Annotated in this window: 62 protein-coding genes (2 of these 62 only partly in view); 48 read left to right on the forward strand and 14 right to left on the reverse strand. The window is 38.2% G+C overall.

The annotated features are described in order from the left end of the window. The 6 genes from V7108_RS19005 to V7108_RS19030 form a co-directional block, all read left to right on the forward strand. A protein-coding gene (locus V7108_RS19005; protein WP_335513182.1) for a threonine/serine exporter family protein crosses the window boundary here: on the forward strand, positions 1-378 show its 3' portion. 384 nt of this gene lie to the left of the window's left edge; the window shows 378 of its 762 coding nt (coding positions 385-762); its start codon lies off the left edge, out of view; it ends in the stop codon at positions 376-378. Between the two features lie 202 nt (positions 379-580). Further along, positions 581-1,033 (forward strand): threonine/serine exporter family protein, encoded by a 453-nt coding sequence (locus tag V7108_RS19010; RefSeq protein WP_420489059.1) that lies wholly within the window; start codon positions 581-583, stop codon positions 1,031-1,033. 202 nt (positions 1,034-1,235) lie between these two features. Beyond that, complete coding sequence (locus V7108_RS19015) at positions 1,236-2,780, forward strand: spore germination protein (RefSeq protein WP_335513180.1); 1,545 nt, start codon at positions 1,236-1,238, stop codon at positions 2,778-2,780. Next, on the forward strand, positions 2,780-3,877 hold the full coding sequence (locus tag V7108_RS19020) for a GerAB/ArcD/ProY family transporter (RefSeq protein WP_335513178.1): 1,098 nt from the start codon (positions 2,780-2,782) through the stop codon (positions 3,875-3,877). The genes V7108_RS19015 and V7108_RS19020 overlap by 1 nt, the downstream gene beginning before the upstream one ends. Next, positions 3,874-4,995 (forward strand): Ger(x)C family spore germination protein, encoded by a 1,122-nt coding sequence (locus tag V7108_RS19025; RefSeq protein WP_335513177.1) that lies wholly within the window; start codon positions 3,874-3,876, stop codon positions 4,993-4,995. Before V7108_RS19020 ends, V7108_RS19025 begins: the two co-directional genes overlap by 4 nt. 470 nt (positions 4,996-5,465) lie before the next feature. Further along, positions 5,466-6,989 carry an amidase family protein gene (locus V7108_RS19030; RefSeq protein ID WP_335569111.1) on the forward strand — a complete coding sequence of 508 codons (1,524 nt, stop codon included), beginning with the start codon at positions 5,466-5,468 and terminating at the stop codon, positions 6,987-6,989. Between the two features lie 374 nt (positions 6,990-7,363). Here the strand turns inward: V7108_RS19030 and V7108_RS19035 are convergent, their stop codons facing one another. The 3 genes from V7108_RS19035 to V7108_RS19045 are packed head-to-tail and all read right to left on the reverse strand — an operon-like array spanning position 7,364 to position 9,261. After that, the gene (locus V7108_RS19035) at positions 7,364-7,750 is read right to left on the reverse strand and encodes a DUF350 domain-containing protein (protein WP_335569112.1); all 387 of its coding nucleotides are present in this window, start codon (positions 7,748-7,750) and stop codon (positions 7,364-7,366) included. Position 7,751: 1 nt separating this feature from the next. Beyond that, positions 7,752-8,981 carry a glutathionylspermidine synthase family protein gene (locus V7108_RS19040; RefSeq protein WP_335513171.1) on the reverse strand — a complete coding sequence of 410 codons (1,230 nt, stop codon included), beginning with the start codon at positions 8,979-8,981 and terminating at the stop codon, positions 7,752-7,754. A 4-nt stretch (positions 8,982-8,985) separates the two neighbouring features. Continuing rightward, positions 8,986-9,261 (reverse strand): hypothetical protein, encoded by a 276-nt coding sequence (locus V7108_RS19045; protein WP_420489060.1) that lies wholly within the window; start codon positions 9,259-9,261, stop codon positions 8,986-8,988. A 142-nt stretch (positions 9,262-9,403) separates the two neighbouring features. Here V7108_RS19045 and V7108_RS19050 point away from each other — a divergent pair, with 142 nt between their 5' ends. From V7108_RS19050 to V7108_RS19120, 15 genes are all read left to right on the forward strand, one after another. Beyond that, the gene (locus V7108_RS19050) at positions 9,404-9,853 is read left to right on the forward strand and encodes a hypothetical protein (protein WP_335513168.1); all 450 of its coding nucleotides are present in this window, start codon (positions 9,404-9,406) and stop codon (positions 9,851-9,853) included. A gap of 196 nt (positions 9,854-10,049) precedes the next feature. Continuing rightward, positions 10,050-11,279 (forward strand): ATP-binding protein, encoded by a 1,230-nt coding sequence (locus V7108_RS19055; protein ID WP_335569113.1) that lies wholly within the window; start codon positions 10,050-10,052, stop codon positions 11,277-11,279. A gap of 132 nt (positions 11,280-11,411) precedes the next feature. After that, a complete protein-coding gene (locus V7108_RS19060; RefSeq protein ID WP_335569114.1) occupies positions 11,412-12,659 on the forward strand; it encodes an HD-GYP domain-containing protein in 1,248 nt (415 codons plus the stop codon). A 159-nt stretch (positions 12,660-12,818) separates the two neighbouring features. Then, positions 12,819-14,000, forward strand: a complete 1,182-nt coding sequence (locus tag V7108_RS19065; protein ID WP_335511493.1) for a hypothetical protein — start codon at positions 12,819-12,821, stop codon at positions 13,998-14,000. Positions 14,001-14,148: 148 nt separating this feature from the next. Then, a complete protein-coding gene (locus V7108_RS19070; protein WP_335511491.1) occupies positions 14,149-15,231 on the forward strand; it encodes a hypothetical protein in 1,083 nt (360 codons plus the stop codon). Next, positions 15,218-17,386, forward strand: a complete 2,169-nt coding sequence (locus V7108_RS19075; RefSeq protein ID WP_335511489.1) for a molybdopterin oxidoreductase family protein — start codon at positions 15,218-15,220, stop codon at positions 17,384-17,386. The genes V7108_RS19070 and V7108_RS19075 overlap by 14 nt, the downstream gene beginning before the upstream one ends. Continuing rightward, positions 17,387-17,947 carry a 4Fe-4S dicluster domain-containing protein gene (locus V7108_RS19080; RefSeq protein ID WP_289341123.1) on the forward strand — a complete coding sequence of 187 codons (561 nt, stop codon included), beginning with the start codon at positions 17,387-17,389 and terminating at the stop codon, positions 17,945-17,947. An 11-nt stretch (positions 17,948-17,958) separates the two neighbouring features. Then, positions 17,959-18,483, forward strand: a complete 525-nt coding sequence (locus V7108_RS19085) for a ubiquinol-cytochrome c reductase iron-sulfur subunit (RefSeq protein ID WP_335511486.1) — start codon at positions 17,959-17,961, stop codon at positions 18,481-18,483. Continuing rightward, a complete protein-coding gene (locus V7108_RS19090; RefSeq protein WP_335511484.1) occupies positions 18,473-18,664 on the forward strand; it encodes a hypothetical protein in 192 nt (63 codons plus the stop codon). The genes V7108_RS19085 and V7108_RS19090 overlap by 11 nt, the downstream gene beginning before the upstream one ends. Next, entirely contained in the window at positions 18,657-18,968 is a 312-nt protein-coding gene (locus V7108_RS19095; protein ID WP_335511482.1) for a hypothetical protein, read from the forward strand. The genes V7108_RS19090 and V7108_RS19095 overlap by 8 nt, the downstream gene beginning before the upstream one ends. Further along, on the forward strand, positions 18,955-19,227 hold the full coding sequence (locus V7108_RS19100) for a hypothetical protein (RefSeq protein WP_335511480.1): 273 nt from the start codon (positions 18,955-18,957) through the stop codon (positions 19,225-19,227). The genes V7108_RS19095 and V7108_RS19100 overlap by 14 nt, the downstream gene beginning before the upstream one ends. Before the next feature lie 98 nt (positions 19,228-19,325). Next, positions 19,326-19,907 (forward strand): sensor histidine kinase, encoded by a 582-nt coding sequence (locus tag V7108_RS19105; protein WP_335569128.1) that lies wholly within the window; start codon positions 19,326-19,328, stop codon positions 19,905-19,907. Positions 19,908-19,927: 20 nt separating this feature from the next. Beyond that, positions 19,928-20,581, forward strand: a complete 654-nt coding sequence (locus V7108_RS19110) for a response regulator transcription factor (RefSeq protein ID WP_335511478.1) — start codon at positions 19,928-19,930, stop codon at positions 20,579-20,581. A gap of 15 nt (positions 20,582-20,596) precedes the next feature. Further along, positions 20,597-21,058: a GAF domain-containing protein gene (locus tag V7108_RS19115; protein WP_335511476.1), complete on the forward strand. Its 462-nt coding sequence runs from the start codon at positions 20,597-20,599 to the stop codon at positions 21,056-21,058. A gap of 1 nt (position 21,059) precedes the next feature. Continuing rightward, positions 21,060-22,127, forward strand: coding sequence for a sensor histidine kinase (locus V7108_RS19120; protein WP_335511474.1), 1,068 nt, complete (start codon positions 21,060-21,062; stop codon positions 22,125-22,127). A 72-nt stretch (positions 22,128-22,199) separates the two neighbouring features. Here the strand turns inward: V7108_RS19120 and V7108_RS19125 are convergent, their stop codons facing one another. Then, positions 22,200-23,852: a glutamine--tRNA ligase/YqeY domain fusion protein gene (locus V7108_RS19125; RefSeq protein WP_335569129.1), complete on the reverse strand. Its 1,653-nt coding sequence runs from the start codon at positions 23,850-23,852 to the stop codon at positions 22,200-22,202. A gap of 191 nt (positions 23,853-24,043) precedes the next feature. On the opposite strand from V7108_RS19125, the gene V7108_RS19130 reads away from it, so the two are divergent. The 11 genes from V7108_RS19130 to kynB all read left to right on the forward strand — a co-directional run bounded on the left by V7108_RS19130 (position 24,044) and on the right by kynB (position 34,198). Beyond that, positions 24,044-25,027 carry a Gfo/Idh/MocA family protein gene (locus V7108_RS19130; protein WP_335511501.1) on the forward strand — a complete coding sequence of 328 codons (984 nt, stop codon included), beginning with the start codon at positions 24,044-24,046 and terminating at the stop codon, positions 25,025-25,027. Positions 25,028-25,158: 131 nt separating this feature from the next. Continuing rightward, a complete protein-coding gene (locus V7108_RS19135; protein WP_335569115.1) occupies positions 25,159-26,172 on the forward strand; it encodes a 4Fe-4S binding protein in 1,014 nt (337 codons plus the stop codon). A gap of 270 nt (positions 26,173-26,442) precedes the next feature. After that, entirely contained in the window at positions 26,443-27,096 is a 654-nt protein-coding gene (locus V7108_RS19140) for a bifunctional 4-hydroxy-2-oxoglutarate aldolase/2-dehydro-3-deoxy-phosphogluconate aldolase (protein WP_335569130.1), read from the forward strand. Continuing rightward, positions 27,093-28,097, forward strand: coding sequence for a sugar kinase (locus tag V7108_RS19145; protein ID WP_335511468.1), 1,005 nt, complete (start codon positions 27,093-27,095; stop codon positions 28,095-28,097). Before V7108_RS19140 ends, V7108_RS19145 begins: the two co-directional genes overlap by 4 nt. A gap of 14 nt (positions 28,098-28,111) precedes the next feature. After that, a complete protein-coding gene (gene kduI / locus V7108_RS19150) occupies positions 28,112-28,942 on the forward strand; it encodes a 5-dehydro-4-deoxy-D-glucuronate isomerase (RefSeq protein WP_335511465.1) in 831 nt (276 codons plus the stop codon). Positions 28,943-28,994: 52 nt separating this feature from the next. Then, positions 28,995-29,777 carry a 2-dehydro-3-deoxy-D-gluconate 5-dehydrogenase KduD gene (gene kduD, locus V7108_RS19155; protein WP_335511463.1) on the forward strand — a complete coding sequence of 261 codons (783 nt, stop codon included), beginning with the start codon at positions 28,995-28,997 and terminating at the stop codon, positions 29,775-29,777. A gap of 234 nt (positions 29,778-30,011) precedes the next feature. After that, complete coding sequence (locus V7108_RS19160) at positions 30,012-31,706, forward strand: hypothetical protein (protein ID WP_335511461.1); 1,695 nt, start codon at positions 30,012-30,014, stop codon at positions 31,704-31,706. A 53-nt stretch (positions 31,707-31,759) separates the two neighbouring features. Next, complete coding sequence (locus tag V7108_RS19165; RefSeq protein WP_335511459.1) at positions 31,760-32,542, forward strand: IclR family transcriptional regulator; 783 nt, start codon at positions 31,760-31,762, stop codon at positions 32,540-32,542. 424 nt (positions 32,543-32,966) lie between these two features. Continuing rightward, a complete protein-coding gene (locus tag V7108_RS19170; RefSeq protein ID WP_335511457.1) occupies positions 32,967-33,260 on the forward strand; it encodes a WG repeat-containing protein in 294 nt (97 codons plus the stop codon). Between the two features lie 16 nt (positions 33,261-33,276). After that, positions 33,277-33,507, forward strand: a complete 231-nt coding sequence (locus tag V7108_RS19175) for a WG repeat-containing protein (protein ID WP_335511456.1) — start codon at positions 33,277-33,279, stop codon at positions 33,505-33,507. A 64-nt stretch (positions 33,508-33,571) separates the two neighbouring features. Then, positions 33,572-34,198, forward strand: coding sequence for an arylformamidase (gene kynB, locus V7108_RS19180; protein WP_335511454.1), 627 nt, complete (start codon positions 33,572-33,574; stop codon positions 34,196-34,198). 27 nt (positions 34,199-34,225) lie between these two features. On the opposite strand, the gene V7108_RS19185 is transcribed toward kynB, so the two are convergent. Beyond that, on the reverse strand, positions 34,226-35,317 hold the full coding sequence (locus tag V7108_RS19185) for a copper resistance D family protein (protein ID WP_335511452.1): 1,092 nt from the start codon (positions 35,315-35,317) through the stop codon (positions 34,226-34,228). Beyond that, complete coding sequence (locus tag V7108_RS19190; RefSeq protein ID WP_335511450.1) at positions 35,318-35,908, reverse strand: copper resistance CopC family protein; 591 nt, start codon at positions 35,906-35,908, stop codon at positions 35,318-35,320. It abuts the gene before it with no gap. 235 nt (positions 35,909-36,143) lie between these two features. Here V7108_RS19190 and V7108_RS19195 point away from each other — a divergent pair, with 235 nt between their 5' ends. Further along, on the forward strand, positions 36,144-36,398 hold the full coding sequence (locus tag V7108_RS19195) for an amino acid decarboxylase (RefSeq protein ID WP_335511448.1): 255 nt from the start codon (positions 36,144-36,146) through the stop codon (positions 36,396-36,398). Here V7108_RS19195 and V7108_RS19200 read toward each other — a convergent pair. After that, positions 36,395-37,093, reverse strand: a complete 699-nt coding sequence (locus tag V7108_RS19200) for a Crp/Fnr family transcriptional regulator (protein WP_335511446.1) — start codon at positions 37,091-37,093, stop codon at positions 36,395-36,397. The two genes, V7108_RS19195 and V7108_RS19200, sit on opposite strands and share 4 nt — an antisense overlap. A 168-nt stretch (positions 37,094-37,261) precedes the next feature. Here V7108_RS19200 and V7108_RS19205 point away from each other — a divergent pair, with 168 nt between their 5' ends. The 5 genes from V7108_RS19205 to V7108_RS19225 all read left to right on the forward strand — a co-directional run bounded on the left by V7108_RS19205 (position 37,262) and on the right by V7108_RS19225 (position 41,361). Beyond that, positions 37,262-37,471 (forward strand): heavy-metal-associated domain-containing protein, encoded by a 210-nt coding sequence (locus V7108_RS19205; RefSeq protein WP_335511444.1) that lies wholly within the window; start codon positions 37,262-37,264, stop codon positions 37,469-37,471. Between the two features lie 49 nt (positions 37,472-37,520). Continuing rightward, on the forward strand, positions 37,521-38,360 hold the full coding sequence (locus tag V7108_RS19210) for an MBL fold metallo-hydrolase (protein ID WP_420489199.1): 840 nt from the start codon (positions 37,521-37,523) through the stop codon (positions 38,358-38,360). Between the two features lie 118 nt (positions 38,361-38,478). Next, entirely contained in the window at positions 38,479-39,615 is a 1,137-nt protein-coding gene (locus V7108_RS19215; protein WP_335511442.1) for a DEAD/DEAH box helicase, read from the forward strand. A gap of 86 nt (positions 39,616-39,701) precedes the next feature. Then, a complete protein-coding gene (locus tag V7108_RS19220; RefSeq protein WP_335511440.1) occupies positions 39,702-41,171 on the forward strand; it encodes an amidase family protein in 1,470 nt (489 codons plus the stop codon). A 55-nt stretch (positions 41,172-41,226) separates the two neighbouring features. Continuing rightward, positions 41,227-41,361, forward strand: coding sequence for a hypothetical protein (locus V7108_RS19225; RefSeq protein WP_335511438.1), 135 nt, complete (start codon positions 41,227-41,229; stop codon positions 41,359-41,361). A 51-nt stretch (positions 41,362-41,412) separates the two neighbouring features. On the opposite strand, the gene V7108_RS19230 is transcribed toward V7108_RS19225, so the two are convergent. Next, positions 41,413-42,945 (reverse strand): FAD-dependent oxidoreductase, encoded by a 1,533-nt coding sequence (locus V7108_RS19230; RefSeq protein WP_420489200.1) that lies wholly within the window; start codon positions 42,943-42,945, stop codon positions 41,413-41,415. A gap of 175 nt (positions 42,946-43,120) precedes the next feature. Here V7108_RS19230 and V7108_RS19235 point away from each other — a divergent pair, with 175 nt between their 5' ends. Beyond that, positions 43,121-44,260, forward strand: coding sequence for a trans-sulfuration enzyme family protein (locus tag V7108_RS19235; RefSeq protein WP_335511434.1), 1,140 nt, complete (start codon positions 43,121-43,123; stop codon positions 44,258-44,260). 79 nt (positions 44,261-44,339) lie between these two features. Here the strand turns inward: V7108_RS19235 and V7108_RS19240 are convergent, their stop codons facing one another. The 6 genes from V7108_RS19240 to V7108_RS19265 form a co-directional block, all read right to left on the reverse strand. After that, positions 44,340-45,464: a GerAB/ArcD/ProY family transporter gene (locus V7108_RS19240; RefSeq protein WP_335511432.1), complete on the reverse strand. Its 1,125-nt coding sequence runs from the start codon at positions 45,462-45,464 to the stop codon at positions 44,340-44,342. A gap of 16 nt (positions 45,465-45,480) precedes the next feature. Beyond that, positions 45,481-45,714: a hypothetical protein gene (locus V7108_RS19245; protein ID WP_335511429.1), complete on the reverse strand. Its 234-nt coding sequence runs from the start codon at positions 45,712-45,714 to the stop codon at positions 45,481-45,483. Between the two features lie 3 nt (positions 45,715-45,717). Continuing rightward, positions 45,718-46,914: a Ger(x)C family spore germination protein gene (locus V7108_RS19250; protein WP_335511427.1), complete on the reverse strand. Its 1,197-nt coding sequence runs from the start codon at positions 46,912-46,914 to the stop codon at positions 45,718-45,720. 27 nt (positions 46,915-46,941) lie between these two features. Further along, positions 46,942-48,564, reverse strand: coding sequence for a spore germination protein (locus V7108_RS19255; RefSeq protein ID WP_420489034.1), 1,623 nt, complete (start codon positions 48,562-48,564; stop codon positions 46,942-46,944). Between the two features lie 270 nt (positions 48,565-48,834). Then, positions 48,835-48,975 carry a hypothetical protein gene (locus V7108_RS19260; RefSeq protein WP_335511423.1) on the reverse strand — a complete coding sequence of 47 codons (141 nt, stop codon included), beginning with the start codon at positions 48,973-48,975 and terminating at the stop codon, positions 48,835-48,837. Positions 48,976-49,113: 138 nt separating this feature from the next. Further along, positions 49,114-49,488 (reverse strand): DUF1360 domain-containing protein, encoded by a 375-nt coding sequence (locus V7108_RS19265; RefSeq protein WP_335511421.1) that lies wholly within the window; start codon positions 49,486-49,488, stop codon positions 49,114-49,116. 87 nt (positions 49,489-49,575) lie between these two features. Between V7108_RS19265 and safA the strand changes: the two genes are divergently transcribed. The 9 genes from safA to V7108_RS19310 form a co-directional block, all read left to right on the forward strand. Beyond that, the gene (gene safA / locus V7108_RS19270; RefSeq protein ID WP_335511419.1) at positions 49,576-50,190 is read left to right on the forward strand and encodes a SafA/ExsA family spore coat assembly protein; all 615 of its coding nucleotides are present in this window, start codon (positions 49,576-49,578) and stop codon (positions 50,188-50,190) included. Between the two features lie 138 nt (positions 50,191-50,328). Then, positions 50,329-50,676 carry a flagellar basal body rod protein gene (locus V7108_RS19275; protein WP_335511417.1) on the forward strand — a complete coding sequence of 116 codons (348 nt, stop codon included), beginning with the start codon at positions 50,329-50,331 and terminating at the stop codon, positions 50,674-50,676. 209 nt (positions 50,677-50,885) lie between these two features. After that, positions 50,886-51,530, forward strand: a complete 645-nt coding sequence (locus V7108_RS19280) for a PspA/IM30 family protein (RefSeq protein ID WP_335511415.1) — start codon at positions 50,886-50,888, stop codon at positions 51,528-51,530. Between the two features lie 82 nt (positions 51,531-51,612). Further along, a complete protein-coding gene (gene liaF, locus V7108_RS19285; protein WP_335511413.1) occupies positions 51,613-52,347 on the forward strand; it encodes a cell wall-active antibiotics response protein LiaF in 735 nt (244 codons plus the stop codon). Beyond that, positions 52,344-53,396 carry a sensor histidine kinase gene (locus V7108_RS19290; protein WP_335511411.1) on the forward strand — a complete coding sequence of 351 codons (1,053 nt, stop codon included), beginning with the start codon at positions 52,344-52,346 and terminating at the stop codon, positions 53,394-53,396. The genes liaF and V7108_RS19290 overlap by 4 nt, the downstream gene beginning before the upstream one ends. Further along, positions 53,389-54,021 (forward strand): response regulator transcription factor, encoded by a 633-nt coding sequence (locus tag V7108_RS19295; protein WP_335511409.1) that lies wholly within the window; start codon positions 53,389-53,391, stop codon positions 54,019-54,021. Before V7108_RS19290 ends, V7108_RS19295 begins: the two co-directional genes overlap by 8 nt. Positions 54,022-54,148: 127 nt before the next feature. Beyond that, complete coding sequence (gene efeO / locus V7108_RS19300; RefSeq protein ID WP_335511407.1) at positions 54,149-54,997, forward strand: iron uptake system protein EfeO; 849 nt, start codon at positions 54,149-54,151, stop codon at positions 54,995-54,997. Then, a complete protein-coding gene (gene efeB / locus V7108_RS19305) occupies positions 54,998-56,290 on the forward strand; it encodes an iron uptake transporter deferrochelatase/peroxidase subunit (protein WP_335511405.1) in 1,293 nt (430 codons plus the stop codon). It begins immediately after the preceding gene. A gap of 30 nt (positions 56,291-56,320) precedes the next feature. Then, positions 56,321-57,671, forward strand: the 5' portion of a protein-coding gene (locus V7108_RS19310; protein ID WP_335511403.1) for an FTR1 family protein. The gene runs 395 nt beyond the window's last position; the window shows 1,351 of its 1,746 coding nt (coding positions 1-1,351); the start codon lies at positions 56,321-56,323; its stop codon lies off the right edge, out of view.

Consider the following 57,671-nt stretch of genomic DNA (forward strand, 5'->3'; position numbering starts at 1 on the left):
ATTGCTAGCGGGTGTTTTATGATCATGTTTAGGGGGGAGTGGAATGACTTTATCCCAGCCATGATAACTGGAGGTTTGGGATATCTGGGCTTTCTCTACTTTCACCGTTATGTCCCGATCAAGTTTTTCTCGGAGTTTTTAGCTTCATTCACTATTGGGTTACTCGCATTAATTTTTATTGAATCAGGAATTGGGCACCAGTTAGATAAAATAATCATCGGTTCGGTAATGACCTTAGTACCTGGACTATTAGTTACGAATGCAGTGAGGGATTTAATGGCGGGGCATTTAGTGTCAGGGTTATCAAAGGGTGCGGAGGCAGTTCTAACGGCATTTGCCATCGGGTCAGGGATTGCGGTTGTTTTATCATTTTTATAGGCTGTTTGTAAAAATAGATGTTAAAATCTTAAAGCCGATTTTAACGTGGAAATAGTTATTTTGCGCTTAAAAATTAAGTTTGCAGGCTCTTTTCTTATTAATTTCACGCTATTTTCTGCGGAATCATTGCGTAATCATGAAATTTTGTTCCAAAAAGTAGCAACGTTTAAGAAAAGAGCCCTTATATAAACGGAGGCATAAAGTGGACATAATTGGACAACTACTCACAAGCTTTTTTGCAACAGCTGCCTTTGGAGTGATATTTAATGCACCGAAGAATACATTAGTAAAATGCGGCTTGGTTGGAATGGGTGGCTGGATTATTTACTATTTATCTGAAAGCTATACGGGCGACGTGGTTCTCGCAACATTCGGGGCGACTCTTTTTATAGGAATCGTTAGTCAACAGCTCGCTAAATTTTATAAAACACCTGTTATTATTTTTAGTGTCGCTGGAATTATTCCCTTAGTTCCAGGTGGACTGGCTTATGACACGATGAGGAAATTTGTAGAGGATGATTTTTTTACAGCGTTAACCTTAGGTGCAAAAGTAATCTTGCTGTCTGGCTCCATTGCGTTTGGGCTCGTTTTTTCAGAAGTCATTAACCAAGTGGCCCGTAAAATAAAAGGAGCAAGCAAAACGATGCGGGTGTAATTCAATCGAAAATGAGATGAAGGCAGAGGATTTATTTCCACTGCCTTCTTTTTCTTTTGATTTGGTGGGATTACAATCTCAACTTATAGCCTCCCAAACCTCGATTGACAGCTGGTCTGGTTAAAAATGGTTTACAATGAATATCCATCCATATAAAGATACAAACTAACCTATCTTATTTTATAATAGGCGGGTTTTATCTATGGCTTTTTTTCGAAAATATCGTAATAAAAGGAATCAACAAACTTCATTCCAAATACAGAACAATGACCCTGCAAACAAACACATAAGTACATTTTTATCGGAGAATACGGCAGAAATTCAGAAGATTTTTAGCGAGACTCCCGATTTAGTTGTGAAGAACTTTGTCATAAAACAAACAAAGCGCCAAGCCACCCTTGCTTATTTAAGCGGTCTTACAGATACAAAGACCATTCATAATCATGTTTTAAGCCCGCTTTTATTTGAAGTGAATAAGGAGGGACATGAATTTGAAGTACAGGTATCGATTGGGGGAGTAAAAGAAAAAAATTCTTGGCAGGACATTGAAATTGCAATATTACAAGGAAATAGTGTCTTATTTATTGATAAGAGGAATAAGGCATTCATCTTTGATACACAAGGATGGCCAGAAAGAGCAGTTGAGGATACTACCATTGAATCTTCCTTACGAGGAGAACATCTAGGTTTCACAGAAACAGGCAGCACTAATATCGCTTTGATTCGCCGCCATATTCAAAACCGTGAGTTGAAAATGAAGGAAATGACCGTTGGTACAAGAGGGAATTTAAAGCTTACGATAATGTATTTAGCTGATGTTGTAAATCCAGAAGTATTGAAGGAGCTTGTAGACCGAATAAACAAACTCGATGTCGATAGTATTTTAAATGCGGCCTCATTAGCAGAATATATTGAGGACAACCCCTATTCTCCATTTCCGCAATTATTTTTAACGGAACGCCCAGATTTTGCTGCTGGAGAAATTTTACAGGGTAGGATTGTGACAGTAGTAGATCGTTCTCCCAATGTCCTAATTGGACCAGCAACGTTTGAAATTTTTTTCAAGAGTATGGATGATTATGGGGCACGCTGGATCGTGGCATCCTTCATTCGCCTCATGAGATATTTTGGATTTTTTATTGCTATATTTCTACCGGCAACCTATATTGCTGTGATTGCCTTTCACTTTGAAATCGTCCCTTTAAAGCTGCTTTTATCCATTGGTGCATCTCGAGAACGAGTTCCATTTCCGCCTTTTATAGAAGCAATCATTATGGAAATAACATTAGAAATGCTGCGTGAAGCAGGTATACGTCTTCCTGCAAAAATTGGTCAAACAGTTGGTATCGTTGGTGGTATTGTCATAGGTCAAGCGGCTGTTCAAGCAGGAATCGTAAGTAATATCATGGTGATTGTCGTTGCCTTAACTGCAATTGCTTCTTTTATTATTCCAAATTATGATATGGGCGCAGCCATTCGGCTGCTTCGATTTCCAATGATGATTGCAGCAGCAATATTCGGATTTGTGGGACTAGCAGTTGGATTAATGACATTAATCGCTCATGTTATTGCACTCCAATCTTTAGGTACACCTTATGGCAGTCCATTTGCTCCATTACGTTTTCCAGATTGGAAAGATCTATTTATACGGTTTCCAGAGTGGTCGATTGTCAAGCGCCCTGAAAGCACTAGAGCTATTCAAAGGAAAAAAGCTAATTCAAATCGTCCAAAGGGTGACGAACATTGATGAAATATACACAAAATCCAATTACGTTCATGCAATATATCTTTTTAATTCATGGTGTTCAGGTTGGGGTCGGTCTTTTAACATTGCCGCGTGAATTAGCTGAAAAAGCAGGGACAGATGGCTGGATCGCTCTTATTATTGGCTGGTTATTTTCTACACTAGCGAGTTTAATCATTATACAAGTGATGAAGAATTACCCTAATGGAACGATTATTGATCTAATCACCAATTATTTCGGAAAATGGTGTGGAAAAATCGCGGCTGTTATTTTTATTTTGTATTACGCTTTTATAGGCTCTACCATTTTTGTTCGGGAAGGTCTGTTTATCCAATTTTGGATTTTGCCACAAACAAATATGGTTATCTTACTATTGCTCTTATCCATTCCCAGCTACCTGATTGTTCGAAATAATATAACGATAGTGGGCAGGTATGCTGAATTGGTTTTTTTTATGACGATATGGATGTTCTTCTTTTATTTCAATCCATTAAAAGAGGCTCACTGGCTTCACCTGCTTCCTATTATAAAAGAAGGATGGTTTCCAATACTTACAGCAGTAAAAACAACAATTTTTTCCTATTTAGGATTTGAAATTGCTTTTTTCCTGTATCCTTTTTTGCAACAAAAACATAAAGCATCCATCGGAATAGTCATTGCTAATACACTTACATTGGTCGTATTTTTAATTGTAACGATCGTTGCTTTTACATTTTATAGTCCAGATGAAATTACCCAGTATAAAGAACCAACCATAAATCTATTAAAAATAGTTGAATTCAAATTTTTGGAACGGTTGGAAATTGTCTATTTATCTTTGTATATATTTGTCATATCTACGACGGTCCTGCCAATCTTTTTTGTTACTGTATTTTCTGCCAGTCAATTATTTGGTAAGCAAGATCACAGTAAATATGTAGGATGGTTATTGCTTCTTAACCTGGTCTATGTTTTTTTCTTACCTCAATCTTTTGACAAAAATACTCAGCTTCAAAAAATGAGCGAACCCATTAGTTTCCTACTTGGATATGCTTTTCCACTATGCTTATGGGTATATCTCCTGCTTTATTCTCACTTAAAAAAGAGGGCGATAAAATGAAACGGTGGTTATATGCGACTCTTTTGATTTTCCTTATCGTCATCCTTTCTAGCTGCGGCAAGAAAGCTCCTTTAGAGGATTTGACGCTTGCTTTAATCCTTGGCATTGATCTGGATGATAAAAATAACCTTGTCTTTTATGAAATTAATCCAGTTTTTAGTAAAGAAGCAAAGAAAGGAACTGAATCATATGAGGTAAAGGCGAAAACAATACGAGATTCAAGAAGACTTTTTGACGCTTTGACAACAGGAGAGGTAACGGCTGGGAAAATTCAAGTATTATTAGTGGGAAAACGTGTCTTGCAACATGAAGATTGGTTTCCAATATTGGATACTGTTTATCGAAATCCTACATTTTCCATGAGTACAAGAGTAGTGACGGTTGATGGTCCTGTTTCAAAAGTTATTTTTCATAATCCAGGGGAGAAACCACAATTATCTTTACATCTGAAATCATTGATCGATAAAAACTATGATCGAACGAGAGCGGTAAAAGGTACACTTCAAGAACTGCATAGGGAGATTTACGAAAAGGGTATGACCCCTTTTATTTCGGAAGTGAAAAAAGAAAAAAATATTGAGCTGGCAGGAATATCTCTTCTTGATAATAAAGGGAAATATGCTCAATTTCTTAATGTGCCTGAATCAACTCTACTATTGATGTTACAGAATAAAAAGAGGCATGAAATCACCCTGACGATTCCCGTTCTTCCTAATGAAGATAAGAAAAACATCTTCCATAAAAATGTAATAAGTTTTGCAGTTAACAAAGTAAAAACGAAGATAAAGTCTGGATATAAGCAGAATAAATTTCAATTTGATATTAACATTAAATTGACCATCAATATTGTAGAACGTATATTTCCGGAAGAGAAGCTAAATAATGATCAGTTAACAAAGGCGATTGAAAGAGTGTTAAAAAAACAAATTGAAGACCTCATAAAGAAAATCCAAAAAAAGAAAATTGATCCGATTGGACTCGGTCTTTACGCCCGTGCGTACCAATATACTCATTTTAAAAAGGTGGGTAATAATTGGGGAGAAGCATTGGCAGAATCTGATGTCAATGTATCTGTAAAAGTACTAATCAACTCTAATGGGGCTGTCGAACAAAAATAAAACACTTTAAAATTAGACGAAGGCAGAGGATTTAATTCCTCTGCCTTCTTTTGCTTTTAATCCAAGTGGATCACTATTGTAACTTGTGAATGGTTGTTTCTACTATCAGCCATCGCAAGGTAAGTATTTATATATAATAAATGGTATTAAAAGACCAAATTGCCGCGGTTACTCTTCCACCTGATGGTTTTATACCTAAACGATGTAAGCCCTACCTCTCTTACATCCTTACGGCTCCGAAGCCGATCCAGCGTGAATAAGTTTTACTTTTAAAACATAAGCAGAATGCCAGAAAAAATTCTTACATTGCGTTATCTATCTATTACAAGTTACATAAAATCTAAAGCACAATTAATAATATTACACCCTATTTAAAAATATGTCAATATAATTTGCTTAGGCCATAAAGTGTGCCTATGTTTCATAAAAGGAAATACGCAATCGTAAATAGAAATTATAGGTTAAAAATAATGGAGAGGGTGAGCAGAGTGGAGGGGGTTAATTATCAGCAGTATGATGGGCTGGGCCTTGCGGAATTGGTGAAAAGGAAAGAGGTGCATCCCAAAGAGATAGTGGCAGAAGCGATTAGAGTAATTGAAATGCATAATCCAAAATTGAATGCAGTCATAAATAAATTGTATGAAAAAGCTGAAGCAATGGCAGAAGAAATCGATTTAAATGGGAGTTTTGCCGGCGTGCCTATGTTGTTAAAAGACTTAGCACAGGAAATGGAGGGTGAGAAAATTACTTTTGGGTCCAAAGTCTATCAAGACCACTATGCAAAGGTTGATTCTAACTACGTAAAACAGGTTCGAAAAACGGGAGCTGTATTGATAGGACAAACGAACATACCAGAGTTTGGATTAATGGGAATCACAGAACCCGCCATCTATGGACCTGCAAGAAACCCGTGGAATACGGAGCATACTCCAGGCGGATCGAGCGGAGGGTCTGCAGCGGCAGTGGCTAGTGGGATGGTTCCGATTGCGGGAGCAAATGATGGCGGAGGATCTATCAGAATTCCAGCTTCATTTTGTGGACTTTTTGGCTTGAAACCAACAAGAGGAAGAACGCCTGTAGGTCCTTTAGCCGGCAGGAGCTGGCAAGGCGCAGCAGTGGATTTAATCTTATCTAGATCCGTTCGCGACAGTGCAGCAATGCTGGATGCATTAAGTGTGTATGAAAAAGGAGCTGCATTCCACGCCCTCCCATTTGAAGGAAATTACCTTTCACAATTACAAATGAATGTAGATAAAAGGTTAAAGATTGCCTTTACTGTTCAATCACCATTAGGAAATAAGGTAGACCCAGATTGTAAAGGTGCCGTTATGAAAACAGCAAAATTTTTGGAATCACTAGGACATCATGTCGTTGAAAAAGAAGCTCCTGTTGATGGAAGGAAAATAGTTTATAGCTTTTTAACGATGTATTTTGGTGAAGTTGCAGCACACCTAGCTTCCCTTGAGGAAATACTGGGGCGTAAAGTAAAAATGAATGATGTGGAAATGACCACATGGATTGTAGGTTTAATTGGAAAGGCAACGTCTGCGAAGGAGTTTGTATTAAGCCTAAGGGAATGGGATAAAGCGGCACTTGAGATGGAAATTTTTCATGAAACATATGATTTTTATATGACACCAACAACCGCAATGCTCCCAGCAAAAATTGGTGAGCTCGACCCAAGTCCATACGAAAAACTTGCTATGCAGGTTAGCGGAAGCTTGGGATTTGGAGGGATTTTGAAAAAGGCGGGTATTGTTGAACAAGTTGCTGAAAATAATTTAAAAAGAACCCCATTTACACAATTAGCAAATCTTACGGGACAGCCGGCGATGACAGTACCACTCCATCTCACACAAGAGGGACTGCCAGTGGGTGTTCAATTTATGGCTGCTAAAGGAAGGGAAGACCTTTTATATTCTATGGCTGGGATGCTTGAACAATCTGAATTATGGGTGCCAGTGCAGAGTAATCCGTTTTTTAAATTGGTATAAGGAAGGAGTAGGGGGTGTCTTTTATAGGCTGGATGAAGGACAAATCCCAAGGCTCGAATCGAAGATATGTCCTTCATGAGCTGGATGAAGGACAAAACCCAAGGCTTGAATCGAAGATATGTCCTTCATGAGCTGGATGAAGGACAAATCTCAAGGCTCGAATCGAAGATATGTCCTTCATGAGCTGTATGAAGGACAAAACCCAAGGCTCGAATCGAAGATATGTCCTTCATGAGCTGGATGAAGGACAAATCCCAAGGCTCGAATCGAAGATATGTCCTTCATGAGCTGGATGAAGGACAAAAACACAAGAACCGTCCCCAAGATTTGTCCTTAACAAATTAATTAAGAAATGCATTATACCGCTGAGTTCTTTAATACGTCAAACATCCTGCGATCACGATTCCGATGGATACGGAGAGTAAAAGGAGAAAGAGTCCCACAGCTCGGTTATCTTCTTCAATGCTTTGGGTAATGTTAAAACGCGGGGTAAGCCATTCGGCAAGATAGTAGACGATAATTTGTGCCACAATACCAATTGCTCCCCATATCACCATATCCAATAGAGAAATAGAATTAGCAAGAGCAGAGTATAAAACGATGGCAAGACCCAGCAGTCTGCCTCCAAGTACATAACTTGCTGCTTTATTTCCTTTGCCCATTAAAGAAAATTCCTTCACCTTCGTGGTGATTTCCATTAGAAAGAGTCCAACGAATAATAAAGCTAAAGAAACAGCTAAATAAATCAAGAAATTTAACATTTTATAGTCCTCCTTCATTTATTGCCACGGGTAAGAAATAAGACTCATTACCTGTGATTTTTCCACCAGCCCGAACTCCAATACTGCTTGGTTTACCTGCAATGAGGAAAGAACCAAATACATATGAAAGCTCCTCGATACCTTTTTCCGTTTCAAGTGAAATAACGGGAAGCGGTATATATGATTGATAAACGGGCAGCTCTTCCTTATAAGTGTTAAAGGAATTTTGGGCAGCCACATTCGTATGTTTATCCCATATCGTAATGGTATCACCTTCCCTGCCGAAGGATGGTTTTTGAACATAAGCTTCTTTGCCTAAAAATGGGTCACTTTCAAGATAGGTCGGCAGCATATATGTTTTTATCCACACTAGTTCTTCCCTTGTATAAAAACCCTCATTTTCAGCTAAGCCCCATATTAGGCATTGTACCGATTTGGGTTGAAGAAGAAAGGCAGAAACAGGATTTACAATCGTGAGTTTTCCTTCCATTACCAACTGTAATAATTGTATTCCGACACGATCACCTGCATTTGGATCTCTGTCCTCAAGCAAATGTTCAAGCGGGTAGGTCTGGCGGTATAAAACATCAATGGGCACTCCATCCGCATCTAAAAGTGCTTCATCGGTAATTCGAAGCTCCGATATCGGAAGTGTTTGGTTTTTAACCTTACATAATTGACTTAAATAAATGGTTGTATTCCAGTCCTCGCTATGGTCGCTGTGGGCAGTGAACACCACGTTTGGAGATACGAGACCTTTTGTGGATTCTAGGACAGCTTTTGTTACACCAGATGATAAAAGGCGTTCTTGGTTGTCATTTGGATCAAGATAGCCGAATTCAGAACATACTTTACCGTTAATATGGAAGCATTCAACGATAAACGTTGGAGTATCAGCATTAAACTCAAGCATTTTAATCCCGTCTGTGGTCAAGGCAAAATCGAAACGAGAAATGACTGTTTCCGGAAAAAGGTGCTTCATTCGAAGAAATGGCAGGCTTGCTTCAGGGTATCCAAGTTCAAGCAGCTGTTCATCCTGTAGACTTCTCAGGAGCCGGGCGGTTTTAAAGAATACCTTTCCCATTCGTTCCGTCGCTTCTTTTATGAGAGTATGTGTTTGTTCGTTAATGGGTAATACATGATAAAGACTATATTCACTGCCATATAAGTTCGCCCAAAAAGTCGGGAAATTTGAATAAAAACGGTTTCGATTCTTAGTGTATGTGGACATGAACTTAACCTCCAAACCCGCCTTTTGAGCCACTGCCAAATCCACCCTTAAAGTTGGAAGAGGATTTATAAGACTTGTATGCAGATGAATTCCTTAAAGCGGATTTGTTACTAAAAAACATTCCGGCTAAAAAGAAGTGCCCATAATAGCTTGACCGAGTATCATCACATTGCCATACACCATCTTCATCGTCCCATTCCCATTCCCGGCAATTTGAATCGTCTGGTTCAGGAGGTATGTCCTGTGCCTGTGAACATCCGGCTAAAGTGGTTCCGGCCATTAGAGTAGTAAGTACACCAGTAATTAACCATTGGGTTTTCTTCACCTTATCACACTCCTTTTTACATTATAATAACCATTATAAAAGTAAAATTTAGGAAAACAATGATAAAATAAAAGCAAAAAAGAAAGAGGGATGGAAATTGAGGCTGGAATACCGACTTGACGATGAACGTAAAAACTATCCTGCGTTATGGAATTACCAGAATATTACCCCTGTTGAAGCCGTCGCGAGGATGACCTGTGAATATTTTGTAAAAGATGGTGATACCTATGCTGTGACAGCGACAGCGTTGGACCCGGACGGCACATCCGTTTTGTATGTAAAAAAAGAAAGCCATACGAATGATTTGCTAGAAAAAGAATATTCACATATTGGTTTTGAGGTCAGAGAGCTCAAAGGCTCAACCTATACGCTGATAGAAAATAAGGAAGTTTGGAGTCATGAGGAGATCCTGTCAACTCTGCATTCAGATTATATTTACATTCAAAAATCTGGGAAATTTATGGAGTTTGAACTGGATTCAAGGGAAATTGATGAGGACCGTAAATGCTATGTTTATTACGGGAAATTTACGGGTAGAAATCTATAATTTGTTAGTAGGCGAATGTATACGAATTATAATGTAAAAGGACTTCGATTGTATCGAGTCCTTTTACGATTAGTGGAATTATGTCGAATATCATCTGATTTCCAGAAATAACATCAGGATTTTATAAAAAAAAGTGGTAGAATGGTAGGAGATAATTTGAATCATAAATGAAAGATTACCCAAGGGAGTACCAGGTATGAAAGATAGCAGCACCAGACTAAAGTTATTCTATGAAGAAAAAAAGGCAATTCAGTTATTTTTGTGGCTATTTTATATTTTTTTTATCTCATTCGAATTAATTTATTATTATATATACCCTTACTATGGGAATGGTGTCATAACAAGACCCAATCAGGGATTAGGTTTTTGGATTTACATTATCAACTTTGGTTTATTACCTTTAGCCATTTACCTTATAAAAAAAGGGAATCCCTATATTATAAAATATCTATATATTTACAGCTTCCTATTGTGGGATACGATTCATAATTTTTTGCTTTATTATGGCAAAGACGAGTCTTTTGCTGCAGGAGATATTGTGGAAGTTGTATTTATACTCTTTTCGCCAATTTTCGTTAATAAAAAGTATTTTTGGACTGTTTCATTAGGAATGGTACTAAAGTATGTATTTTTTGGAGTCATTTTACTTGATTTAGAGGTTTTGGTTCCCTTGTTCATTTATATCATTCTTTCTGCCATAGCTTTTGTCATATTAAACCGTTTCGAGTCGTACATTGAATCAGTAAATAAAGCACATGAAGAGCTTAGACGAAAAGAAAAACTTGCTGTAATAGGACAAATGGCGGCTGCTATTGGTCATGAAATCCGTAATCCACTTTCATCATTAAAAGGATTTACCCAGCTTCAGCACGAAAATTACCCAAATACGAATGACTTTTATCCAATCATGATTCAAGAAATAGATCGGATTAATTCAATTGTAAATGATTTAATGACACTAGGAAAACCAAAAATAGTCCAATTTTCTAAAGTGGGAATTGAAGAAATTATTGACTACACACTTTCTCTAACAAAACATCTAGCTGAAAGACAAGGAATTACCACTGAAACAATCATGGAAAGACCTTCACCTCCACTAGATTGTGATCCAAAACAGTTAAAGCAATTGTTTATTAATTTAATAAAAAATGCAATTGAATCGATGCCTAATGGCGGGAAAATAACAATCACTGTTAAAGTAGAAGGAAATAAGATGAATATCTCAATCCAGGATGAAGGCGGCGGAATTTCGGATGAAGACTTCCTTAATATTGGAGAGCCTTTCTTTACTACAAAAAAAGAGGGAACGGGTTTAGGTTTAATGGTTTCAAATCAAATTATTAAGGATCATTTTGGGGAATTCTACATTAATGGATTTGAAAAAGGGACATTGGTAAAAGTAATGTTGCCTATCAACCAAAAATAACGTCTTTATTTTGATTTATATTGATTACTGAATATTCTGTATTTTTATGGAGTTGTTCTAGAATTCTACATAAATCATAATTATTTTATGTATTTCTTTTAAAATAATTGATGTATAATAAGGAAAAGTGTCATGAAAGTAAACGTTCATAGTTCAAAAGTATTAAAGAATATAACTCCTTATGCGAGGTTAGCAATGAAGAAGCAGATAATAGATCCTAACTTACAAAATGAAGAAACTCGGACACTTAAATGGTTTTTAGTTTTATTTTATATTGTCGCCATTTCTTTCGAATTAATATTTGAAGTTATTTCAAAGGTTATTCCACAGATAAAAAACGATACTCCAGATAAATTGACTTATCTAGTGTATGTTATTATGTTTCTCCTATTACCAATTGCCTATTATCTTGTCAGAAATCAAAAATCTTACCAGGTAAAGTATATTTATTTTATAAGCTATACCTTATTAACTTTACTAAATGATGTCGTTACATTTATTGATCAACCAGAATTATATAAGGGTGGAAATACGGTTGAAATCTTTTGGCTTTTGCTTGCACCTATTTTTGTTAATAAACCGTTTCTTATAGTGGTAACGATTGGAATAATAGCAAAATATATAATAGTTGGTCTAATAATTAAAACCCCATTGGCATTATTAGGAATCGTATTGGTAGCAATTTTTTCCCTGATTGCGTTCATTATATTAAATCGTTTCCAATCCTATGTAAAAGCTGTAAAAACTTCCTATGATCAGCAGTTGACAGGGATTGTAAAAGGAGTAATAGCCACGCTGGAACTTAAGGATCCTTATACAAGAGGTCATAGTGAACGAGTTGCAAGTTATGCAATGGAATTGGCAAAAGAATCTGGTGGATTTTCGGATGAAGAGTTGAAGGCATTTAATTATACTTGTTTACTCCACGATATTGGAAAGATTCATATACCAGATCAAATATTGATGAAGCCAACCTCACTTACTAAGGAAGAGTACGAAATTATTAAGTCCCATACAGTTGTGGGAGCAGAGGCAGTATCAAAAGTAGTAGGCCTCAGTAATAATATCGATGTTATTCGTTCGCATCATGAACGATGGGATGGACAAGGCTATCCAGATCAGCTAAAAGGTGAAGAAATACCTTATTCTGCTCGAATTGCGGCTGTTGCTGATGCGTTTGATGCCATGACCTCTACAAGGTCCTATCGATCCGCACTGACGGTTGAAGAAGCCTATCAGCGGATAGTAGAGGGAAAAGGTACACAGTTTGATCCTGAATTGGTTAATTTATTTCAAAAGGTGTATCCAAAGTGGAAAAAAATTCACAAAATATCCCAAGAAAATAGAGATGCAGATTTTTATACTAATCAAGCATTTTAATAGTTTGAGGAGGTGAAATCATTGAAAATCCGCAAATTAAAAAAAGTGAAAGTAACTGGTTCATGTTGGATATGTTGGTGGATGTAAAAACGTAGAAGGATGCTAACAGTATACAGCATCCTTCTTTTTTGTGACTCTAAATTAGGAATGATGCTTATAATGGTATTATCAATTAATTCCAGACTAGTGTTGGTGCCAATAGACATTCGTAAGGATCAAAAGCACTTCATCGTTGAAGATCCTGCTTCAGGTGAATTTTATGAAATGCCAGAAATTTGTATTGATACGATTAATCTAATCAACAAGGGTTTATCCTTGGTGGAAATTGAATTATTACTAGTAGAAAAATATCCTAAGGAAGATATTGAACTTATCGATTTTGCCGAACAGCTTTTAGAAATCAATCTAATTGCTGAGATTGATGGCATGCCTGTTGAAATTCAGGAAAAGGAAAGGGATACCTTAGGGTTTATGGGGATATCACCAAAGCTTGGAAAGTTCTTTTTTAATAAGATTGCTTATTTTGTTTATTTGTTTTTCTTCCTGTTTAATTTATCCATGTTCATTGCGAAACCCACTTTAATTCCTCACTATAAGGATTTATTTATATTTGACTTGATGATCCTTAATATTCCGACGTGGATCATATTGACGGTATGTCTAGTGCTTTTTCACGAATTTGGACATATTCTAGCGATAAGGGCTCAAAACCTCCCAACAAAATTAGAGGTTGGCCACCGCCTATTTCTTATTGTACTTGAAACAGATATGTCACTCGCGTGGAAGCTGCCTTCGAAGGCTCGCAATGGTTTGTACTTGTCTGGTCTGTGCTTTGACACCATTATCCTTTCGTTTGCTTTAATTAGTCAAATACTCTTTCCAAATGGTTCTGCAGTTTTCTTGAGTATTCTTAATTTCGTGGTCTTTAATACATTCATTCGAATGGTATACCAATTCTGTATCTATATGAAAACTGACATCTATTATTTTGTAGAAAATGTAACAGGATGTTACAATCTTTTGGAAAATGCACAACAGATGCTGAAAAATAAGCTATTGTTTTTTAAACCATCCAGTATAAATGATGATATATTTTCAAGTGAACGGAAGACTGTTGCTGTATACTCTATTTTTTATTTAGCAGGGGTCGTTTTGACGATTTCCTTGTACTTGATCTTCTATATCCCACAATTATTGTTTGCATGGAATGAAGTTCTCCCAGGATTTAAAGAAAGTCCCGCGTCGCTTCCATTTTGGGATGCTGCGATTTTCTCATTGCTCGTAATAACAGGAATAATGATTCTCTTCTATTCGTGGAACAAAAAGTATCTCAGGAACTAATATGTGACAAAGATTTGTCTAAAACAAAAAATCTAAGGGTTTTTTCCTCTGTTGATGGGGGAGTTCCCCTATATGGATAACACTAATGAATTTCTTACAATTAGAGTAAGAAAAATCGTTAGTGTTATTTTTTTTAGGAGGAGCTAAAATGCAGACAAATACGCCATTAAATAAAAAAACGGAACACTCCATTAATAATGCATTTGCATCTAAGTTTGCTAAATCTATGTTTTTAACTGTTTCCGCAATTGTTATTCTTTCCTTTATTGCGACGAGAATGTTCACCCATGTTGATTTAAATCTCTATGGATATATGGTCGGAACGATTGTTTTTATCGGAGGTTTTTTCTACCGCTTTATCGCATGGGGCGAAAGACCGCCAACTAAAATTTTTATCAAAAAAGGCTTAAGACTTTTAAAAAGAAAAAGCACACCCAAAACAGCAGTTAATCATTTAGCCATTTATGATTTCATAAAAAACCGTGGTTTGTACCGCTGGGTGCAGCATATATTAATCGGTTGGGGATGTGTCCTTGCTTGTTTAGTAACATTTCCACTCGTGTTTGGCTGGATGTACTTTACGATGGATGAGATGGGTCAATACACAATCGTGCTCATGGGTCTAGATTTAATGACGGTAAAGGCTGATGGAATCATTGCCTGGTTCTCCTATAATGCCTTAAATATTTCAGCAGTTATGGTGATTTCAGGTGTCTGTATGGCCTTATATCGCCGCTTGAAAAACATGCAGGCAAGAGCGGAACAAAAATTTATCTATGATTTCCTTCCACTCTACTTATTAATCTTTATTTCGGTTACAGGACTTTTATTAACAGTCCAAAACGTATGGCTTGGTGGCTGGATGCAGCCGCAAATGTCATTAATACATCAATTTTCTGTTATTGTAACATTAATTTATTTGCCATTCGGTAAACTTGCTCATATTCCTTTCCGTCCGGTAAGTGTTTTTGCAAGGAACTATCGTGAGCACTACGCGGAACAGGAAGAGAAAAAGTGTAAAGTATGCGGTGATCATTTCGTTTCGGTTGAACAGTCAAATGATGTCATTCAAGTATTGGGAGTAAATGCGATCGAATTCAATATGGAAGATGGCTTTAATCTTGCTGAGCTATGCCTCCCTTGCCGCAGAAAATATCGTATTTCAAGATTCTCTGGATTCGCAACACATCAAGTAAAGGTCAAGGAGGCAAACCAGAATGCAAAGGGATAAGTTTTTTAAAGAAATAGAAAATGTTCGTCATCCAAATGAAACTCTCGTAAAAACACACTGCAGCTATTGCGGAATGCAATGCGGGATGAACTTACGTGTAAATACAAAAACGAATAAAATTATTGGCGTTGAGCCGCGTTATGATTGGCCAGTTACAGTAGGGAAAATGTGTCCAAAAGGCGTTACTGCTTACCAGCAAACAAACCATGATGATCGTATATTAAAACCTTTAATCCGTGATGACGCTTCATTAAAAGGAACGAAAGAAGGTTTCCGTGAAGCTACATGGGATGAAGCCTATGATTTAATCGTGAAAAATTTTAAACAGCTTCAACGTGATTATGGTAAAGATTCACTGAGTGTTTACAGCGGTGTTTCTATGACCAATGAAAAATGTTATTTAACTGGAAAGTTTGCACGTGTTGGTTTACAAACACGTTACATTGATTACAATGGTCGTTTTTGTATGGCGAGTGCTGCCGGTGGATTTATGAGATCTTTCGGAGTTGACCGTGGATCAACGCTTCCATGGACAGACCTACATGAAACAGATTGTTTGTTCATCGCGGGAAGCAATACAGCAGAGTGTCACCCTACATCCATGTTCCGTGTATGGGCGGTTCAAGAACGCGGCGGTTATTTAATTGTTGCAGATCCTCGAGAAACGCCAATTGCAAGAAGAGCGGATGTCCACCTAGACTTAAGACCAGGAACAGACCTTGCGCTAGCTAACGGAATCCTAAATCTATTAATTCAAAATGGTCATGTGGATGAGGAGTTTGTTAACAACCATACAAACGGTTTTGAAGAGACAAAGGAACTAGTGAAGGAATTTACACCAGAATATACGAGTGAACTTACAGGAGTTGCTCCAGAGAAGATTATCCGTGCAGCAGAAATATACGGAAAAGCACCAAATGCAATCGTCATGTTTGCCCGCGGAATTGAGCAGCAGGTAAAAGGCGTAGATAATGTTTCAGGCTATACAAACATGGCATTAGTAACAGGTAAAATTGGCCGTCCTAAAGCCGGTGTTGCTACATTTACTGGACAGGGCAATGGTCAAGGCGGCCGTGAGCACGGTCAAAAAGCCGATGCACTTCCAGGATACCGTAAAATTGCTAATCCTGAACACGTGAAGGCTGTAGCGAAGGTGTGGGGCATTGAACCGGAAGAAATGCCAAAAGAGGGCGTTTCCGCTTATGAAATGTTTGGATTAATGGAACAAAAAGTTATTCGTGGATTATACTTATTGTGCTCAAATCCAGCTGTTTCCGCGCCAAACTTAAATTATGTACGTAAACAGCTAAAAAATCTTGATTTCATGGTTTGTTCTGATTTCTATCTATCAGAATCAGCAGAATTTGCAGATGTAATCCTTCCTACTACAACTTGGTCTGAAGATGAAGGGACCGTTACAAATCTTGAAGGACGTTGTATAAAAATTAACAAGGCACAAGAGCCGCTTGGAGAATCGAAACCAGATTGGCAAATACATGTTGAATTATGTGAACGTCTTGGCAGAGGTAAATACTTCTCCCATTTAAAAACAGCTAAAGATGTTGCTGATGAATTCCGTTTAGCTTCAAAAGGCGGATATGCAGATTATTACGGGATTACTTGGGATAAAATCGAAAAACAAGACGGTGTATTCTGGCCATGTAAAGATGAGAACGACCCCGGAACACCTCATATGTTTTTAGATAAAAAATTCTATCATCCAGATGGAAAGGCTAAAATTTGTGCTCTTCCTTATCGTCCGCCAGCTGAAGAGCCTGATGAAGAATATCCATTACGTTTAACAACAGGACGTGTCGTTTATCACTATTTATCTGGGAACCAAACGAGAAGAATCAATTTCTTACGCGATATGAGTCCGGAACCATTTGTAGAAGTTCACCCAGAAACAGCAGAAAAGTATGGAATTAACCACGAAGAAAAAGTCCGTCTATTCACCAGAAGGGGAGAGGCTTATTATCAAGTGAAAATCACGGAGGCCATTCGAAAGGATACCGTGTTTGTTCCTTACCACTGGGGTCACGATAAATCTATTAATCTCTTAACTATTGGTGCCTTAGACCCAATGTCACGGATGCCGGAGTTTAAAGCTTGTGCAGCACAGATAGAAAAACTAGAACTAAAGAAGGTGCAATAAATGAAAAAGAGGCTATATTTAGAACTTGAAAACTGTATCGGATGCCGCTCTTGTTTAGCGGCATGTACGCAGTGCGGAGGACATGAGGAGCGTAACCGAAACTATGTGTACGATGTGAACCCGCTTGTTAATCGTCAAACGATGCCTCTCATGTGCCTGCACTGTGTGAATCCAGCCTGTGCAAGAAGCTGTCCGGCGCAAGCGATCCAAATTCATGAAACAGGGGCCGTACTTTCGGCTCTTGTTGAGAAGTGCATTGGCTGTCAAAACTGTACGATTGCCTGCCCATACGGAATACCTAAGTTTGATACAGAGCAAAACTTAATGTATAAGTGTGACTTATGTATAGATCGGACAAAGGACGGAATTCCACCGATGTGTGCAAGCGTATGTCCGTCAAATACCCTGCAATGGTTAACGGATGAAGAAATTGAAGCAAAGCAAAAGCATTTTAATTTAGATAATGGTAAATGGGTTACAAGTATGCCTTACTTAGAAGGCGAAACCAATGTAAGAGTGAACCTCCCTGGAATTCTTCAGGGTGTCACGAAATTGTTTTAGGAGGGATTAACATGACAGATAAAAATAATAAAATCCCATTTAATGAAGATAACTATACTCATAATATAAATCGTAATAATGAAAGAAAATTAGACCGCCGCGGTTTTATGAAAACATTAGTCGGGGCTGCAGGAGTATTTGCGGTATCCTCGCTTCCATGGGGTGTACTCGCTGCGAATGAGCTCAACGGGCTGGGAGATAAAAAATATCCAAAACAGAAAATTACCGATGTTAAGGCGCTGCCTATTGGCGATGCAGTCGATTTTCACTTTCCAGGAGAGCATGACAGTGCGATTTTAATCAGGTTATCCGAGGAGAAATATGTAGCCTATCAAAATGCCTGCACCCATCTTCGCTGCCCGGTATTTTGGAAGAAGGATGAAGGGGAAATGCTCTGCCCTTGTCATCATGGAAAATTTGATGTTGAAACCGGTGCGCCTACAGCAGGTCCACCTAGACGCCCTTTACCTGAAATCCATGTGAAAGTAGAAAATGGATCGATTTATGCTGTAGGAGTGAAACGTTATGAAGCGTAGTTACCTGCCAGTTGCACTCCTTTTAGCTGTATTAATGTTGAATATTATCGCTACTCAATATATGGTTCATCAATACTTTTATGAAAACTATACAAACAGTATTATCGCTGCAAGCCTAAATGTCATCTTATTCCCAGTTGCATTCCTGATTTATAAAAAAGGTGTGAACGTTAATGACTAGTGAAACATATCTTGATTTTTGTTTTATGCGAGGACAATCAGGCGGATTTTCAAATGAAATTAATGAAATATTAAAAGAGACATTTGGAAAGAAACGTTTGAATTGGTTTCTAGAAGAAAAGACCATTGAAGGTGCTGAAATGGTGATTGCGGAAGTAAAAGGGATGAGCGATTGGAATTCTGAGGAAGAAACCGTCCTTTTCCTTGAAGAAAATGCCGGTGAAAAGTTTTGGGAGTATCTTCAAGGCTATAAAATGTTCATCTACCCTGTAAAGAGAGGGTGTAATAGCTGTGGAGCCCATTAGTTTAGAGGAATTGCGAGGATTTGTTGGAGCGACTGTTGAAATCACGGTACACGACCAACAGGGTGGAGACCAACCGCCTGCTATAAATAAAAAAGTAGAAAAAGTTGAGTACTGCCCTGACCACACACATATTCGGTTCTATTTTGATCATGTGAATTTTTTAGCTGTTCCGCTAGCCTGCGATATTGCTCAATCAGAAACGTTGTTTTCTGCATCAGACACTAGGAGCGGGCTAACGTATACATTTAAAATCCAATAAAAATCTAAGGGAGGAGGGCGAGAGTAATAGAAAACGCTGCATCAAAAAATCAAATTAGTTCCTATATCATTCAGGCACAAGAAGAGGAAATTAAACGAATTTCCTTAGAACTTCATGAAGGAGTAGGACAAAATCTATTTAGTATACTAACAGGATTACAAATAGTTGAAGCAGGAATTGGTCAGGACCATTTGAAAAATTATCTTCATGAAATGACTCAGTTAATTGAAAAGACGATGCAGGAGATCAGATTACTTTCCGTTGAACTTTATCCGCCTGCCCTTACTTCTCTTGGATTACTGCCAGCAATAAAAAGTTATCTTAGGGTGTATACTTCAACATTTGGGATCCTTGTAGAAATAAAATCCGCAGGTATTGAAAAAAGCATTCCTGAAGCTGGCAGTATTGCTGTTTTTCGGGTATGCCAAGAAGCACTGGCAAACATTGCAAAATATGCAGATACGTCTCATGTGAAAATGGAAATGATCTGGAGAGAAAATGAATTAAAAATTTCAATTTTTGATTTCGGAATAGGATTTCAAGAAGAAGATCTTGAAAAGAAACCATATTCACTTGGGATTGTTTTGATGAAAGAGAGAATGCTTCTAGCTGGCGGACAATGTAGGGTTTACTCTAAAATAGGTGAAGGGACGTCTATAGAAATATCTCTTCCCATCTAGGGAGCGAAGGAGAGTTAGAATTGATCAAAATCCTATTAGTTGATGACCATGCTGTTGTAAGAAGCGGCTTGAAAATGCTTTTACATACAAATCCTGAAATGGAAGTGATTGGTGAAGCTTCTGAAGGAAATGAAGGCATTAAAAAAGCCTTGAAGCTAAAACCCAATGTAGTAGTAATGGATTTAAGTATGCCGCATGGAAAAGATGGATTATCAGCGACTGCGGAATTAAAAAAACAAATGCCAGAAATAAATATCCTGATTTTAACCATGCATGATGATGAGGAATACCTATTTAGAGCAGTCCAGGCTGGGGCCGCAGGCTGTATTTTAAAAAGTGCTCCACATGATGAGTTAATGTCTGCAATCGAATCCGTTGCAGCTGGGGATGCCTATCTTCATCCAGCGGCAACCAAGCGATTAATGGAAGAATATTTAGGCAGTATTAAGCAAGGCAGCAATGATACGTATAGTCTTTTATCCGATCGTGAAAAAGAGGTCCTTACCCTTATTGCGAAAGGATATTCAAATAAAGAAATTGCTGAACAGTTAGTGATCAGTGTAAAAACGGTTGAAACTCATAAAGGAAACCTAATGGAGAAGCTGAAAATGAAGACGAGGCCGGAATTGGTTGAGTATGCTGTCAAGAAGGGGCTGCTGGGTTATGGGATATAAGGAGAATACCGGCATATGACAGAAATAAGAGAAATACCAGCGGTTATCGAGGTTTGTGACGGCTTACTGAAGGAGGTAAGCTGCGAATTTGTGGCTCTAGCTTTTCAGAATGAAGTTGGGCCGGATGTTCGATGGCATTATGCTGCGGGAAACTTAAATGATAAATATCAAAGAATAACCGTCCGTTTTGGAAAAGGAATCGCTGGAAAAATTATATCAAGCGGCAGTCCCATGATGTTGAGTGACTTTCCCAATGATATCTATGGAAAAGTAACTGACCATCCCATTATGCTTGCTGAAAAACTTATTTCCTGTTATGCGGTCCCTTTATTTTTTAATAGCTCCCCAAAAGGTGTTTTACTCGTTGGAAAAAGAAGTGCATACACGTTTACCGAAGAAGAACAGCAAATGGTGAAGGATTCTGCCGAGAGACTAGAGCAGCTAATTAGAAATCATATCTCAGGTGAAGGAGTTTAGTATGGAAATGGATCGTGAGCAGCCGTTAAACGAACTCACCAGCCTTGAAATGGAATTAAAAAAGTCTATTCAAGAATTAATGGATTTTAAGTTTGCACTCGATGAATCTTCTATAGTAGCAATAACGGATTCTAGAGGAACCATTACATATGTAAATGAACAATTTAGTCAAATCTCGAAGTATCCAAAAGAAGAACTGCTCGGTCAGGATCATCGGATTTTAAATTCCGGCTATCACTCTGAAGGGTTTTTTAGGGAGATGTGGAGAACGATTGGCGGCGGGCAGGTATGGAAGGGTGAAATCCGAAATCGTGCGAAAGATGGCACCTATTATTGGGTAGATACGACGATTGTTCCATTTTTAAATGATAGCGGAAGACCTTATCAATATTTGGCAATCCGATATGAAATAACGGAACGGAAAAGGGTAGAACAAGAACTTCAAAAAATGATGACACAAATTATTGATGTTCAAGAGGAAGAACGTAAACGTTTATCACGTAATTTACACGATGGCATCGGTCAAAACTTATACAGTCATCTAATTACCATCAATCGTCTACTTTCAGAAATGGACCACCCGCTCCTCCATCAAATGCAAAAGGAAGCGACACAATTAATTGAGGAGATTCGCGATATTTCTTGGGAGCTGCGCCCATCCGTATTGGATGACCTTGGACTTGTTCCAGCTATTCGGTCCTTCCTATCTCGGTTTTCGGAAAACTATCAAATTGATGTTTATTTTGAATGTATGTTAAACAGGCGTCTCGATATTAGTATCGAATTAACCATTTATCGAATCATACAAGAAGCCTTAACAAATATTCGGAAATATGCAGATGTATCGGATGCTACTGTTACGGTTAGAGAAGCAGATCAATCAGTGAGAGTAATGATTGAAGATAAAGGGAAAGGTTTTGAAGCAGGAACTGAGACACGTGGTGTTGGTCTATTTAGTATGGATGAAAGAGCACGTGCAGTAGGAGGGGAACTTACGATTAACTCTACACCTGGTAAAGGAACAAGGGTCATTCTTGAAGTTCCAATCACAACCACAATGGAATTATAAAAATAGAACCAGGCATGGTGCGCCAGGTTCTATTTTTTTTCTAGCTTCAGCGCCCTAATGGCAGGATATGCTTTATAATTTAAATGAACTTTTTAAGGATACGATTCGGTTAAAAACAAGTTTATCCACTGTTGTATGTTTTGGATCCACGTTGAAATATCCGTGTCTAAAGAACTGGAATTTGTCATGAGGTCTGCTTTCTCTCATGTTAGGTTCAACAAATCCCTGTAATATCACAAGTGATTCCGGATTAACGTTATCAAGGAAGGATTTCTCTTCCTCATCCTCTTCGTTTTTATCCAGGATCAGTGGTTCATATAACCTAAATTCCGCTGGGACAGAATTGGTTGATTCCACCCAATGAATCGTTCCTTTTACCTTCCGTCCAGTAAAGCCAGTCCCACTCTTGGTGAGTGGATCATAGGTACAACGAAGTTCAACGACTTCACCGTTGATATCCTTAATAACTTCTTCACACTTAATGAAATAAGCATGTTTAAGGCGAACTTCATTACCAGGGAAGAGGCGGAAATATTTACTTGGCGGGTTCTCCATGAAATCATCTTTCTCAATGTAAATCTCACGTGAAAAAGGAATTTTCCTCATTCCCATTTCTGGAACTTCAGGATTTATCTCAGCATCTAGTAACTCGATTTGTCCTTCTGGATAGTTGGTGATAACCACTTTTAAAGGATTAAGTATCCCCATTGTACGAGGAGCCTTCAGCTTCAAATCTTCTCTAACGAAGTGTTCAAGCATTTGTGAGTCAACTGCTCCAGAACCTTTCGAAACACCTGTTTCACGGACAAAATTTCGAATCGACTCAGGCGTGAATCCCTTGCGTCTCATTCCTGAAAGGGTAGGCAACCGCGGGTCATCCCAGCCATCAACAAACCCTTCGTCAACGAGCTGCTTTAGTTTACGCTTGCTCATTACGGTGTTAGTCACGTTTAAGCGGCCAAATTCAATTTGCTGAGGCGTACTTTCCATTTCGCATTGTTCCACTACCCAGTTATAAAGTGGACGCTGGTCTTCGAATTCAACCGTACAAAGGGAATGAGTTACGTCCTCAATTGCATCCTCTAGAGGGTGTGCGAATGCATACATTGGATAAATACACCACTTATCACCGGTGTTATGGTGTGTAGCATGTGCAATTCGATATATAACAGGATCCCGTAAATTAATATTAGGAGACTTCATATCAATTTTTGCACGAAGAACCTTTTTCCCATTCTCAAATTCTCCATTACGCATCCGTTCAAATAAATCAAGGTTCTCCTCGATTGAACGGTCTCGATATGGACTCTCTTTCCCAGGTGAAGTCAATGTCCCTCGATATTCACGGATTTCATCCGGTGTTAGGTCATCTACATAAGCAAGCCCTTTTTTAATTAATAAAACCGCGCGTTTATACATTTCCTCGAAATAATCAGAAGCAAAGTACAAGTTATCCCATTCGAATCCCAGCCATTTTACATCTTCTTTAATGGAATTTACATACTCGACATCTTCTTTTAACGGGTTGGTATCATCAAATCGCAAGTTGGTTTTTCCGTTAAATTCATCTGCTAAGCCAAAATTAATAATGATTGATTTAGCATGGCCAATATGTAAATATCCGTTTGGCTCTGGAGGAAAACGAGTGATAATTTTATCGTGCTTACCTGATTCCAAATCCTTTATCATCACATCTTTTATAAAATTTGAACCTAGATTGTCCAATTTATTCAACCTCTCCTTCATTCCTTCTTATATAAATACCATAATTAATGATAATTTTCCATTGTTGCCATAATTCATTTGAAAAATTAGTCTAAGATTAATTTTATCAAATAACCTGCAAGAATGTAAAATTGGTAAAGGATAGTGAAAGAGGATACAATAAAATATTGAAGAAAGAAGGGATAATTATGATTAATTTAGGAACAGTCGGCACGAGCTGGATCACAGGCTCCTTTATTGAAGCAGCCAAACTTAGCGGCAAACTAAATTTAACTTCAGTGTATTCACGAAGTGAAGAAAAGGCAAAAGAACTTGCCCATACATATCAAGCAGCACACTATTATACGGATTTGGATGAGATGGCAAAAAGCCCAGAAGTTCAGGCAGTCTACATTGCCTCGCCTAATTCAGTTCATCTCGAACAGGCACTTACATTTTTAAGAAATAAAAAGCATGTTATATGCGAAAAGCCGATATTCTCTACGACTGCTGAATTGGAACTTGCCTATCAGACTGCAAAAGAAAATGAAGTCTATTTGTTTGAGGCGATTCGCAATATCCATACACCTAATTTTGATATCTTAAAAAGGAACCTTCAAATGGCGGGTACTCTAAGAAGTGCGATGCTGCCCTATATTCAGTATTCTTCTAGGTATGATTTGTTTTTAAAAGGTGAAATGCCAAATATCTTTTCTAGTACTTTTTCAGGTGGAGCTCTAGTAGATTTAGGTGTTTATCCACTTTATCTGGCTGTGGGGCTATTTGGGGAACCATGGAAGGTTACGTATCATCCGGTTATCTTATCAAGCGGTGTCGATGGCAGTGGTACACTGGTGTTAGAGTATCAAGACTTTGTCTGTACGATTCTCTGCTCGAAGATTTCCCATTCGGTTATGCCCTGTGAAATCCATGGAGAAAAGGGTACCTTCGTCCTTCTTGATGCGGCACCGATATCGGAAATTAAATTTATTGACAGCCACACAAAAGAAAGCGAAATTTTGAGTGTTGTCCAGGAAGAAAAAGACATGGTGTATGAATGCAGCCATATTGCCGAAATCATCGAATGTAAGGATGATCAGCAGTATGAGGAATTAAAATCCTTAAGCCTGATAGTCCTACGAATAACAGAAGAGGCCAGAAGACAGAACAATATTGTTTTTGAAGTGGAAATGTAACCCAAACTTTGTCTGTTTTAAGTATGGGGTTGTGAACTCTTTATGAAAACGGTATTTCCGATGACTTTTATCACATCGCCAATTTTACTTCGTTCCTTATATTTAAGGTGAAGAAGATTGGAGGAATCGAAATGAAGTCGATGAACTGGTATAAGAAGCAGCTGAAAAGAAAGCCGGTTCAAATAACAAGATACGTAGTTCAAGCCGTATTCTTGTTGTTTCTACTATATGTCGGTGTTCGTTTTTATCAATTTTATATGCACTTTGAAAGTTTAGGTGAAACACCTTTTGTTGAAAGACCTTCGGCAGTTGAAGGATTTCTGCCCATCAGTGCTTTAATGGCATTAAAGGTTTGGTTAGGGACCGGTGATTTTGATCTTATTCACCCAGCTGGACTTGTGCTGCTTAGCTTTTTTGTAGGCGGTGCCATTATTTTCAAACGATCATTTTGCAGCTGGATTTGTCCAGTTGGAACAGTAAGTGAATGGATTGCCAGATTTGGAAAAAAGCTGTTTAAAAGAAACTTTGAAGTTCCCACTTGGCTTGTATGGCTGTTGACTCCTATAAAATATTTATTATTGTTGTTCTTTTTGGGGATGGTCATTGTAATGCCAACCTATGCGGCGATTGCTTTTCTAAATGAGCCTTATAACAAAATTTCTGATATAAAAATGCTGACCTTTTTCTTAGATATTAGCGGCTTTGGTCTGGGGTTTCTCATCGTGATGGCTGCCCTTTCCTTGTTTTATAGAAACTTCTGGTGCCGTTTTCTCTGCCCATATGGTGCATTTATTGGGCTAGGTTCTATGCTTCGAATAACAAAGATTCGCAGAAATGAAGAAACATGCACCAATTGTGAAATGTGTACAAAAGTTTGCCCTTCGAGGGTGAAGGTACACAAAGTGGAAACAGTAAACACGCTTAACTGTACTGCGTGTATGGCCTGTGTGGAAGCCTGCCCTGTGAAGGATACTTTGAATATGACTGTAGCGAATAAAAAGGTAAATAAATGGTTTATACCGGTATCATTTTTTGTTGCATTTTTCTTAATTATTGGATTCGCCAAGGTTACCGGACACTGGGAAACGATTATTAGTTATGAGGAATGGAAAATATTAATACCAGAAGCTAAGTTTATAGATTAAGAGAAGAAAGTAATCTGTCATGATGACAGGTTACTTTTTTTATTGTTTAGGAAATTGAGACTTCGGACAAGGGAGGCGTGAAAGGGCATGTGGTTGTCCGAAGTCAGCGGCGCCCATGATGAAACAGCAGGCTGGATTACCCCAGTCGAAACTTTCGGATTATTTTAAAAAATAAGGTTGAAAATAAGTAAGCGGTCCCATATAATAGGCTTATAGATTTCCAAATGAACAACTACATTTCCTATTTGGAAATCAAAGGAGGTGAACATCATTAAAAAGACGAATATTCTCTTGAAAATTGAAAAATGCGGTGTCATTGCAGTTTTACGTTCAGGCACTAAGGAAGAATCACTGAAAACGATAGATGCGCTAGTTAATGGTGGGATGACAGGTTTAGAAGTAACATTCTCCATTCCACAGGCTGAAGAAGTGATCCGTGAAACGGTATCCAAATATAATGATAATTCCAGTATTGTTGTAGGAGCAGGAACCGTTCTTGATGCGATGACAGCTAGAATTGCCATTATGGCGGGAGCTGAATTTGTTGTAAGTCCGATGTTTGATTCAGAAATTGCAGAGATTTGCAATCTTTATCAAATTCCTTACTTACCAGGATGTATGACAATTACTGAAATCAAAACTGCACTTCGTTCTGGTGTTGACATTATTAAGCTATTCCCTGCGAGTACATACGAACCAAGTTTTGTGGATGCTGTAAAAGGACCACTTCCGCAAGTAAATATTATGCCAACAGGTGGAATTAACCTGAACAATATGGAACAATGGCTTTCAAAAGGCTGTGTTGCAGTTGGTGTGGGAGGAAACCTATTAGCTCCGGCTAAAACAGGAGACTATGACCAAATAACCAAGCTGGCAAAACAATATATGGATAAATATAACGAATTAAAGATGGTGAATGCATGAGCAACATCGTTACGTTTGGTGAAATCATGTTAAGGCTGTCAACATCTGCTGGCACCCATTTTAGCAATGCCGGAAGCTTTCAAGCACTTTATGGTGGAGCCGAGGCAAATGTAGCTATTAATTTAGCGGGCTTTGATCATACCGTTAGTTTTGCGAGTAAGGTACCTGACAACGCTTTGGGACTTGCTGTTAAAAGACATCTGCAAAAGTATGGTGTAAACATCAAGCACTTGCTGTTTGGCGGCAATCGCCTTGGAACCTATTATCTTGATAGTGGAGTTGGCGAACGATCTTCAGCTGTTATTTACGACAGAGCGAATTCAAGCTTTGCTTCAGTTAAAGACAATGAATGGAACATAGAACAGATTTTTGAAAACGTCGACATTCTGCATCTATCAGGTATAACACCGGCACTTTCAGAAAAATTAGCTGAAATTATTTTGACCTTGGTGAAAGAAGCAAAAATGCGCAATATTAAAGTCAGCTTTGATATTAATTTCCGCTCAAAACTCTGGAATCACGACCAAGCAGCGAAGGTGATTTCAACTATCCTTCCTTATGTTGACTATTGTTCTGCTGGAAAAATGGATGCGCTTTATTTGCTGGGCATTCCAGAAAATAATACGGATTTACCTGATACAGAATATTATTATCAAAAAATGCATGAAAAATATAGTAATATACAAGTCTTTTATTCTACGATTCGCGAGGTTCATTCAGCAACCTCTAATACATTGCAAGGCACGCTTTGGAAAGACGGTAAAACCTATGTATCCAAAGTTCATAAGCTAGAACCAATCATCGATCGTGTTGGCGGCGGAGACGCGTTCTCAGCAGGAATATTACATGGTTTATTGACCAATGCAGACCTAAACTATACGGTCTCATTTGCAACCGCATACTCAAGCTTAAAACATACCGTATATGGTGATTGTAACCCTTTTACTGTAAAAGAAGTAGAAAACTTATTGGAAAATGGCTCAGCAAAAATTAATCGATAACAGGAGTGAAAAAAATGGAAACTCGTTATACACATAGCCCAGAAGATATTCGTAACTATTCAACAGAACAATTACGTAAAGAATTTTTAGTAGAAAGCATTTTTGTACCTGGAGAAGTAAGATTAACGTATACCCATAATGATCGAATGATCTTTGGCGGGGTTACACCAACAGACAAGCCTTTAACCATTGAACTTTCAACAGAATTAGGAGTTACTTATTTCTTAGAACGCCGTGAACTTGGTGTAATTAATATTGGCGGACCAGGATCAATCGTGATTGAAGGTACCGAAGAGCCAATGAAAAAGCAAGATGGCTTTTACATAGGAAAAGAAACTAAGGATATCCAGTTCAAATCAGAAGATCCGGCTAATCCAGCTAAATTCTATACTGTTTCTGTACCTGCACATCATAAATATCCAAATGTAAAAATTAGCATTGACAAAATCGAACCAATGGTAACAGGTGATTCAGCAACATTAAATCATCGTTCTATTTATCAATATATTCATCCAAACGTTTGTGAAAGCTGTCAGCTTCAATTAGGATACACGATCCTAACTCCAGGAAGCGCTTGGAACACCATGCCATCACATACACACGAACGCCGTATGGAAACATATCTGTATTTTGATATGAAAGAGGATACACGTGTATTCCATTTCATGGGCAAACCAGATGAAACAAAGCACTTAGTAATTGCCAATGAGCAAGCTGCTATCTCTCCAAGCTGGTCAATTCATACTGGAGTGGGAACAAGTGACTATACTTTCATTTGGGCAATGTGCGGAGAAAACATTACTTATAATGATATGGACATGGTTCCAATGAAGGACCTAAAATAAACGCTTTTGGCTTTAATGTGTTCTTCATAAACTGATACGGAGGCTTTGAAAAATGACTCAAGACTTACAACAATTCTCATTAGATTATTTTAAATTAGATGGTAAAGTTGCCATTGTTACAGGCGGTAATACTGGGCTTGGACAAGGATTTGCGGTTGCTTTGGCAAAAGCTGGTGCAGACCTTTTCGTAGTCACGCACGGAAATAATTGGCAGGAGACAAGGGAACTCATCGAACAAGAAGGCCGCCGCGTAGAGTTTTTTCAAGGTGATTTAACTCAAAAACAAGTTTCTAAGGATATTGTTGCTAAATGCTTAGAAACCTATGGACGAGTGGATATTCTAGTAAATAACGCTGGCACAATCCGTCGTTCACCATTGCTAGAGGGTAAAGAAGAAGATTGGGACGCTGTAATGGATATTAATTTAAACGCTGTATATTTATTAAGCCAAGAAGCGGCAAAAGTAATGGTCGAACAAGGCAGCGGAAAAATTATCAATGTGGCTTCCATGCTTTCTTTCCAAGGTGGTAAATTTGTACCTTCTTATACAGCCAGCAAACATGGCGTTGCCGGATTAACAAAAGCATTTGCCAATGAATTAGCAATTAGTAACGTCCAAATCAATGCGATTGCACCTGGTTATGTTGAAACCAAAAATACTGCACCAATTCGTGCGGATGAAGTACGTCATGCAGAGATTACATCTCGCATTCCAGCTGGCCGCTGGGCGACACCAGCGGACCTGCAAAGTGTCGTGGTATTCCTTGCAAGCAAAGCATCTGATTATATGAACGGAGCCATTGTACCAGTTGATGGCGGCTGGTTAGTCCGCTAATTCAAAAGGTCATATATAGATTTATTTGAAAGATAAGAGTTAAGGTTTTTGAACTTAGATTACTGTCCAGCTCCACAAGAGTAAGCTTCGAAAGCGTTACTTCGCACGAAGGAAAAGCGTTAGCCTTTCCGAGGAGGCCATACGCCGCTGAACAGGGCGCTTACGCTATTCTGCTTAAGAATATAGCTATTTCAATATAGCTATATTCTTTTTATTATCTGGAGGGATTATTAAATGCAAGCATCTACTACAGCCGCCAATATTAGAAGAAAAGAGATTATTAAATTAGCGGCTAATAAAGCTCTGGAACTTCCTATATTGCCTAGCGGGTACTGGTTTCATCAAGATTTACGGGATAATTTTTATTATGCTGCTCACTTATTTGCCTATTGCGCAGATAAGGAATTTGAGTGTGATTGGAATGAGGAGCAGCGTGAAAAGGCAAAAGAGATTGCTCTAACTATGCTTAAAAACGTATTAGTGCTTCAGGAGGTTAATCCTCATGATCCCATGTACGGGCATTGGCCATTGAATTTGCGTGACAATCCCCAGGAGGCAAAACCCCATTTCCTTCCGGTAGAGTTGATGGGATGTTTACTCATTTTGTTCTACAATAAATATCAGCATGAGCTGCCACTTGATGTGAAAAATGACTGTTTACAAGCGATAACTCATATCTACAAAAGTGATGTTTACAAACACCCGCTTAAAAATATGCATCACCATGAAGCCAAACATACCTCACTAAAAATACTGCTTGGAGATTTCTTTAACAATGCTGATTTAGTAGAACAGGGACTACAGCTGGCACAAAAACAATTAAACCATATAAGAAAATTTGGCTTTAAAGAGTATGGTGCACACCCTTGGTTTTGGCATTGGGTCCAGGCTTTTACATGCGTATGGGAGAGTGTCGAAAATACAGATGTGAAGAGTACGATGAGTGACCTTCTTGATTATTTATGGAGGTTACGAGCTGTCTACTATTTACAGGGTACATGGGCGGGACCGCATTCAAGACAGTTACGCCATGATAGCCCAAGGGATAGAAATACGTTACTAGATTATATTCAATTTGGTGATTTTTCACTGCCTGCGGAGATTGTAAGATTGGAAGGTTCGGCATTGTATACGTATGAGGTTTCCCAAGATATTGTACAAAGTGCAACTAATCGAACTCAGCCAGTAGAAATAAAACGAAAAATTCAATTTGCACACGCTGATGATATCGTGACAGAAGAGGCACATACCTACGTATACATTACCCCAGACTATGCTGTTGGCGGTATTTGGGAGAGAATAAGGGAATTTGACAATGAACAAAAGCGTTGGGACATCACACTGCCGTTGACTCAAGGCGAAAGTGCAAATCAGGCATTTTTCTTTCATCCGGGAGAAAAATATGTGCCAGGAGACGACCGACATGCAAGTTCTTTTGGAGAGGTAATGTTCCACAAGGATACTGTCATTCAAATTTGGAATGTCCCTGCCGATTATAAAGAAGCTTTCCCAGATATTCTTGGCTGTCTCCCTAAAGGAGAGTGGAAGCTTGAAAAAGATAGAGGATATGGGAAAGTGGAGGACTGCTTTATTATCTTCCAGTTAATCAATGAATATAGTTGGGAAGAGAAAAGAGACAGAATTTCAATTACGAGCCCGCTTACTTCTAATTGGAGTGGGGTAGTCATGGAGATTGTATCTTTCCGGGATGGTGTTGATTTAGGTATAATGGATTTGGAGTCGTTTAGCAAGTTAGTCAATGAAAAGAATAAATCATGCTTTACGTTTGACGATACTGCTAAAAAAATGACCGTATCCTATGTAACATGGAGAAATGAAATCGTCAAATTCACTTTAGACAATCAAGGAAACCTAAATCGTTTGGTAAATGACGGTGAACTTACATTTGCGGATTATCCAGTTATTTAAATGCTCGAATAGCACTTAATAGAATTTTTTAAAAAATGGAAGGAGGTAGATGAATGGAGAATACAAAACAGCCTTATGGAACGGTTCTAATAAAAGCTGCCAGTATCCTTGATTTTTTATCAGAAAAGAAAGAAGCACAGCCATTAAATGTAATTGCGCAGGAAACAGGCTTAACGAGTTCAACTGCCTCGAAAATATTAGATACACTTCAGATGATTGGTTATGTGAAAAAACATCCAGAAACGAAAAAATTCGAGCTCGGCAGCGCTATAATAAAATACGCAAACAACTATCTTGCAAATCTAGACATTTCCAAAATTTCTTATCCTTACTTAAAAGAATTGCAAAATAATTTAGATGAAACCATTCATTTAGGTATTTTAGAAGGCGATGAGATTCTAACGGTTAACAAGCTGGAAACGAATAAGCCAATTGTTTGTTTAAATTCAAGAATCGGATTATCTAAGCCACTTTATTGTTCAGCGATGGGCAAGGCAGTACTTGCAGAAATGCCAGAAGATGAACAATTAGCTTATTTAAGTCGAGTTGAACTCAAGGCTCTAACGGAAAATACCATTACCGATCACGAAACCTTACTAAAACAGTTACACGATGTAAAAAGAAATGGGTATGCTATTGACGATAGTGAGGCTGAAAAGGATGTCTATTGTATAGGTGTATCACTGCGAATGAATAACCAAACATATGGTGCTTTCAGTGTAAGTGTGCCATTTTATCGAATTACACCGGCTGTAAAGGATGAAATCGTTCAGGCTATTTTAAAAACAAAGGAAAATATCTTGAGGGAATTACAGCAGAATTATGTCTTTATCTAAGAAAAGCGCAAGCGCCCTCAGACCAAGCAAAGTACAGCTTGGTCCTGCGATGATGATTCGAAGGAGCTTACCTTAGTGTTCAGCGGCGTATGGCCTCCTCGTAAAAGCTAACGCTTTTCCTTCGTGCGAAGCCTATGCTGACGAAGCGTTCCTTGTGGAGTGCTCCAACTCAGATAAAGGAAACACGAAGAGCCGGAGGCGCATTCGTGCTTGACTTATCGTAGGTAGGTAAAAATCCTGAAGGGATTTTTACTCGCGGAGAGCGAAGGACAATAGCCGCTAGGGCGCTGAAGCTAGACAGAAAAAGAATCTAGTATGGACAACGGTTGTCTATACTAGATTCTTTTTCCTTTGTAAGTAAAGATAAGCTGCATCAAGCCCATTTATTCATATAGTAATGTAAAAGTAACATGGGGTAATTCGGATGGTTCGAAATAATGAAAATTGGATTACCTACATCCTTTCTTTATCCAGAATGGTTTACCTTTTTCCAGCAGCAGTGAAGGAGATAGGCGGAAATAAGTGGGGATACATCAACGAGAAGGGGATTTTTGTTCTTCCTCCCCAATATGAAATGGCAAATCAATTTCAGGAAAATGGTTTAGCGATTGTTCAATTTAATAACCTCACAGTTGTGATTAACAGTGATGGATATTTTATTGTGAAACCAAAATATAATACAATCAGTATTGAAATCTTATCCTTTCGAAACGGTTGACGATTACGGAGAAGGCATGCTGGACTACCGTAAAAGTAACGAAAAAAAATGGGGATACATGGACGAATCAGGAAAGGCGGTTATTGAGCCGCAGTTTACTGGAACGCAGTCGTTTAGCGAGGGAAGGGCGATTGTTAATGTTGAAAAAAATTATGGTGCTGCAGGCTTTCCTACCTTCACCATACCATTTGCCCAAATAAATAACATACTGAATAAGGATGGAGACTTTTGGCGTTCCTTTCATTAATTGACAACACATGTGATGCAATATATTTTTAAAGTAAACAAATGTGTCTTAGGGGGTGAAAGAAATGAAGATTATTGATATTTCAAGAAGGCTTGAAAATGGGATGCCAGTTTGGCCAGGTGATACGCCCTTTCATTACGAGGTATCATGGTCTAAAACAGACAGTGGTTCCGTAAATGTAGGCAGTCTAACCATGAGTACCCATACTGGGACACATGTGGATGCGCCTTTTCATTTTGATGACAATGGGAAAAGAATTATTGAGTTGGATCTCGATTTATACATCGGTCCTGTCAGAGTTCTTGATATGATTGGGAAGGAATGTATTGGAGCGAAGGATCTAGAACATTTAGATGTGGAAGGCTTTACAAGAGTGTTGTTCCGGACCCAATCATGGAAAAGTACTGCAGAATTCCCTAAGAAGATCCCTTATTTAGAAGCTGATCTGGGGCCATTTTTAGCAAAGAAGGGGATCCGTCTTATTGGTGTAGATGTTCCATCCGTTGATCCAATTGACAGTAAAGACCTTCATGCCCATCACAGTTTAAATAATAACGGAATTCATATACTCGAATCGGTCCTTTTGGATGAAGTAGAACCAGGTGATTATGAACTAATTGCCCTGCCGCTTCCTTTGGCTGAAGGTGATGGCAGCCCAGTTAGAGCGGTATTACGTTCCAATAAAAAATAGAATCAGCGGGAATTTCCCGCTGATTCTTTATGTGATGCTCATCATAAAAGCTATATACCCAGTAAGAATAAAGAGCAGGCTCATGAGTAACGCCAACACCTTTGGTGCTTTTTTAATAAAGGTGAAAATGATTAATGCGAGAAAAACCAAAGCCATTCCAAACAGGGTCATGGAAATGATTCCTGGAGAAAAACTTAATGGAAAAATGACCTCACCAGGATGGAATAAACTAAAAATCTTTGAAGTACCTTCTGTTAGGAGCATCCTGCTCAGCTCATGTGGAGGTGAAACTTGTCCAAGTGCACCTGTGATGGAAAATACAACTAAAACTATGACACTTTCCAGCTTCGCCCATGAAAGCGGGTTATAAGAAGGATCTTTTTTTATTCTTTTCCGGATTAAGAAACTGTTAACAAAGGCAAATACCAATAATGGGATAATCGCTAAATGTTTAATTAGCAGCGATTGACCATAAGAAATGGTTGTAACATTCACATAATCCGTTAAATTCATGTGAAAGGTCATTAATGATATTCCCGTAATTGCAGTAATCACTAAGCATAAGAACGCTAGGGGTGAAAACCATTTTAAGAATGTAAGCCAATTGTCATGGTTCTTAGAAAACCAACTAACCACCAAAAGGACTCCAACCCAGGTTGTAATAGCCAAAAAATGTGCTGTGTGTGTTAGAAATCCTGGCAATTTGGATAAAGAGGCTGCATGGCTGGACCAGCCAAGTGAAGCAATCAAAATGAATGTAAAAGCTAGTCCTGTCAGTGCAAATAAAGGTTTTTGCTCAAGTTTAATGGGAATCAGATAAATGAATAAAATCAATGAAATTAGTCCAGTACTGACCCATGTCTTTCCAACTTCGAAATTGGTTAGCACGGATTTAAGTGTATAGCCTAAACCAAGATCCTCATAAATATAGAGAACAATTTTTAATACTGGTAAAAACGAAAAAATAGCAATACCTAGAGCTGCAGCTAAAAGTATACTTTTTGGAATCTTTATTTCCGGCCGCGCTGTTTTAGGGATAAGACTCATAATAAAGCTTCCTAGTAATACTGAAAAACAACTATAAAGCAATGCCTCACTGACGATACCTGCAATAAACATCTAGACGTGTTTCCTCCTAAAAATCAACCAGTAACTTCCGAATCCCAAGATAATAATCAAGGCAATAACTGCTGGCAGCAGATAATTCATCATGCCCGTTTCATCAGAAGCACCGTTTTTTGTATCCGCAGCCTGTTCTTTCATTACGGTTTCCGAATCTATTGTGGATTCTGTTTCGGCTGATACAACTGTAACAGCTTCTTTTGGTTCAACTGAATCAGGGGCAATTGAATTTTCCGGGAGCTGGACACTAAATGGAATATCGCCTTCAAGCGGATGACCGTCCTCCCCAATAATTTTCCAATGAATTGTATATGCCCCGTTTACAAGTTCATTTTCTACATCTGCAATTAATTGATTGCCATTAATGGAAACTGCTGATAGTGCAATAGGAGCATTTTTTTCATCATCTAAGGTAAATGTGCTTGTAGGTTCTACATCCGTTTCAAAAGAAAGCGTGATCGTTTTAAGTGACTCTGTCACAATCTCTCCATTACTTGGAGTAGAATCTTCCAAATGAGAATGGGCAAAGACATTAGCACCAAATAGAAAGATGAATAACGAAGATAGTAAAGCTATTCTATTTAACATCATTTTCAACTCCGATATATTGTTATCTTGCTGCTATACATTCTACCATCTATCTAAGGAATTATATCAATTTCAAAATAATGTTCACAATACGTTCAAAATTTATTTTACCTATACTAAAGGTATTAAACAACTAACCCGCTATAAATCATGGATATGTGTGATATAAATCAATTATTATATAGAAAAAGGATGGTACTCTTGATGATAATCATAATCAAGAGGAGATGAAATGATGAGCAGTTTTCAAATGGAAGGAAAAAAAGCCGTCATAGATATTCGAGAGAGAGTTTTAAAGGGCGAACATCCACGAAGGGAAATTTTAAACTTTGTCAAAACAGCACCAATTGGAACTATTTTTGAGATTCATTTACCACACCGTGCTGAACCGCTCGTTGCAACTTTCCAATCCTTAGGAATGAATGCAATCGTAAAAGAAATCGAACCTGGACATTACCTGCTCATGGCAATAAAGTTAAATGAAATCTAATGCAATTCTGCTAATTTTTTTAACTGGTCCAACTCTAGAATCTTTATTTGGCGCTGTCCCTCCATATGAATTAGTTTTTTAGACATGAATGTCAAAAGCTTTCTGCTGATAGATTCTGGAGTTGTTCCGATAAAACTTGCTAAGTCCTTCTTTGTAATCGGTAATGTGAAGTACCCATTTTCCCTATTCATTTTATCGTGAAAAAGAACAAGCGCCCTCGCAACCCGTTGCTCAACTTCTAATAAACTCATATTTCCAACCGACTCGTCCGCTTCATATAAGCGGTCGTTCATTGCTAGTAAAAATTGAAAAGCTAAATCTGGGTTTTTTTCCACTGTTTTAAGGAAATCCTTTTTTTCTATCGAACATATTACGGTTTCCTGTGCTGGCTCGGCATTCATATAGTGGTTCTCATCTCTTAATAACGAAAATAAACCGAAAAAATCACCCGGAAATAGAAGCCGAACAATCTGTTCTTTCCCTTCTAAAGAAGTTTTCGTCAGCTTAATTAAGCCTTCTTTCACTACAAAGAGCGTTTCCGAGCGATCACCTTCGCCAAAAATATATTCCCCCTTTTTAAACGTATGGCTTTTCGTCACTTTTCGCAATGCCTGTATATCCTGATCCTTCATCCCTTTGAAGACAGGAACAGTCACGAGACAGGAAGATTCATGAGAGCAATGTTCACAACACATTTACCTAACACTCCCCTACTAATAAATTGATTAAAATAAGTTTATCCTTTATTAAATTGCTTTGAAGTGATTCATATCAATACTTGATTTAAGTCAAGGTAAAGTGAGAATCGTTCCTATAAACTAAAGGAAAACTAAGTATTTCAAAAAGGAAAGGGGTTATGTTGAATGAGTACGATACAACTCGCGTTAAACGACGTAGCTTGCTCAGGTTGTATTAGTAATATAAAAAGGAAATTAAAAAGGAATTCGGGTGTGAAAAAGGTTAAGATTTTATCTGGCAGCGGTAAAGTGGAAATTAACTATGATGAAAAGATGATTGGAAGTGAAGAAATCAACCGGAGTATTCATAAATTAACTTTACGGACCTTTGATTAATATATTTATCCTCTCTGTTAAATAATAAGCAAAAACAGGAGGGATTTTTTTGGAACAAAATCAAGATAGTAAGTTCGAAGCAGCATTTCTGCCGATTACCTCAATTGGGAGTGGAATGGGTGTGCTTGTTTTACCTGATGTGTTTTGTTATACCAATCAAATTGTCAATCTTGCTGTAGTTGGTACGAAAGATGACTTTGTTTTAGTTGATACAGGTATGCCAAAAAGTGCAGACGAGATTACGGAAATGATTACAGAATATTTCGATGGAGAAGCCCGTCCAAGTGCCATTGTTTTAACACATGGACATTTTGACCATGTAGGATCATTAGTCGAACTTTTAGAGAAATGGCGCGTTCCTGTTTATGCTCATGAAATGGAACTACCATATTTAACGGGTAAAAAAGACTATCCACCTGGAGACCCGGGCGTAGACTCTGGGCTTGTGGCAAAGATGTCACCGATGTTTCCGAATCATGGAATTAATGTAGGTGAACAAGTAGAGAGACTCCCACAAGATGGATCCATTCCACATATGCCAGGCTGGAAATGGATCCATACGCCCGGTCATACACCAGGTCATATATCACTCTTCCGTGAACACGACCGTGCACTTATAGCAGGAGATGCTTTTGTAACGGTTAAACAAGAATCACTGTACAAAGTATTAACACAAACGCAGGAAATCAGTGGACCGCCAAGATATTACACAACCGATTGGAACGCTGCGTTTGAATCGGTAAAAACATTAGAGGCACTTAAGCCCGAATTCGCCGTTACCGGACATGGAATCCCGATGAATGGTGAAGAATTACGAGAGAACTTAAGTTATTTAGTTGCTAATTTCAATGAAATCGCTAAGCCGAAAAATAGCCGATATACGCATTAATTATATACCCATTCCCGTGATAGGAATGGTTTTTTTATGGACAGTGTTTAATAATTAGGTTAGTATCAGAGGCATGAATGGATATAATATGAAGAAATGAGATTAAAAGGAGTAACATATGTTAAATAACTTAAACCCTTTTTTACAGGAAGCATGGGAAAAGTCTGGATTTCAACAGGCAACCTCCATTCAAGAATCGGCAATCCCGATGATTGTAGAAGGAAAAGATGTAATTGCTGAATCACCAACAGGTACAGGTAAGACACTTGCTTATTTGCTGCCATTGTTAAATAAAATTGAACCCAATTCACAATCATTGCAAGCAGTCGTTCTTGCGTCCTCACAGGAATTGGTCATGCAAGTATATCAAGAATTTCAGAAGTGGTCTGAAGGCAGCGGCATAAGAGGCACTTCCATAATTGGCGGAGCAAACGTTAAACGTCAGCTTGAAAAGTTAAAAAAGCGTCCTCACGTTATTTTTGCAACTCCAGGACGACTTTTCGAGTTAATTAAACAGAAAAAGGTAAAAATGCATGAAGTAAAACTGGTTGTTTTGGACGAAGGTGATCAACTGTTGATACCGGAGCATATCAATACCGTCCAAAACATTGTTAAATCAACGATGTCTGACCGCCAAGTCGTTCTATTCTCAGCAACGATGAAAGCTGGAACAGAGAAATTAGCAAAGGAAATAACGAAGAACCCTGAAATAATCCGAATCGAAAAGGATGAGCTGGCTTCTTCTGGAGATGTGGAGCATATCTATTTCCTTGCAGAACCAAGAGATAAAATTAAACTGCTTGAAAAAATAGCCCGTTTAGACGATATCAAAGCTCTTGCGTTTATCAATGATATCGGTGAGATTCAAGTTTATAAAGAAAAGTTCAATTTTAAAGAGTTATCAACTGGCATTTTACATAGTGATATGAAGAAACTAGAACGGCAGGCAGAGCTAAAGGCTTTCCGCGATGGTAAAACGAAAATGCTAATCGCAACAGACGTAGCAGCAAGAGGACTCGATATCCAGGGTGTCACACATGTTGTTCATGTTGATTTTCCGAGAGATATTGCCCAGTATGTTCATAGAGCAGGAAGAACAGGCAGAATGGGTGCGGATGGTATCGTCATTTCATTGGTAACAGAGCGGGAAGAACGAGAATTAAAGCGGTACTGCCAGGAATTAAAGGTAACTCCTAACAGAAGAATATTTTATAAAGGCCAAATCGCTGAACCAGAACAAAAGGCGAAGCGATAAGAAAAGGCAGCGGGGAAATCCCGCTGCCTTTTAATAATTGCTGGATTTTTATAACTATAATAAAATTTATTATGGGAGGGGAAAACATGGAGAATCCGAAGTTAAAGAAGCTGCTCGATAATTGGATCGAGGAAGCAACAATTACTCAAATACAAGAGAAAATGACGAGCGGAGAGCTGACATCCAAAGAACTTGTGGTACTGTATTTACATAGAATTTCGATTTATGACAAAAGTATTCATTCAATCCTTGAAGTGAATCCTGACGCGCTGCAGATTGCAGCTGCCCTTGATGCGGAACGTAAGGAATTAGGACCACGCAGTGAGCTGCATGGGATACCAATTTTGATAAAAGATAATATTGATACTGCTGATAAAATGCATACTAGTGCTGGATCATTAGCATTAAAGGATTCAATTGCCCTGAAAGACTCTTATGTCGCTGAACAGCTGCGTAAAGCTGGAGCCGTCATCTTAGGTAAAACAAATATGACGGAATGGGCAAACTTTATGGCTTTAGGTATGAAAAGCGGGTATAGCTCACGCGGGGGGCAAGTGTTAAATCCATATGGACCAGGCAAATTCGAAGTCGGCGGTTCGAGTTCGGGTTCGGGAGCAGCAGTTGCTGCAAATTTAGCTGCGGCTGCGATTGGCACGGAAACGTCTGGATCGATTTTAAATCCATCCTGCCAGAACTCACTTGTAGGAATCAAACCGACCGTGGGCTTAATTAGCAGGAGAGGGATTATTCCCATTGCACATACACAGGATACAGCAGGACCGATGGCTCGGACGGTAAGGGATGCAGCAATAATTTTGAATAGCTTAACTGGAAGAGATGAAGGAGATCCGATAACTACAACAAATCCTCATTTAGGAAAAGATTTTACACATCATCTGCGTCAAGACGGTCTCAAAGGAAAACGAATTGGAGTCGATTTAGAAGGATTTATTGAACAGCTAAGTGAAGAAAAGCAAAAAATCTTTCATGATTCGATTGCTATCTTAGAGGCAGCTGGCGCAGAGGTGATTGAAAAAATTGATCTTCCGTGTGCCAATGTAAAGTGGTCGTACGATGTTTTGACTTATGAATTTAAACCTGATTTAAATGCTTATTTAAACAATCTTCATCCTTCGATACCGATTCGTACTCTAAAAGATCTTATTGATTTTAATAATAGGAATAAAGATATTATGCTTAAGTATGGACAGGCTGTTTTGATCCAATCAGAGGAAACAAGCGGTTCATTATCTGAAGAAAAATATGTTAAGGCACTAGAGTTCGATTATTATCAGTCAACTCAGCAGGGGATTGATTATGCCCTCGAACAGTACCAGTTGGATGCTATTCTTTTTCCGAGCGAAGAGGGTTCCCATATTAGTGCTAAAGCAGGTTATCCTACAATTGCTGTTCCTGCCGGTTACACATCAGAGGGAGAACCCTTTGGAATTACCTTTGCAGGCACTGCATACAGTGAACCTCAGTTAATTGAGGCCGCTTTTGCGTTTGAACAAGTAACAAGATTCCGAAAACCACCAGTTCTTGAAGAAGAATAACTTCATTTCATTTCACTCATACTATTTATGAATTTCTCTAAAGGAGATGATTAGTGTGGGAAGAACGAAACTCGGTAATGCCAATGCCCAGCGAAATAACAATCGTAAAAAGGCAATGAAAACAGCTGAAGAGCTCGTTGAATTTGAAACTGGAGAAAATTTAAAACGAAATCGTCCACATGGTAAATAGAGGTATTGCCCCCTTAATCAGGGGGCATTTAATTTTAGATGACTTTTCAAGTCATTGTTCACCGACATTTTTAAGCGGCTTTTTAGCAGGTCCTTCAATTACATCACCAGCATACGAGAACCGAGAACCATGACATGGACAATCCCATGACTTTTCAGCATGGTTCCATTCCGTTTCACAGCCTAAATGCGTACAAGTAGTGTCTACAATATATAACTTGCCGTTTTCGTCCTTATAAGCTCCGGCGCGTTCTCCATTATGCATGACGACAGAGCCTTCTCCGTTCTTTAAATCCCCTGGATCTTTTGGAACAAACTCAAGCTTGCCCTTAAGCAAATGTTTAGCAACATCTGCATTCGTGGAAATAATGGACTTAATATCAGGATCCGCATCAAACCTTGATGGGGAATACAACTCCCGATAGGGATTATCTCGATTTAAAACATAATCAGTTAGAAGATGGGCAGCGAGAATTCCGGTAGTCATCCCCCATTTTTTATAGCCTGTTGCCACTAAAATATTCTCTTTATTTGCTGTTAGCGGGCCAATATAAGGAACGTTATCTAATGTTACCAAATCCTGTGCAGACCAGCGGTAATGATACTCAGATAAATCAAACACCTCTTTAGCAAATGATTCAAGTGCAAGATAATGACTGAGCGTATCCACCCCTTGACCTGTTTTGTGGTTTTCACCGCCTAGGATAAGGAGATTTCCTCCATCAATTGGTGTATAGCGGATCGAACGGCTTGGACTGTCAGCACTGATATACATACCGCCTGGGTACGGCTTATCCGTTTTAATCCCAATAGCGTAGGACCTGTCAGCGTACATTCGTGCAAAATAAAGACCTGGTTTATCGTAAAAAGGAAAATGGGAAGCGATAATCACATGTTTACATGAAACCTTATGTCCACCTTTAATCTTTACCTTTGGCTGTGTGGATTCTACATCTTCGATTCCTCCTGCCACCGAATTTTCATACACCTGACAACCCGCTTTTACTGCTTCGTCCAATAGCCCCTTTAAAAATTTCAATGGATGATACTGTGCCTGATTTCTCATTAATAGTGCAGATTTAATTTGAATATCAAAGGGAATGTTTCCTACTAAGTCACCATCAATACCGAGTTTTTTATAAGCAGAAAATTCAGTTTCAAGTTTTCTCTCATATTGTTCTGTTGTGGCATAAACAAAGGCATCCTGTTTGCTAAAATCACAATCTATCCCTTTTTCTTTAGAGGTATTTTCAACGAAATTAATGGCATTCGAGGCTGATTCGAAATAGTGCTTCGCCTTCTCCTCTCCGAAATGGCTGATTAATTTATCGTAAATCAATTCATGCTGTGCCGTTAGCTTTGCAGTTGTATGACCAGTTGTTCCGTTTAATACTCCGCCAGCTTCAATTAATGCGACTTTTACACCATCTTTTGCAAGTAAGTATGCTGCGGTAATGCCTGTAATTCCGGCACCAACGATCGCAACATCCACTGTGATATCTTGATTCAATTTATCAAAGGTTGGTAATTCAATTTCACGCCAGTAGGTTCTTGGGAAATGATGTGTGTTTTCTGATGAGCTCATAGTCATCCTCCAGATATAATAGTAATAGTTTTAATTTTTCCCAAATTAGAGAAATCATGTATTTTTAACATTTATAAAAAATACTATCTGGAAATAAATTTAGATTGACGAAAGAATCTTGTATTGATATTTTTTAATATAATAACTATTTTGTTAATAAAAAGAGGGTGCAGGTATGGGGAAGCGATTTGAGACAGAAATTTTACATGGAAAAAAGAAAAACAATAATAAAATAGCAAGCAAGGTCACACCGATTTATCAGACCTCTGCATTTTCCTTTAAAGACCTTGATGAATTAGAAGGATATTATCATGGAAATGGCCAATATCTTTATTCACGGGTTGGAAATCCAAATACGGACGAATTAGGGGAGGCGGTTGCAAGACTAGAAGGGGCTCCTGCAGGTGTAACATCTTCCTCCGGATTATCAGCGATTTTAGCAGGCGTTCTGGCTGTGGTGAAACACGGAGAACATATCATTGCAGCGGATGATTTATATGGCGGCAGCTTCCATATGTTAAAAGAGGAATTAAATCAATTTGGGATTGAGACCACGTTTGTCTCCTTCAAAAATCTAAGTGAAGTTGAAAAGGAGATAAAAGAAAACACGAAACTACTTTATACAGAATCGATTACAAATCCGTTGTTAAGGGTAGAGGATATTAAAGGTGTTGTAGACCTTGCTCGTAAGCACCAGTTAAATACATTGGTTGATAATACATTTGCTACGCCATACCACTGCCAGCCCTATCCAATGGGAATTGATTTAGTCGTTCATAGTGCGACCAAATATATCGGTGGTCATAGTGATGTAACAATTGGTGTTCTTACAGGCAGAGAGGATTTAGTGGCCAGTGCGCGCTCAAAAATTGTTAATTTAGGAACCAATGTCAGCCCATTTGAAGCATGGTTGACATGCCGTGGTTTAAAAACATTGGCATTGAGAATGAAAGCACAATCGAGTAATGCCAAGAAATTAGCAGAGGCTTTGTTACATAATCGGTTTGTCGAGAAAGTATATTATCCTTTTGAACAAGAGGAAGATGGTTTTGGTGCAATGGTAACCATCGAGCTGTCGAAGACCGTTGATATCAATCACTTTTTTGGCTCTTTGGACTGGATAAAAATTGCTCCAACTTTAGCGGGAGTTGAAACCACCGTTTCCCATCCATTAACGACTTCTCATCGCTCACTCCCACAAGAAACATGTGAAGCACTAGGTATTACAAAAGAGGTTGTTCGAATTTCAGTAGGGATTGAGCATGCTGAGGATATTATTGCTCAATTTGAATTGGCAATTGAAAAATCACATTAAAAAAATTGAAAGAACCCATAAAATTTAGGGTTCTTTCAATTTTTTAAGACCAATAAAGGCAGTTTCCCTTCATGGTTACTTAGCCCGATGGATGATTGGTAGTATTGGAAGCAGAGGATTGTTTTTTTCTGATTTTTCCAACTAGAATTAAAAGCAACGGTAAAATAAAACAGATAGTTAAAGAATACGGAGTCAGTGTGTTAGCATTAAAATAATTAATAGATGAAACATTTGGAAGCAAAAAGATAGAAAGCGATACGATTAAAAATGATAATGGAAAAATAAGAATTTGGTAATTTTTCAATTCAAATAATTGTGCCAGACCAAGCGTGAGCGCATAATAGGAAATCGTCACCTTAAAATAAATCGTAAACACCCAAGTGATCGCTACAATCACTTCAACCCGTTCAAAAAATTTTCCAATGCTTATCGTTTGCCCTAAAACATAAGTAGGGTATGCTTGTCTGGAGGTGAATTCAGGTCCCAATACTAAAATACTGAATAGAACAATAAGGGATAAGGTGAAGCCCCCCATGACTGTACCTTTATAAAAGGATTTTTTTATGTCTGATTTTTCCGCAACAAATGGTGAAACCATTAATAATATGAGTAACTGTAAATAGGGTATTCCCAAATGGTGATAGGATCCACTTATTATGGGTTTTATACCTTCTCCAAAAATAGGTTGAATATTTTCAAATTTAAGCTGTGGAATAAGCAATAAAAATAACATGGATAGCAGCAAGATAACCCATGGGAAAAAGATTAATGCTGTACGGCAGATAACTTCCAAGCCTAATCGGACACCGATGACACTTGTCAATACAATTAAGATTATAATGACTTGAATAGGTGTTTCAATCATTATTTGCGTTGTGAAAAAATCACCGATCGCTCTATACCCGCCAGAAATAATAATTAGAACATAAATTAGATATAGAACAGAAGCTAATTTGCCAAACCATTTTCCTAAAATTTTTTCATTCATTTCTACATAAGTCATGGATGGATAAAGGGAAATTAACTGGTTATATACAAATATTATTAGTAAACCTGAGAGAATCGTTATTGCAGCGGCAATCCAGGCATCCTGTTTGGCTATAGCCGCAAGTAAAGCGGGTAATGAAATGATGGCGGTTCCAACTGTATGGGTAAATACGATAATACTAAATTCACCGGCAGCCACTTTTCCTTTCTCAAGCATATCGATTGTACACCTCCTATGACAGAATCCGATCGAAGTAAAAAGTTATTGGACTGAAAATTTCCGTTAACAAGTCCAGAGGTGTTGGAATGGAAACATCTTTGCTTAATAGAATTGCCAAGGTCATACCGGCTGAAAGCAATAGAAAATAAACAATCATTTCTCGCCGCCATTTTTTTTTCACAAGCGAGGGAATTTCGTAAAGAGAAATAATCGCCCCGATCAATATAATTCCGAATATAGCCCACATGGATTATTGCTCCTGGATTTCTTTTTGAAATGAATCATTAATGGTGCCTAAACGACGGATTTCTGCTTTTACATTGATGGTTACTTCCAATTTTGCAAATTCTTGATCCCAATCTTGTTGAAGGCGTTTCCAAGCTTTTGGATTTTCCCGGTGAATTACTTCCCCGAAACCAAAGATATCGCTTTGATAATCCTCTTGGACCTTTTTAATGACAGCTTCTATTGTTCCTTTAATTGATTTTTGATATTTTTCATTTAGTTCTTTGATTTTTTCAGGCTTAGTTAAATCGAATTTGCACCCCACTTCACCGACATTTCCTTCTGAAGTTACGTTTATAGAAATTTTCGGTTTCCCTTTCTCCATTATCCCCTTGAGTTTTGTTTTTGAACGGATGGTGGCAACTGTGATTCTACCGTCCTCACAAGGGAAAGTTACGATTGTTGCCTTCACTTTATCGGTAATATAATTAAATCCTTTACTCTCTTTCTCATTTAACCACCCGATCAGTTTATCATTCTTAAATACTCCAATATCGTCAATCTTTATGCCGGTTTTTGGGGAAACATTTTGTACATTTGAATAAGCACTGCCGGCCTCAGGATTTCCATAAACATAAACTCCCGTTAAAATAGGTTCTTTTCCTTTGCTAATCATGCTCGTTACTAATTCGTTAATCGTAACGGTCGTTGTCGGAGCCCATATTTTACCAGATGTTTCTAAGGCATTGGAAATTTTGGTTCCTGGGTTTTTTTCCAGAGCTGTTTGGACATTAAGAATATCGTATGCTTTCGATCCTTTAGCAACAGCTAGGAAAAAGTCCGAACGGATTTCATGATGCCGGGAAAAAACATCGACGACTTTTCCGATTCCTTCTTTCGCCAGTTCCTCTCCAATAACAATTTGGCGGAGATGGGCTACATAAATTCTTCTTGGTACATCGGTTGATAATCTCCTCATGGCTTCAAAAATGGTGTCTCCCGTTTTCATAAATCTTATTACTTCCGTCCGGCCGGTAGAGGTTTTTCCGGCAATCTCTGCTGGATTAACAATTTGAACGGAAACCTGGTATCCATCCTTTGATTTATCAATGCCAATGGCTGTTACAATAGCAATCTCATTCAACTCTTTTCTGCTCCAGCAGGCGGTTAGAAGACTATTTATTATAAGGAACATGATGAAAAAGCTTATGACTTTTTTCATTTTACAACCTCTTTCAGGTTTCCCAAATTAATCCGATGGTTTCGGAGAAGGTGTATCTTCTCTTATTATATCTTTCTGACTTATCAACCTGGGCCGTGAAAATAATGACCAATGAGGAATTCGTATAATACTGTCTTTTTGATCCTTTAAGATAAATGGTGCAAAAGGGGTTAAATAAGGGACCCCAAATGATCGTAAGCTGTTGAGATGAAGGACCATCACGATTAAACCTAAGATAATTCCAAGTAATCCAAACGATGCTGCAAGTAACATAAACAAAAAGCGAAGAATCCGAACGGAAATGGAAATATTAAAGTTGGGTGAAACAAAGCTACTAATAGCTGTTAAGGATACGATAATGACCATAGAGGCAGATATAATTCCCGCTTCCACGGCTGCTTGACCAATTACTAATGCACCCACAATTGAAATGGATGAACCTACAGCTCTAGGCAATCGCACTCCTGCCTCACGCAGGACTTCAAATGTTAATTCCATCATTATTGCCTCAACTATTGCTGGAAAAGGAACTCCTTCACGCTGAGAGGCTAAACTAATGAGTAATTGAGTCGGAAGCATCTCTTGATGAAACGTTGTAACAGCAATATAGAGTGATGGAGTTAGCAGGGCTAGAAAAAATGATATATACCGAAGTAATCGGATTAATGTGGCGATATCTGCCCGTTGATAGTAATCCTCGCTTGATTGCAAAAAATGTACAAAAAGTGCGGGTACGACAAGGACAAATGGTGTACCATCGACAAGTATTGCAATTCTTCCTTCTAATATTGCTCCGGCTACCGCATCTGGACGTTCGGTATTATAAACAGTAGGGAAAGGTGAGTAGGTTTCATCTTGGATCAGCTCTTCAATATAGCCGCTTTCAAGAATCGCATCGGTACTGATTCGATTTAACCGGCTTTGTACCTCTGCAACCGTTTTATCATTGGCAACGCCTTTTAAGTACATCATCGCAACGTCTGTTTGTGTTTTCGTCCCGATTTGTTGTGTTTCAACCCATAGATTGGGATCTTTTATTCTACGGCGTATTAATGCTGTATTTTTCCGCAGCGTTTCTGTAAATCCATCTTTTGGACCCCTTACAACGGTCTGGGAAGAAGGCTCCTGTACACCACGGTCAGACCAATGTCTTAAACTTATAGCTAATGCCTGTGGATAACCATCAATTAAAAGAATCGAATCCCCGGATAACAACTGCAGATAGAGCTTCTGAAAATCATTGATATCACTCAACCCTGCGACAGGAAGAGAATGGGCTTTTATCAAACTAAACAGATTTGATTGATCGCTAACCAGAAAATCCAGCTCTGCATTTCGAATTTCATACATAAGTGTGTTAAGAACAAAATCTTGAAGCTCGGAAGAATTCGTTAATCCATCTGTGAAAATAATGGCAATTTTGATTTCGCCATTATGACCAGCCTCAAATTCCCTTATGACAATGTCTGTACTATTTCCAACTGTTGTTTTTATATAATCAATATTCTCTTTAAGGTTCAATGAAATATCGATACTTTTCTGGGTTTTTAAAGATTGGCTTTGGTCTTGCGACTGTTTTTGAACTTGATTTATATCTTGAGTTGCGTTCGGAGATCCACTTTGATTATGATTCTTTTGCTGTTTAAGCATTTTTTCATTTTGTTTATCTTGTACTAATTTTTTTATTGGAATAGGAATACGGGTTTTCATTTCCAACCCTCCTCAAAAACCAGTTTGTATGTTTCTATACTTTCACTATAAATGGTAAATTATCCATCCCTGCTAGAAAATGACAATCCCCCTTCGAATACCACAAAAAAAGACCATCAAATTCTAAATTGATGGTCTTTTCCATATACATTTTTGACTTAGTGCGCAGGAATCAGAACCCATTACGGTTTTTACCCTATCCTTCTTATGTTAATCAACATCCTTCTTTACCGGATCAATACGGGTGGAGTCTTCAGAGTTAAGTGTTCCTCTTAAAAAATAAATCATAGTGCCTCCAACAAAACCAAGACAGATGACAAACCCAATGGTAGTAACCCACCATTCAGCCATGCTAATCCCCCCTTTGTATTGTCCAGCTCCAGGCGTCATCAGCTCGAGGGAAAAGGATAAATCGCTTTTTTCTCGGTCACAAGCCAATAACAGTCGCCTTACGCTTTTCTAATTTATATGCAAAGGGGGAGTCTTTATTTACTCCTTCTTTTCAAGTTCCGTATAATAATCTACTTTTTTTATATTAACCCCTACAAACGTTTCAATGATCGATTGTCCGCCGGCAATCGAGAAAATTAAAATAATCACAAAGGTTATCCGTGGAAATAGCAGGTATCCGCCACCAAGGAAGATGGCACTCCAAACGCCAGCACACCAGTAACATTTTAATAAATACCCAAACATTGATTTCGGTACCTCTTTGGTTACCATTCCATGATTTGTTTCTACTTGAACCTTTTTCATAAAAGGCTTACGGATAAATTCAGTAATTTTGTCAAAAACAATTAAATGGGTTAAACGATAACTCGCTAGAATTAACATGACATAGGTCATCCACGAAATATCTCTCACATTTTCTCCTCCGGTATTTCAATTAAAAATTTTCCATCTGTATATTTTGAGCTTTAAATCAAAAATATATATCGGAGGAGGTGTAAAATGAAAAAATCATTTTGGATAAGTCTACTGTTTTTACTTTCACTTATTTGTATTCCAAGTGTTTCATTTGCCCAGCAAATACATACTGTTCAGTCTGGGGATACACTTTGGAAGATCGCAGTTCGTTACCAAGTTGGGATAACTGAAATTATCTCAGCAAATCCCCAATTTAGGAATCCAAACTTGATATATCCAGGAGATAAGGTTACGATTCCTAGTTTTGACGCAACAAAAAGCATTGAAAGCCAAGTTGTTCAATTAACGAATCAAGAACGTGCAAAACATGGGTTAAGGCCATTAACACAAGACTGGGAGCTCTCCAGGGTAGCCCGTTATAAATCCATGGATATGCGGGATAAAAACTATTTCAGCCACACAAGTCCGACCTATGGAAGTCCATTTACCATGATGAAAAACTTTGGTATTGCCTATCGTGCAGCAGCAGAAAATATTGCTGCAGGACAAACGACGGCACAGGAAGTAGTTCAGGCTTGGATGAACAGCTCAGGTCACCGCGCCAATATATTGAGTGGAAATTATACGCATATCGGTGTTGGTTATGCGAAAGGCGGATCGCAAAGACATTATTGGACACAAATGTTCATCTCCAAATAAACACGTGAAGGGTCAGTTCCTATTAGGGGCTGACCCTTTCTACGTCTCAAGACCGAGAAGAAAATCAAGCGCTGGGTCGTTATAGGAAAATCGTAATAAAGGTAAGATGAAATCAAGATAAAGAAAGGAGGAAACAAAATGAAGAAATTTGGTTTACTTGTAGCTGGTGGAGTTGCAGCCATCATATTGCTTTCAACAATAGGTCCCATGATAGGGCTGCTAGTTGGAATCGCGGTTTTGTATTTCATTTTCAAGCAGTTTTTAAAGGCCGAATCAACAGGAGGAAAGATTTTACTTGGGATAATTGTTTTTTTTGTCCTAATGGCTTCCATCCATAATGCTCCTGCAATTATTGGTGTACTTGCTGCCTATGTACTTTATCTTGTTTATAAAAACTGGAATAGCAGCAAAAGGACTGTTGTAAAAGAGGATTCTGACCCATTTGTAAATTTTGAAAAACAATGGAATGAACTAAACAAACATTAATTAAGGCTCTTTTCTTATACTTTGTTGCATTTTATAAAGAAATTTAATGTCTGTCGCTGTTACCCTATAAAATTGCAAAAATTTAATAAGAAAAGCGCCAGCAAACTAAATTCTTAAGCGTAAAATAACTATTTGCACGTTAAAATCGGCTTTAAGATTTTAACAACGAACTTTACAAAAACAAACATTAATCAAAGGAGAGAAGCAAAATGACAAACTTATTTACAAGAATTAAGGATACCATCATGGCTGATTTACATGAGGCAGTTGATCAAAAGGAAAAGAAAAATCCAATTGCCCTTCTCAACCAATACCTTCGTCAATGTGAGCAAGAGACAGAAAAGGTAAGAAAGCTCTTAGAACGTCAATACGCTTTGAAAGATGAATTCACTAGAGAATACTCTCAAGCTGTGGAGTTAGCAGGAAAAAGGAAGTATCAAGCAGAAATCGCTTCTAAAGCAGGAGAAATGGAACTTTATGAGTTTGCTTCAGCAGAACATCAGCAATACTCTAATCGTGTAGAACGCCTTGCTGCTTCTCTTGAGCAAGTAAAAAATGAACTTGGAGAATTAGAAAGAAAATATGAGGAAATGAAGCACAAGCTAAAAGATATGCATATTCGCCGCTTAGAATTAATGGGACGTGAGAATGTAACACGAGCCAATCATCGGATGAACCAGGTTTTAGATTCAAATACTGATTCTAATAAGGCATCCTCTCATTTTCAGGAAATTGACAATTACCTAGATCGTTTAGAGCATCAAGTAAATAGCTCATACTACCGTGATACAATTGATGCAAGGATTGCTCAATTAGAAAAAGAAATGAAATTAGAAGAAAGCAAGTCCATTTAATAACTAAAACATGGTATTCTAAAAGAGGTGCAGTATGCTGTACCTTTTTAGACTAAACACTAATAAAAGGGAGGGGGGCCGAATGTTAAAAAATGCGAAAAGTGATTATACGGGATGGCTGGTCATCATTGGGATTGTCGTTCTGCTGCTAGAAATCCTATTTTTCAACAGTGGTCTGATTTTCTCCCTTTTCTTATCTTTTGCAATGATCTATTACGGTCGGAAAAAGTCAGGGAAAAAGAGGGGAAAATACCTTTTCTTTGCCGGAATGATCTTTTTAGTTATTAGTGTTTTTAGTATGATGACCTTTAAATTTTTACTTCTGGCCATTTTACTTCACTTAATTATTCAATATTCTAATTCGAAAAAGAATCCTAATAAAATTGCTTTTGATATAAAGGAATCTGAACAGGTACAACTGGAAGAGACACTTATTAAGAGCAAGCCGCTCTTTGAGAATATATTATTTGGTCAGCAAAAAACACCAAACAGTGTTTATGAATGGAACGACATTAACATTCACACTGGAATTGGTGATAACATCATTGACCTTAGTTATACGGTTTTACCAAAAGGTGAAACAGTCATCTTTATTCGCAATGTTTTTGGTAATATCCAAATTCAAGTGCCCTATGAAATAGAAGTTAGCGTTCATCACTCATGTGTGGTTGGTTCTACTACTGTTTTTGATCATCATCAGCCTCAGGTTTTTAACCAAGCATTCCATCTTAAGACAGCAGGCTATGAGCAAGCAGAGCAAAAGGTTAAAATCTTCACATCCTTGCTGGTGGGGAATTTAGAGGTGAGCCGCATATGAGCGCTGTCCAAAGGCAGATACTTTGGAACGTCGGCTTTTCACTCATTCTTGCTTTGGGTGTTACTGGGGCGTATCTCTTTGTATTTCCCATTTCCGATTGGTCGGAATTATGGAATCGAGATTTTATGGATATTCCTTTTGTGATTTTTATACCGGCATTCAGCATTGCCGTGGGAATAGTACTAGGAATCATTTCAGGCTTTTTTTGGAGAAGACAGCTCACATCTGTTGAACATTCTTTACACCATTTAGAGCAGGGGAGACAGACTGCTTCAGAAGGAAAACCGACCCTCTCTGAAATGCAAGGGATTGCAGAGTATATTGACCGAATAGGCAGGCAAATGGCTGAACAAGCTAAGCTTTCCCAACGATTGGCTACAGAAAAAGTTGAGGATCAAGAAGCCAGGATTCAAGAAATTATTGAACAAGAGCGAAATAGACTCGCACGTGAATTACATGACTCCGTTAGTCAACAATTATTTGCTGCTTCTATGATGATGTCCGCCATTAATACAACAAAACAAAGTTCTAGTGAAGATGATAGAGAAGCAAAGCAGTTAAAAATGGTGGAAGAAATGATCCATCAATCCCAACTTGAAATGAGAGCCTTACTTCTTCACTTACGTCCAGTTGCCTTAAAAAATAAAACACTTCAAGAAGGAATTGAAGAGTTATTAATCGAATTATCACAGAAAGTAACAATGGAAATTAAATGGAAAACAGAAGAATTTCCACTTGATAAGGGAATAGAAGATCATCTTTTCCGCATTCTTCAAGAGTCTGTATCAAACACACTTCGGCATTCGAAAGCGAACAAACTAGAAGTGTTATTAATAAAGCGGGATGACCTTGTCATTTTAAGAATTGTTGATGATGGGATTGGTTTTGAAGTCGATAACATGAAGGCTGGTTCTTATGGTATGCAGAATATGCACGAGCGAGCGCTTGAAGTTGGAGGCACGTTAAAGGTGGTTAGTGTAAAAAGTAAGGGTACGCGGCTCGAAGTGAAGGTACCGGTTATCAAAAATGGAGATGGTGTAGATGATTAGAGTAGTATTTGTTGATGATCATGAGATGGTGCGTATTGGTGTTTCTGCATTTTTATCCGCACAGCCAGACATTGAAGTCGTGGGTGAGGCTGCTGATGGAAAAAGGGGAGTGGAGCTGGCACTTGAACTGAGGCCTGATATTATTTTAATGGATTTAGTCATGAAGGAAATGGATGGTATTGAAGCAACAAGAAAAATCATTGAAAACTGGCCCGAAGCGAAGGTAATCATTGTCACAAGCTTTTTGGACGATGAAAAAGTTTACCCTGCACTAGAGGCAGGCGCCACCAGTTATATGCTTAAAACCTCAAAAGCAGATGAAATTGCGAATGCTGTCCGCGCTACATATCATGGTCAGTCGGTTCTTGAGCCTGAAGTTACGGGGAAAATGATGGTTAAAATGCGCCAGAAACATCAACAACTGCCACATGAAGAACTCACCACCCGAGAAATGGAAATCCTCCTGTTGATGACTGAGGGCAAAACCAATCAAGATATTGCAGATGAATTATTCATCGCCTTAAAAACCGTCAAAACCCATGTCAGTAATATACTAAGTAAACTAAACGTCCAAGACCGTACACAAGCAGTCATTTATGCATTTAAACACGCGTTAATAAAATAACCCAAAAAACTTTCCAATCTGAATAGTTGGAAAGTTTTTTTAAATTAACTATTGAAAACCATTATCAATTACTGATATGATACTAACGAGAATGATTATCATTATTGGTGATGGGGGACATTTACATATGAAATTATTAAAAGTTTCGGGAAGTTTATTATTGTCTAGCAGTCTATTATTTGGTTGTGCTAATTCAAATGAAAATTCAGCCAAGGAGACGGCAAATGAATCAAAGAATTCTGTGTCTGATTCATTTTCTGGAGTAACGGATGAATACCGAAAGTATGCTATAGGAGAAATTGAAGAATTTGTAAAGGCAACTGAGGCATTTACAACAGCAGTAAAAAATGGAGATGTAGATGAAGCTAAAGCACTATATGCCTCGTCAAGAGTGCACTATGAGCGTGCAGAACCGATAGCTGAAGTGTTCGGAGAACTTGATCCGAAAATTGATGCGCGTGAAGGCGATGTCCCAGAGGATGAATGGGGAGGCTACCACCGCATTGAGAAAGGATTATGGGTCGAAAACACAACTACTGGTTATGAACAATATGCAGATCAGCTGATGAAAGACGTAAATCTTTTACGAGCAAAGGTAGATACAGTCGAAGTTACGCCTGACCTATTAATTACAGGGGCGGTAGACCTCTTAAATGAAGTATCTACTTCAAAAGTGACAGGTGAAGAGGATCGCTATTCTCATACTGATTTATTTGACTTTGCTGCGAATGTAGAAGGTGCGGACAAAATTTTCCAACTTTTAAATCCTGCGTTAAAGAAGAAGGATGAGGAACTTTCTAAGGAAATTCAAAGTCGCTTCGATGACGTTTTTAGCTTATTAAATAAGCATAAAAATAATGGAGGATACAAGGTCTATACGAATCTGTCGGAAGCTGAGGTAAAGGAACTTAGTCAAGCAATTGATGCGCTCGCTGAACCACTTTCGCAAATTGGTATTGTAACGGAGGCATTATAGATGTCTAAGAATGAGTACATCATTGAAGGGGAATCTCTTGAAGGGAAGAAAATTTCACGAAGGGATATTTTGAAAACAGCTGGAGTTGGTGGTGCAGGGATTCTAATCGGTGCCTCTGGACTAGGAGGATTGTTGTCTATTACAGAAGGGAAGGCATCAAGTGCGAAGGTGAGTGACGTTGTTTCATTTTATGGAAAGCACCAAAGTGGAATTACGACAAAACCACAAAACCATGTTTATTTTGCTGCCCTGGATGTGACAACTTCTAGAAAAGAAGATTTAATAACCCTTTTTAAAGAATGGACGCAGGCTGCAGCATTAATGTCTGAGGGTAAACCAATCGGGGAACTCTCTAGTAATGAATTTCTTCCGCCAAAAGATACGGGAGAGGCGGAGGGATTATCAGCCTCTAATTTAACGATTACTTTTGGGGTCGGTCCTAGTCTTTTTATAAAGGACAACCAAGACCGGTTTGGATTAAAAGTTAAGCAGCCTAAGGAATTAGTAGACCTTCCCGCATTTTCCTTCGATGCATTAGAAGAGGAATGGACTGGAGGAGATTTATGTATTCAGGCTTGTGCGGATGATATGCAAGTAGCATTTCATGCGGTAAGAAACCTAATTCGAATTGCGAGGGGAAAGGCTGTTTTAAGATGGGCACAGCCAGGATTTCAGCGAACGAAGCAGGCAGATGCAAAAGAAGGAACACCTAGAAATCTGTTTGGCTTCAAGGATGGAACGGTCAACCCTGATGTAAAAAGTGAAAAACAGATGAATGAACATGTTTGGGTTCAGCCAGGTGATGGACCGAATTGGCTTCAGAACGGCAGTTATCTTGTTGTTCGAAGAATCCAAATGTTTATTGAAGTCTGGGATCGTACCAATTTAAAGGAACAGGAAAATACCTTTGGAAGATATCGTGAAAGTGGTGCACCTTTTGGGAAAAAAAATGAATTTGATAAACTAGATTTAAACCACAAGCAACCAAACGGGGAAGATACAACCCCTGTAGATTCGCATGTTCGGTTATCACATGGAGATGGATCGCAGCAAATTCTCCGCAGAGGGTATTCTTACTCAAATGGAATGGATCTGAAGACGGGGAGTTTTGACGCAGGTCTACTTTTCTTAAGTTTCCAACGTACACCAAGTAAACAATTCATTCCAATACAAAAGAGACTTTCAAAAATGGATAAGTTGAATGAATATATTTCACATCGAGGCAGCGCCCTTTTCGCCTGTTTACCAGGAACGAAACAGGGAGGTTTTATAGGAGAGACACTCTTTATGTAATGTTTTTCCTATTATAGAGGAGAGAGATAGATGCAAATGTTATGGAAGCCCTTTATATTACTTATATCTTTATTCATTATTTTTCAAACTGCCCACCAGGTGGCCGCAGCAGAAAATCATGACGAGCTGTTTGTACTAATTGGCGATAGTTTAATGAAAGTGAAATCAGGTGATCAAGAAACGGTTTCGAATAACATTGAACAGTTTGCTAAGGAATGGATGAAAATCAAGAATCCTAATAGTGAACAGGCAAAATCGGTTAATCAAGATTTGGAAAAGGTTCAAAATATACTAGCAAAAGGGGAAGTAGAAGAAGAGATGCTTTATAATAGTATCTCAGCATTATCAAGTTCCCTGGTAAAGTATGATACAGAACAGAACCCTGTAGATCGAACAAAACAAACAGTCAAAATCAAGAAATTGCTCCCGCTCCTAGAGAATCTGAACGGAGCTATTTTAGATGGGAATATAGCGAATATAAAGATCCAGTATCAAACACTAATGGATCAATGGAATGTTTCGGAAAAAATCGTCCATGATGAAAGTATTGCTTCTTACGGGAATATTGAAAAATACATGGCTTTAATCCGAATTTCAATTACTCAAAACCCTGTAGATCTAAAAAAGGCTGAAACGAATGTAGCTAAATTAACACAAGAAGTGGAGAACTTTTTAGCCGGTAAATTTTCGAACCAGGTTAAAGGTGATTTTTCTTTACCAGACCTTTCCACGCTATTAAAGAAGACAGAAAAAGAGATTGCCAATAAAGATTATAAGAGTTCTATTAAGTATTTAAATGACATCCTCAACATTTGGCCAATCGTTGAAGGGGAAGTACAAACGAGAGACAGTAAGTTATATAGTGAGATTGAAACAAAAATACCAACAGCTATCAGTATTCTAAGTTCTGATAAGGTGGATGGTTCAAAGGCATTGGCTATAGTTAAGGATTTAAATATGAAATTAGAACCATTAATTAGTAAAACCAATTATTCATTTTGGGATTCTGCACTTATTTTATTAAGGGAAGGGATAGAAGGATTATTAATCATTGCAACCTTACTTGCCTTTTTAAAGAAAATGGGTCAGTCATCTCAACAGAAATGGATTTGGGCAGGAGTGGCAGGTGGAATCATAGCAAGTGCATTACTTGCCGTTCTTATCAATATTATTTTCTCTAAGATTACTGCAGCTTCAAGTCGAGAATATATTGAAGGAATAACGGGTATCTTGGCTGTGGTTATGATGTTATCCGTTGGGGCATGGCTTCATAAAAAATCTAGTATTGAAAATTGGAATAAGTATGTAAAGCAGCAGATGCAACAAGCCATTGCAAAAGGAAGCCTCTTTTCATTTGCCATAATCAGTTTTCTTTCGGTTT

The sequence above is a fragment of the Neobacillus vireti genome (assembly GCF_036962345.1).
In the GTDB taxonomy this organism is placed as follows: Bacteria; Bacillota; Bacilli; order Bacillales; family Cytobacillaceae; genus Neobacillus; species Neobacillus vireti_A.

Bases quoted from the DNA above. Each gene is read 5' to 3' on its own strand.
- V7108_RS19055 (WP_335569113.1), top strand. From the start codon at position 10,050: ATGAAAGATAGCAGCACCAGACTAAAGTTATTCTATGAAGAAAAAAAG.
- safA (WP_335511419.1), top strand. From the start codon at position 49,576: ATGAAAAAATCATTTTGGATAAGTCTACTGTTTTTACTTTCACTTATT.
- V7108_RS19215 (WP_335511442.1), top strand. From the start codon at position 38,479: ATGTTAAATAACTTAAACCCTTTTTTACAGGAAGCATGGGAAAAGTCT.
- V7108_RS19205 (WP_335511444.1), top strand. From the start codon at position 37,262: ATGAGTACGATACAACTCGCGTTAAACGACGTAGCTTGCTCAGGTTGT.
- V7108_RS19260 (WP_335511423.1), bottom strand. From the start codon at position 48,975: ATGGCTGAATGGTGGGTTACTACCATTGGGTTTGTCATCTGTCTTGGT.
- V7108_RS19275 (WP_335511417.1), top strand. From the start codon at position 50,329: ATGAAGAAATTTGGTTTACTTGTAGCTGGTGGAGTTGCAGCCATCATA.
- V7108_RS19295 (WP_335511409.1), top strand. From the start codon at position 53,389: ATGATTAGAGTAGTATTTGTTGATGATCATGAGATGGTGCGTATTGGT.
- V7108_RS19065 (WP_335511493.1), top strand. From the start codon at position 12,819: ATGGTATTATCAATTAATTCCAGACTAGTGTTGGTGCCAATAGACATT.
- efeB (WP_335511405.1), top strand. From the start codon at position 54,998: ATGTCTAAGAATGAGTACATCATTGAAGGGGAATCTCTTGAAGGGAAG.
- V7108_RS19170 (WP_335511457.1), top strand. From the start codon at position 32,967: ATGGTTCGAAATAATGAAAATTGGATTACCTACATCCTTTCTTTATCC.
- liaF (WP_335511413.1), top strand. From the start codon at position 51,613: ATGTTAAAAAATGCGAAAAGTGATTATACGGGATGGCTGGTCATCATT.
- V7108_RS19120 (WP_335511474.1), top strand. From the start codon at position 21,060: ATGGAAATGGATCGTGAGCAGCCGTTAAACGAACTCACCAGCCTTGAA.
- V7108_RS19145 (WP_335511468.1), top strand. From the start codon at position 27,093: ATGAGCAACATCGTTACGTTTGGTGAAATCATGTTAAGGCTGTCAACA.
- V7108_RS19040 (WP_335513171.1), bottom strand. From the start codon at position 8,981: ATGTCCACATACACTAAGAATCGAAACCGTTTTTATTCAAATTTCCCG.
- V7108_RS19245 (WP_335511429.1), bottom strand. From the start codon at position 45,714: ATGTGGGCTATATTCGGAATTATATTGATCGGGGCGATTATTTCTCTT.
- V7108_RS19160 (WP_335511461.1), top strand. From the start codon at position 30,012: ATGCAAGCATCTACTACAGCCGCCAATATTAGAAGAAAAGAGATTATT.
- V7108_RS19280 (WP_335511415.1), top strand. From the start codon at position 50,886: ATGACAAACTTATTTACAAGAATTAAGGATACCATCATGGCTGATTTA.
- V7108_RS19195 (WP_335511448.1), top strand. From the start codon at position 36,144: ATGAGCAGTTTTCAAATGGAAGGAAAAAAAGCCGTCATAGATATTCGA.
- V7108_RS19165 (WP_335511459.1), top strand. From the start codon at position 31,760: ATGGAGAATACAAAACAGCCTTATGGAACGGTTCTAATAAAAGCTGCC.
- V7108_RS19240 (WP_335511432.1), bottom strand. From the start codon at position 45,464: ATGCTTGAGAAAGGAAAAGTGGCTGCCGGTGAATTTAGTATTATCGTA.
- V7108_RS19290 (WP_335511411.1), top strand. From the start codon at position 52,344: ATGAGCGCTGTCCAAAGGCAGATACTTTGGAACGTCGGCTTTTCACTC.
- V7108_RS19135 (WP_335569115.1), top strand. From the start codon at position 25,159: ATGAAGTCGATGAACTGGTATAAGAAGCAGCTGAAAAGAAAGCCGGTT.
- V7108_RS19045 (WP_420489060.1), bottom strand. From the start codon at position 9,261: ATGGCCGGAACCACTTTAGCCGGATGTTCACAGGCACAGGACATACCT.
- V7108_RS19095 (WP_335511482.1), top strand. From the start codon at position 18,657: ATGACTAGTGAAACATATCTTGATTTTTGTTTTATGCGAGGACAATCA.
- V7108_RS19070 (WP_335511491.1), top strand. From the start codon at position 14,149: ATGCAGACAAATACGCCATTAAATAAAAAAACGGAACACTCCATTAAT.
- V7108_RS19255 (WP_420489034.1), bottom strand. From the start codon at position 48,564: ATGCTTAAACAGCAAAAGAATCATAATCAAAGTGGATCTCCGAACGCA.
- kduD (WP_335511463.1), top strand. From the start codon at position 28,995: ATGACTCAAGACTTACAACAATTCTCATTAGATTATTTTAAATTAGAT.
- V7108_RS19025 (WP_335513177.1), top strand. From the start codon at position 3,874: ATGAAACGGTGGTTATATGCGACTCTTTTGATTTTCCTTATCGTCATC.
- V7108_RS19020 (WP_335513178.1), top strand. From the start codon at position 2,780: ATGAAATATACACAAAATCCAATTACGTTCATGCAATATATCTTTTTA.
- V7108_RS19235 (WP_335511434.1), top strand. From the start codon at position 43,121: ATGGGGAAGCGATTTGAGACAGAAATTTTACATGGAAAAAAGAAAAAC.
- efeO (WP_335511407.1), top strand. From the start codon at position 54,149: ATGAAATTATTAAAAGTTTCGGGAAGTTTATTATTGTCTAGCAGTCTA.
- V7108_RS19230 (WP_420489200.1), bottom strand. From the start codon at position 42,945: ATGAGCTCATCAGAAAACACACATCATTTCCCAAGAACCTACTGGCGT.
- V7108_RS19080 (WP_289341123.1), top strand. From the start codon at position 17,387: ATGAAAAAGAGGCTATATTTAGAACTTGAAAACTGTATCGGATGCCGC.
- V7108_RS19115 (WP_335511476.1), top strand. From the start codon at position 20,597: ATGACAGAAATAAGAGAAATACCAGCGGTTATCGAGGTTTGTGACGGC.
- V7108_RS19185 (WP_335511452.1), bottom strand. From the start codon at position 35,317: ATGTTTATTGCAGGTATCGTCAGTGAGGCATTGCTTTATAGTTGTTTT.
- V7108_RS19220 (WP_335511440.1), top strand. From the start codon at position 39,702: ATGGAGAATCCGAAGTTAAAGAAGCTGCTCGATAATTGGATCGAGGAA.
- kduI (WP_335511465.1), top strand. From the start codon at position 28,112: ATGGAAACTCGTTATACACATAGCCCAGAAGATATTCGTAACTATTCA.
- V7108_RS19175 (WP_335511456.1), top strand. From the start codon at position 33,277: ATGCTGGACTACCGTAAAAGTAACGAAAAAAAATGGGGATACATGGAC.
- kynB (WP_335511454.1), top strand. From the start codon at position 33,572: ATGAAGATTATTGATATTTCAAGAAGGCTTGAAAATGGGATGCCAGTT.
- V7108_RS19035 (WP_335569112.1), bottom strand. From the start codon at position 7,750: ATGTTAAATTTCTTGATTTATTTAGCTGTTTCTTTAGCTTTATTATTC.
- V7108_RS19015 (WP_335513180.1), top strand. From the start codon at position 1,236: ATGGCTTTTTTTCGAAAATATCGTAATAAAAGGAATCAACAAACTTCA.
- V7108_RS19190 (WP_335511450.1), bottom strand. From the start codon at position 35,908: ATGTTAAATAGAATAGCTTTACTATCTTCGTTATTCATCTTTCTATTT.
- V7108_RS19090 (WP_335511484.1), top strand. From the start codon at position 18,473: ATGAAGCGTAGTTACCTGCCAGTTGCACTCCTTTTAGCTGTATTAATG.
- V7108_RS19200 (WP_335511446.1), bottom strand. From the start codon at position 37,093: ATGTGTTGTGAACATTGCTCTCATGAATCTTCCTGTCTCGTGACTGTT.
- V7108_RS19250 (WP_335511427.1), bottom strand. From the start codon at position 46,914: ATGAAAAAAGTCATAAGCTTTTTCATCATGTTCCTTATAATAAATAGT.
- V7108_RS19075 (WP_335511489.1), top strand. From the start codon at position 15,218: ATGCAAAGGGATAAGTTTTTTAAAGAAATAGAAAATGTTCGTCATCCA.
- V7108_RS19085 (WP_335511486.1), top strand. From the start codon at position 17,959: ATGACAGATAAAAATAATAAAATCCCATTTAATGAAGATAACTATACT.
- V7108_RS19060 (WP_335569114.1), top strand. From the start codon at position 11,412: ATGAAAGTAAACGTTCATAGTTCAAAAGTATTAAAGAATATAACTCCT.
- V7108_RS19030 (WP_335569111.1), top strand. From the start codon at position 5,466: ATGGAGAGGGTGAGCAGAGTGGAGGGGGTTAATTATCAGCAGTATGAT.